Origin of the sequence: Rhizobium phaseoli (assembly GCF_003985125.1) — a bacterium.
In the GTDB taxonomy this organism is placed as follows: domain Bacteria; phylum Pseudomonadota; class Alphaproteobacteria; order Rhizobiales; family Rhizobiaceae; genus Rhizobium; species Rhizobium phaseoli.
The window spans coordinates 171751-221062 of sequence record NZ_ML133574.1 but is presented as its reverse complement, the minus strand read 5'-3'; the positions used below and the strand labels follow the sequence as shown (position 1 = coordinate 221062).

The 49312-nt window shown below is 61.0% G+C and carries 59 protein-coding genes (1 of these 59 cut by a window edge); 13 read left to right on the top strand and 46 right to left on the bottom strand.

Annotation, left to right across the window (positions count from 1 at the left end):
- The 7 genes from EFD56_RS18810 to EFD56_RS18780 all read right to left on the bottom strand — a co-directional run.
- Window positions 1-709: carbohydrate ABC transporter permease (locus tag EFD56_RS18810; protein WP_164736842.1), on the bottom strand; the 709-nt coding region annotated here is incomplete at its 3' end.
- On the bottom strand, window positions 706-1659 hold the full coding sequence (locus EFD56_RS18805; protein WP_126905956.1) for a carbohydrate ABC transporter permease: 954 nt from the start codon (window positions 1657-1659) through the stop codon (window positions 706-708). The genes EFD56_RS18805 and EFD56_RS18810, both read right to left, overlap by 4 nt.
- Window positions 1660-1760: 101 nt before the next feature.
- Entirely contained in the window at window positions 1761-3023 is a 1263-nt protein-coding gene (locus tag EFD56_RS18800; RefSeq protein ID WP_126905955.1) for an ABC transporter substrate-binding protein, read from the bottom strand.
- Window positions 3024-3112: 89 nt separating this feature from the next.
- Entirely contained in the window at window positions 3113-4633 is a 1521-nt protein-coding gene (locus tag EFD56_RS18795; protein ID WP_085742276.1) for an aldehyde dehydrogenase family protein, read from the bottom strand.
- On the bottom strand, window positions 4633-5412 hold the full coding sequence (locus tag EFD56_RS18790) for an enoyl-CoA hydratase/isomerase family protein (RefSeq protein WP_085742275.1): 780 nt from the start codon (window positions 5410-5412) through the stop codon (window positions 4633-4635). The genes EFD56_RS18795 and EFD56_RS18790 overlap by 1 nt, the downstream gene beginning before the upstream one ends.
- Complete coding sequence (locus EFD56_RS18785; RefSeq protein ID WP_406549959.1) at window positions 5405-7018, bottom strand: acyl CoA:acetate/3-ketoacid CoA transferase; 1614 nt, start codon at window positions 7016-7018, stop codon at window positions 5405-5407. Before EFD56_RS18785 ends, EFD56_RS18790 begins: the two co-directional genes overlap by 8 nt.
- A 5-nt stretch (window positions 7019-7023) precedes the next feature.
- Entirely contained in the window at window positions 7024-8073 is a 1050-nt protein-coding gene (locus tag EFD56_RS18780; protein WP_085742273.1) for a LacI family DNA-binding transcriptional regulator, read from the bottom strand.
- A 349-nt stretch (window positions 8074-8422) separates the two neighbouring features.
- Between EFD56_RS18780 and EFD56_RS18775 the strand changes: the two genes are divergently transcribed.
- The 3 genes from EFD56_RS18775 (at window position 8423) to EFD56_RS18765 (ending at window position 11178) form a co-directional block, all read left to right on the top strand.
- Window positions 8423-8842 (top strand): hypothetical protein, encoded by a 420-nt coding sequence (locus EFD56_RS18775; protein WP_010005497.1) that lies wholly within the window; start codon window positions 8423-8425, stop codon window positions 8840-8842.
- 47 nt (window positions 8843-8889) lie between these two features.
- The gene (locus EFD56_RS18770; protein ID WP_126905957.1) at window positions 8890-10440 is read left to right on the top strand and encodes a sensor histidine kinase; all 1551 of its coding nucleotides are present in this window, start codon (window positions 8890-8892) and stop codon (window positions 10438-10440) included.
- 114 nt (window positions 10441-10554) lie between these two features.
- On the top strand, window positions 10555-11178 hold the full coding sequence (locus EFD56_RS18765) for a carboxymuconolactone decarboxylase family protein (RefSeq protein ID WP_126905953.1): 624 nt from the start codon (window positions 10555-10557) through the stop codon (window positions 11176-11178).
- Between the two features lie 11 nt (window positions 11179-11189).
- Here the strand turns inward: EFD56_RS18765 and EFD56_RS18760 are convergent, their stop codons facing one another.
- The gene (locus tag EFD56_RS18760) at window positions 11190-12230 is read right to left on the bottom strand and encodes an alpha/beta hydrolase (protein ID WP_085742271.1); all 1041 of its coding nucleotides are present in this window, start codon (window positions 12228-12230) and stop codon (window positions 11190-11192) included.
- Window positions 12231-12464: 234 nt separating this feature from the next.
- Between EFD56_RS18760 and EFD56_RS18755 the strand changes: the two genes are divergently transcribed.
- On the top strand, window positions 12465-13025 hold the full coding sequence (locus tag EFD56_RS18755; protein WP_085742270.1) for a nucleoside 2-deoxyribosyltransferase: 561 nt from the start codon (window positions 12465-12467) through the stop codon (window positions 13023-13025).
- Window positions 13026-13040: 15 nt separating this feature from the next.
- Here the strand turns inward: EFD56_RS18755 and EFD56_RS18750 are convergent, their stop codons facing one another.
- Window positions 13041-13928, bottom strand: a complete 888-nt coding sequence (locus EFD56_RS18750) for a LysR family transcriptional regulator (protein WP_085742269.1) — start codon at window positions 13926-13928, stop codon at window positions 13041-13043.
- Window positions 13929-14058: 130 nt separating this feature from the next.
- Between EFD56_RS18750 and EFD56_RS18745 the strand changes: the two genes are divergently transcribed.
- The 4 genes from EFD56_RS18745 (at window position 14059) to EFD56_RS18730 (ending at window position 17836) form a co-directional block, all read left to right on the top strand.
- The gene (locus tag EFD56_RS18745; protein WP_085742268.1) at window positions 14059-14910 is read left to right on the top strand and encodes an oxidoreductase; all 852 of its coding nucleotides are present in this window, start codon (window positions 14059-14061) and stop codon (window positions 14908-14910) included.
- A gap of 155 nt (window positions 14911-15065) precedes the next feature.
- On the top strand, window positions 15066-16070 hold the full coding sequence (locus EFD56_RS18740) for a ketopantoate reductase family protein (protein ID WP_085742267.1): 1005 nt from the start codon (window positions 15066-15068) through the stop codon (window positions 16068-16070).
- A gap of 538 nt (window positions 16071-16608) precedes the next feature.
- On the top strand, window positions 16609-16920 hold the full coding sequence (locus EFD56_RS18735; protein WP_085742266.1) for a DUF1883 domain-containing protein: 312 nt from the start codon (window positions 16609-16611) through the stop codon (window positions 16918-16920).
- A gap of 241 nt (window positions 16921-17161) precedes the next feature.
- Window positions 17162-17836 (top strand): VIT1/CCC1 transporter family protein, encoded by a 675-nt coding sequence (locus EFD56_RS18730; protein WP_085742265.1) that lies wholly within the window; start codon window positions 17162-17164, stop codon window positions 17834-17836.
- A gap of 31 nt (window positions 17837-17867) precedes the next feature.
- On the opposite strand, the gene EFD56_RS18725 is transcribed toward EFD56_RS18730, so the two are convergent.
- Together EFD56_RS18725 and EFD56_RS18720 are read right to left on the bottom strand one after the other, a co-directional pair.
- Window positions 17868-19184, bottom strand: coding sequence for a replication-associated recombination protein A (locus tag EFD56_RS18725; RefSeq protein ID WP_126905952.1), 1317 nt, complete (start codon window positions 19182-19184; stop codon window positions 17868-17870).
- Window positions 19181-20584, bottom strand: coding sequence for a DegQ family serine endoprotease (locus tag EFD56_RS18720; RefSeq protein WP_004677651.1), 1404 nt, complete (start codon window positions 20582-20584; stop codon window positions 19181-19183). The genes EFD56_RS18725 and EFD56_RS18720 overlap by 4 nt, the downstream gene beginning before the upstream one ends.
- A gap of 148 nt (window positions 20585-20732) precedes the next feature.
- Here EFD56_RS18720 and EFD56_RS18715 point away from each other — a divergent pair, with 148 nt between their 5' ends.
- Window positions 20733-21113, top strand: coding sequence for a YkvA family protein (locus EFD56_RS18715; protein WP_004677650.1), 381 nt, complete (start codon window positions 20733-20735; stop codon window positions 21111-21113).
- A gap of 21 nt (window positions 21114-21134) precedes the next feature.
- Complete coding sequence (locus tag EFD56_RS18710; RefSeq protein WP_010003926.1) at window positions 21135-21488, top strand: lysozyme inhibitor LprI family protein; 354 nt, start codon at window positions 21135-21137, stop codon at window positions 21486-21488.
- A 56-nt stretch (window positions 21489-21544) separates the two neighbouring features.
- On the opposite strand, the gene ilvD is transcribed toward EFD56_RS18710, so the two are convergent.
- Window positions 21545-23383 (bottom strand): dihydroxy-acid dehydratase, encoded by a 1839-nt coding sequence (gene ilvD / locus EFD56_RS18705; protein WP_085742263.1) that lies wholly within the window; start codon window positions 23381-23383, stop codon window positions 21545-21547.
- Between the two features lie 449 nt (window positions 23384-23832).
- Here ilvD and msrP point away from each other — a divergent pair, with 449 nt between their 5' ends.
- Together msrP and msrQ are read left to right on the top strand one after the other, a co-directional pair.
- Window positions 23833-24780: a protein-methionine-sulfoxide reductase catalytic subunit MsrP gene (gene msrP, locus EFD56_RS18700; protein WP_037138177.1), complete on the top strand. Its 948-nt coding sequence runs from the start codon at window positions 23833-23835 to the stop codon at window positions 24778-24780.
- A complete protein-coding gene (msrQ, locus tag EFD56_RS18695; RefSeq protein ID WP_037138175.1) occupies window positions 24780-25436 on the top strand; it encodes a protein-methionine-sulfoxide reductase heme-binding subunit MsrQ in 657 nt (218 codons plus the stop codon). The genes msrP and msrQ overlap by 1 nt, the downstream gene beginning before the upstream one ends.
- Before the next feature lie 10 nt (window positions 25437-25446).
- Here the strand turns inward: msrQ and EFD56_RS18690 are convergent, their stop codons facing one another.
- The 33 genes from EFD56_RS18690 to rpsL form a co-directional block, all read right to left on the bottom strand.
- Window positions 25447-25770 carry a ribosomal maturation YjgA family protein gene (locus EFD56_RS18690; protein WP_225880209.1) on the bottom strand — a complete coding sequence of 108 codons (324 nt, stop codon included), beginning with the start codon at window positions 25768-25770 and terminating at the stop codon, window positions 25447-25449.
- A gap of 80 nt (window positions 25771-25850) precedes the next feature.
- A complete protein-coding gene (locus tag EFD56_RS18685) occupies window positions 25851-26234 on the bottom strand; it encodes a VOC family protein (RefSeq protein ID WP_085742262.1) in 384 nt (127 codons plus the stop codon).
- Between the two features lie 83 nt (window positions 26235-26317).
- Entirely contained in the window at window positions 26318-26740 is a 423-nt protein-coding gene (gene rplQ / locus EFD56_RS18680; protein WP_009995243.1) for a 50S ribosomal protein L17, read from the bottom strand.
- Window positions 26741-26864: 124 nt separating this feature from the next.
- Window positions 26865-27875 carry a DNA-directed RNA polymerase subunit alpha gene (locus EFD56_RS18675; protein ID WP_003547579.1) on the bottom strand — a complete coding sequence of 337 codons (1011 nt, stop codon included), beginning with the start codon at window positions 27873-27875 and terminating at the stop codon, window positions 26865-26867.
- A 97-nt stretch (window positions 27876-27972) separates the two neighbouring features.
- Window positions 27973-28362 carry a 30S ribosomal protein S11 gene (gene rpsK, locus EFD56_RS18670; protein ID WP_003547577.1) on the bottom strand — a complete coding sequence of 130 codons (390 nt, stop codon included), beginning with the start codon at window positions 28360-28362 and terminating at the stop codon, window positions 27973-27975.
- 133 nt (window positions 28363-28495) lie between these two features.
- The gene (gene rpsM / locus EFD56_RS18665) at window positions 28496-28864 is read right to left on the bottom strand and encodes a 30S ribosomal protein S13 (protein WP_008521297.1); all 369 of its coding nucleotides are present in this window, start codon (window positions 28862-28864) and stop codon (window positions 28496-28498) included.
- Between the two features lie 222 nt (window positions 28865-29086).
- Window positions 29087-29737 carry an adenylate kinase gene (locus tag EFD56_RS18660; protein ID WP_004677632.1) on the bottom strand — a complete coding sequence of 217 codons (651 nt, stop codon included), beginning with the start codon at window positions 29735-29737 and terminating at the stop codon, window positions 29087-29089.
- Window positions 29734-31074: a preprotein translocase subunit SecY gene (gene secY / locus EFD56_RS18655; protein ID WP_004677631.1), complete on the bottom strand. Its 1341-nt coding sequence runs from the start codon at window positions 31072-31074 to the stop codon at window positions 29734-29736. Before secY ends, EFD56_RS18660 begins: the two co-directional genes overlap by 4 nt.
- A gap of 235 nt (window positions 31075-31309) precedes the next feature.
- Window positions 31310-31786, bottom strand: coding sequence for a 50S ribosomal protein L15 (rplO, locus tag EFD56_RS18650; RefSeq protein WP_004677630.1), 477 nt, complete (start codon window positions 31784-31786; stop codon window positions 31310-31312).
- A gap of 16 nt (window positions 31787-31802) precedes the next feature.
- On the bottom strand, window positions 31803-32012 hold the full coding sequence (rpmD, locus tag EFD56_RS18645) for a 50S ribosomal protein L30 (protein WP_003573781.1): 210 nt from the start codon (window positions 32010-32012) through the stop codon (window positions 31803-31805).
- 13 nt (window positions 32013-32025) lie between these two features.
- Window positions 32026-32595, bottom strand: coding sequence for a 30S ribosomal protein S5 (gene rpsE / locus EFD56_RS18640; protein WP_003573784.1), 570 nt, complete (start codon window positions 32593-32595; stop codon window positions 32026-32028).
- A gap of 131 nt (window positions 32596-32726) precedes the next feature.
- A complete protein-coding gene (rplR, locus tag EFD56_RS18635; protein ID WP_004674937.1) occupies window positions 32727-33089 on the bottom strand; it encodes a 50S ribosomal protein L18 in 363 nt (120 codons plus the stop codon).
- 12 nt (window positions 33090-33101) lie between these two features.
- Window positions 33102-33635, bottom strand: coding sequence for a 50S ribosomal protein L6 (gene rplF, locus EFD56_RS18630; protein ID WP_004674935.1), 534 nt, complete (start codon window positions 33633-33635; stop codon window positions 33102-33104).
- Window positions 33636-33677: 42 nt separating this feature from the next.
- On the bottom strand, window positions 33678-34076 hold the full coding sequence (gene rpsH / locus EFD56_RS18625; RefSeq protein WP_004674934.1) for a 30S ribosomal protein S8: 399 nt from the start codon (window positions 34074-34076) through the stop codon (window positions 33678-33680).
- Window positions 34077-34088: 12 nt separating this feature from the next.
- Window positions 34089-34394 (bottom strand): 30S ribosomal protein S14, encoded by a 306-nt coding sequence (gene rpsN / locus EFD56_RS18620; protein WP_003573787.1) that lies wholly within the window; start codon window positions 34392-34394, stop codon window positions 34089-34091.
- A gap of 32 nt (window positions 34395-34426) precedes the next feature.
- Window positions 34427-34984, bottom strand: a complete 558-nt coding sequence (gene rplE / locus EFD56_RS18615) for a 50S ribosomal protein L5 (protein WP_004674930.1) — start codon at window positions 34982-34984, stop codon at window positions 34427-34429.
- Window positions 34977-35285, bottom strand: coding sequence for a 50S ribosomal protein L24 (rplX, locus tag EFD56_RS18610; RefSeq protein ID WP_004674929.1), 309 nt, complete (start codon window positions 35283-35285; stop codon window positions 34977-34979). Before rplX ends, rplE begins: the two co-directional genes overlap by 8 nt.
- A 12-nt stretch (window positions 35286-35297) precedes the next feature.
- Entirely contained in the window at window positions 35298-35666 is a 369-nt protein-coding gene (gene rplN / locus EFD56_RS18605; RefSeq protein WP_003573790.1) for a 50S ribosomal protein L14, read from the bottom strand.
- Window positions 35667-35929: 263 nt separating this feature from the next.
- Window positions 35930-36169, bottom strand: coding sequence for a 30S ribosomal protein S17 (gene rpsQ, locus EFD56_RS18600; RefSeq protein ID WP_004674926.1), 240 nt, complete (start codon window positions 36167-36169; stop codon window positions 35930-35932).
- Window positions 36170-36181: 12 nt separating this feature from the next.
- The gene (rpmC, locus tag EFD56_RS18595) at window positions 36182-36382 is read right to left on the bottom strand and encodes a 50S ribosomal protein L29 (RefSeq protein WP_004674925.1); all 201 of its coding nucleotides are present in this window, start codon (window positions 36380-36382) and stop codon (window positions 36182-36184) included.
- An 11-nt stretch (window positions 36383-36393) separates the two neighbouring features.
- Window positions 36394-36807 (bottom strand): 50S ribosomal protein L16, encoded by a 414-nt coding sequence (gene rplP / locus EFD56_RS18590; protein WP_003573792.1) that lies wholly within the window; start codon window positions 36805-36807, stop codon window positions 36394-36396.
- Between the two features lie 38 nt (window positions 36808-36845).
- Window positions 36846-37580, bottom strand: coding sequence for a 30S ribosomal protein S3 (gene rpsC, locus EFD56_RS18585; protein ID WP_003573793.1), 735 nt, complete (start codon window positions 37578-37580; stop codon window positions 36846-36848).
- Entirely contained in the window at window positions 37580-37969 is a 390-nt protein-coding gene (rplV, locus tag EFD56_RS18580) for a 50S ribosomal protein L22 (protein WP_004674922.1), read from the bottom strand. The genes rpsC and rplV overlap by 1 nt, the downstream gene beginning before the upstream one ends.
- A gap of 2 nt (window positions 37970-37971) precedes the next feature.
- Entirely contained in the window at window positions 37972-38250 is a 279-nt protein-coding gene (rpsS, locus tag EFD56_RS18575; protein WP_003573797.1) for a 30S ribosomal protein S19, read from the bottom strand.
- A gap of 15 nt (window positions 38251-38265) precedes the next feature.
- Window positions 38266-39102, bottom strand: coding sequence for a 50S ribosomal protein L2 (gene rplB, locus EFD56_RS18570; protein WP_004674919.1), 837 nt, complete (start codon window positions 39100-39102; stop codon window positions 38266-38268).
- Window positions 39103-39113: 11 nt separating this feature from the next.
- A complete protein-coding gene (locus EFD56_RS18565) occupies window positions 39114-39407 on the bottom strand; it encodes a 50S ribosomal protein L23 (RefSeq protein WP_003547550.1) in 294 nt (97 codons plus the stop codon).
- Complete coding sequence (gene rplD / locus EFD56_RS18560) at window positions 39404-40024, bottom strand: 50S ribosomal protein L4 (protein ID WP_037138168.1); 621 nt, start codon at window positions 40022-40024, stop codon at window positions 39404-39406. Before rplD ends, EFD56_RS18565 begins: the two co-directional genes overlap by 4 nt.
- Before the next feature lie 13 nt (window positions 40025-40037).
- Window positions 40038-40679 carry a 50S ribosomal protein L3 gene (gene rplC / locus EFD56_RS18555; RefSeq protein ID WP_004674916.1) on the bottom strand — a complete coding sequence of 214 codons (642 nt, stop codon included), beginning with the start codon at window positions 40677-40679 and terminating at the stop codon, window positions 40038-40040.
- A gap of 33 nt (window positions 40680-40712) precedes the next feature.
- Window positions 40713-41021: a 30S ribosomal protein S10 gene (rpsJ, locus tag EFD56_RS18550; RefSeq protein WP_003547547.1), complete on the bottom strand. Its 309-nt coding sequence runs from the start codon at window positions 41019-41021 to the stop codon at window positions 40713-40715.
- A gap of 304 nt (window positions 41022-41325) precedes the next feature.
- On the bottom strand, window positions 41326-42501 hold the full coding sequence (gene tuf / locus EFD56_RS18545) for an elongation factor Tu (protein ID WP_004669088.1): 1176 nt from the start codon (window positions 42499-42501) through the stop codon (window positions 41326-41328).
- A gap of 68 nt (window positions 42502-42569) precedes the next feature.
- Window positions 42570-44669, bottom strand: coding sequence for an elongation factor G (fusA, locus tag EFD56_RS18540; RefSeq protein WP_004669087.1), 2100 nt, complete (start codon window positions 44667-44669; stop codon window positions 42570-42572).
- 29 nt (window positions 44670-44698) lie between these two features.
- Entirely contained in the window at window positions 44699-45169 is a 471-nt protein-coding gene (rpsG, locus tag EFD56_RS18535; protein WP_004669085.1) for a 30S ribosomal protein S7, read from the bottom strand.
- A 77-nt stretch (window positions 45170-45246) separates the two neighbouring features.
- The gene (gene rpsL / locus EFD56_RS18530) at window positions 45247-45618 is read right to left on the bottom strand and encodes a 30S ribosomal protein S12 (RefSeq protein WP_003547537.1); all 372 of its coding nucleotides are present in this window, start codon (window positions 45616-45618) and stop codon (window positions 45247-45249) included.
- Between the two features lie 499 nt (window positions 45619-46117).
- Between rpsL and EFD56_RS18525 the strand changes: the two genes are divergently transcribed.
- Complete coding sequence (locus EFD56_RS18525; protein WP_126905951.1) at window positions 46118-46411, top strand: transcriptional regulator; 294 nt, start codon at window positions 46118-46120, stop codon at window positions 46409-46411.
- Between the two features lie 179 nt (window positions 46412-46590).
- Here the strand turns inward: EFD56_RS18525 and rpoC are convergent, their stop codons facing one another.
- On the bottom strand, window positions 46591-49312 hold the 3' portion of the coding sequence (gene rpoC, locus EFD56_RS18520) for a DNA-directed RNA polymerase subunit beta' (RefSeq protein WP_012483479.1). Its footprint extends 1487 nt past the window's final position; 2722 of the gene's 4209 nt are visible here — the last part of the coding sequence; the start codon falls outside the window, past its right edge; the stop codon is at window positions 46591-46593.

Below are 49312 nucleotides of genomic sequence, written 5' to 3'. Positions count from 1 at the left end.
ACTGGTAGATGACGGTGACGACGATGATCGGCAGCGAGTTCGGCAGCATGATGCGGCGGAAGATCTGGAAGAAGCTGGCGCCGTCGACCTGGGCGGCGCGCACCAGCTCGGTCGGAAAGGCCTCGTAAAAATTGCGGAAGAACAGCGTGGTGAAGCCCAAGCCATAGACGACATGGACGAAGACCAGGTTGACCGTCGAATTGCCGAAGCCGAAGTTCCAGCCGGTGGCCTTCTGCAGGGTGACGCCGAAGCGGCCGAGCGAGCCGAGGATGGTCGCCATCGGCAAGAGCACCGACTGGAACGGGATGAAGCAGGCAAACAGCATCAGCCCGAACACCAGCGTATGGCCGGGGAAACGCCATTTGGTCAGGATATAGCCGTTCAGCGCTCCCATGATGGTGGAGATGGCGACGGCCGGCACCACCATCTTGATCGAGTTCCAGAAATAGCCCTTGATGCCGGCGCAGGTCAGGCCGACGCAGGCCTCGCCCCAGGCCTTGATCCAGGGATCGAAGGTCGGCGCCTGCGGCAGCGCCAGCATGTTGCCGCCCTGGATCTCGTCCATCGTCTTGAACGAGGTGGTCAGCATGACGAAGAGCGGCATCAGGTAGAGGATGGCGAAGATCACCAGCAGGCCGTAGATGACCAGCCGGCCGAGAAAGCGGGCATTGTTGCTGGAATGGGAGGGAGAGGAAACCGAGATGCTCATCGCGTCTTCTCCTTCAGTTCGGAATAGAGATAGGGCACGATGATCGCCGAGATGGTCATCAGCATGATGATGGCGCTGGCCGAGCCGACGGCCATCTCGTTGCGCTTGAAGGTATATTCATACATGAAGTTGGACGGCAGCCAGGCCGAGCCGCCCGGCCCGCCCGACGTCAGCGCCACCACCAGATCGTAGGATTTGATCGCCATATGGGCGAGCACGATGAAGGCGGAGAGAAAGATCGGCCGCAAGAGCGGAATGACGATGCGGCGATAGAGCTGGAAGGGCGAGGCGCCGTCGATCTGCGCCGCCTTCATGATCTCGCCGTCGATGCCGCGTAAGCCCGCCAGGAACATCGCCATGACGAAGCCCGAGGCCTGCCAGACACCGGCGATGACGACGGTGTAGATGACGAAGTCCTTGTTCTTGATCCAGTCGAAGTGGAAGCTCGTCCAGCCGAAGTGGTGCAGCGTCTGTTCGAGCCCAAGGCCGGGATCGAGGAACCACTTCCAGGCCACCCCGGTGACGATGAAGGAGAGCGCCATCGGATAGAGGAAGATCGGCCTGAGCAGCCCCTCGCCACGGATCTTCTGGTCGAGCAGGATGGCAAGCAGCAGGCCAAGGCCTAAGCAGATGCCGACATAGAGGAAGCCGAAGATCGCCATGTTGGTGATCGAGGTATACCAGGACGACGGCGGGTCGCTCTCGAAGGTCCAGCGCCACAGCCGCTGATAGGCGCGTGCCCCGGTCAGCGCATAGGACGGAAAGGTCTTGGAATTGGTGAAGGACAGATAGGCCGTCCAGACGATGAAGCCGTAGACGAAGACCAGGGTGATGACGAAGCTCGGCGCCAACACGATCTTCGGCAGCGCATCCTGCAGCCGGCCCCGCAGCGAGATCGGCGTCACTTGCCCGGGGGTCAGAACCGGATCGGTGGTGGCAACTGTGCTCATGGATATCATCTCCCTTCCCGCAGGATCGCTCGGCATTTATCGCTGCGGAGCCTGAAGCTTCCCCGCGAGATCACGCGGGGAAGCATTGTCATCGACGACCCTTAGCGGGCGTCGTCGATTGCCTGGACCAGCTGGGTGACGGCTTCGTCGGAGCTCTTGATCTGGCCGTGGACGAACTTCGAGACGACGTCCTTATAGGCATTGGCGATCGCCGGCGGCGCGCCGTAACCCTGGGCGAGCGAACCGAACAGCGTGCCGCCCTCATTGGCGGCCTTCAGATCGGCGATGCCCTTCTTGCCGCAGGCGTCGAAGTCGGTGTCGGGAACGTCGGTGCGGGCCGGCACCGAACCCTTGACGACGTTGAAGGCCGACTGGAAGCTCTTCGACAGCGTTGCCGTTGCCAGCGCCACCTGCGCCGCCTTGCGGTCGTCGGGCACGTTGAACATGCCGAACATGTCGGAGTTGTAGATGACGCTGCCGTCGGTGCCCGGGAAGCGGTAGCACAGGAAGTCCTTGTCCGGGGTCTTCTTGGCGGCGACGAATTCGCCCTTGGCCCAGTCGCCCATCACCTGCACCAGCGCATCACCCTTGATGACCATGGCGGTCGCCAGGTTCCAGTCGCGGCCGGAGAAATTCGGATCGACGTATTTGACGATCTTCGCCAGGTTGTCGAAGGACTTTTTCATCGTGTCCGACTTCAGCGATTCCTCGTCGAGGTCGTTGAACGCCTTCTTGTAGAATTCCGGGCCGCCGGTCGACAGCACGATGGAATCGAACATCGTCGCTTCCTGCCAGTTCTGGCCGCCGAGCGCCAAGGGGATGACGCCGGCCGCCTTGGCCTTGTCGAGCAGGGCGATCAGGTCGTCGAAGCTCTTCGGCTGGGTGCCGTCGATCTTGTCCATCACCGCCTTGTTGATCCACAGCCAGTTGACCGAGTGGACGTTGACCGGGGCGGCGACCCACTTGCCGTCGTAAACGGAGAACTTCTGCAGCGCCGCCGGCACCGACTTGTCCCAGCCTTCCTTCTTCGCCGTCTCGGTCAGATCACCCATGACGCCGGCCTGGGCATAATCGAGCACGGTATAACCGAGCATCTGCGAGGCTGTCGGATAGGTGCCGGCCGCCACCATCGCCTTCAGCGCCGTCATCGCCGCATCACCGCCGCCGCCGGCCACCGGCACGTCCTTCCAGGCAAAACCTTCCTTCGACAGATCCTCCTTCAGGACGTTCAAAGCCGCCGCTTCGCCGCCTGATGTCCACCAGTGCAGCATCTGCACTTCCTTCACGTCAGCGGCGCGGGCCGCGACATGCGTGCCGGCCAGAGCCAATGCGATCACGGCCGTCGTGGTCAAAAACCTATTCATCGAAGAACCTCCCAGTTCCCTCTTTGGAAGATGCGGGACCATTCCCGCATCGATCACCCCGCCCTCCCCGGGCGTAGTCTCTTTGCCAGCTAGACCAGCTTTTCCGTCTGCGGCATCCACCAACCGGTGCGTTTGCCGATATGCATGTTCAGCGTCTTGGTCTCGGTGTAATCCTCCACCGCATGACGGCCGAGTTCGCGGCCAAGGCCGCTCTGCTTGTAGCCGCCGAAGGGAAGCTCCGAGGCGCCGTCCATGAAGGTGTTCATCCAGACCGTGCCCGCCCGCACCGACCGGCCTATCGTCAGGCAGGTGTCGAAATCGCGGCTCCAAACACCGGCCGACAGACCGTAGTCGATGGAATTGGCAATGCTGATGGCTTCGGCAGAAGTTTCGAATGTCAGGACCGACAGGACCGGGCCAAAGACTTCCTCGCGCGCCACCGCCATATCGGGTGTGACCGCTTCCAGGATCGTCGGCGCCATGAACTGCCCCATGCCGAGGTCGAGCGTGTCGCCGCCATGGGCGACGCGGGCGCCGCTGCTCCTGGCACCGGCGACATAGCCTGAGATCTTCTCCAGATGCTGCGGCGTGATGATCGCGCCGACCTGCGTCTGGGGATCAAGGGGATCGCCGACCTTCACCCCCTTCGACAGCTCGGCGACACGCCTGACGACGTCGGAGGCGATCGACTTGTGAAGGATCAGCCGCGAGCCGGCGTTGCAGCACTCGCCGGCATTGAAATAGGCGCCGAAGACGGCGGCATCGATGAACGCATCGAGATCGGCATCGGGGAAAACGATTTGCGGGTTCTTGCCGCCGAGTTCCAGCGAAACCTTCTTCAGCGTCTGCGCCGCATTCGACATCGTCAGTTTTCCGACACCGGTCGAGCCGGTGAAGGAGACCATGTCGACATCTGGATGAGACGTCATGACCGCGCCGACTTCAGGTCCCGTACCGGTGACAATATTGACGACACCATCCGGAATGCCCGCCTGCTGCAGGATTTCGCCCAAGACAAGCGTCGATCCCGACGTCAGCTCGGAAGGCTTGACGACGGTCGTGCAGCCTGCGGCGAGCGCGAAGGGCAGCTTCTGGCCGACAATCAGGAACGGGAAGTTCCAGGGCGTGATAATCGAGACGACGCCGATCGCTTCGCGCAGGACGACGCCGAGCGTGCCGTCGCCGAGTGTGTTGTAGCTTTCGCCATGGAGATCGCGTGCAAGAGCCGCCGCATAACGCCAGATGTCGACCGAGCCGGCAATTTCCCCCCGCACCTGGGTGATGGGCTTGCCCGCCTCGATGGCATCGAGAAATGCCAGCTCTTCGGCACGCGCCGCGATCAGATCTGCAGCCTTGAGCAGGATGACGGAGCGTTCGGACGCCGTCATGCGCGGCCACGGCCCCTCGTCGAAGGCCTTGCGTGCAGCGGCAATGGCGCGCTCGGCGTCCTTCCGGCTGCCAGTCGGGAAGCGGCTGACCGTCACACCATGGCTCGGCGCGACACGTTCGATTGGATCGGAGGCGCCGGCCTCCCATTTGCCGTCGATCAGCATCTTGAAATCACGCGCCTTGTGGTCGCTGAGCGCCGTGGGGTTGACGAGAACCGTCATTACCATTCTCCCTTGAACGTTGCCGGGCGCTTCTCGCTGAATGATGCGACGCCCTCCTTCAGATCGCCGGTCTTCGCGGCGAGGATCGAGCCCAGGGCTTCGACCGCCGTTCCGTTGTCTTCGCCGTTCGCCGATGCGATCATCAACTTGGCGATCTCGAGGGCCGCCGGTCCCCGCGCCGCAATCCGCCCGGCATATTGCCTGGCGGCGGCGACCGAATTTCCTGTCGGAACGACCGCGTCGACGATGCCGAGCAGGCGGGCTTCCTCGGCAATGAATATCTCGCCGCCGAGCGCCATACGGCGGACGGCCTGCGCGCCGAACCGGCGCACGAGACGCTGGGTGCCGGACCAGCCCGGCACCATTCCAAGGCCGGTCTCCGGCAGGCCGATCTTGATGTGTTCCTCGGCGATGCGAATGTCGGCAACGCCCGCCAGTTCGAGCCCGCCGCCAAGCGCGTGGCCGTTCAGCGCCGCGACCAGCGGCACCCGGAGCGTCGCCAACCTTTCGAAGATCCGGTGACCGTGCCTTACCCAGGCGTGACCGAACTCCTGCGGCAGCATTCCACCCCAGGCTTTGATATCACCCCCGGCAGAAAAACCCTTACCCTCGCCGGTGAGAACGGCAGCGCGAATATTTGCATTCGCCTCCACCGCATCCGCCGCCTCGGCCAGCGCTTTCAGCATGTCGAGATCGAGCGCGTTCAACTTCTCCGGACGGGAAATCGTCAGGATTGCAACATACCCATCGACGTCAACTCTGACCGTTCCGCTAGCCATGGAAGGTGCCCTCCAATGTCCGCGCGCTTTTTGTCGAAAGCGACAGGCCGATGTTCGCCTCGCCGAACAGCGCGGCGTCCATGATCTTCAGGCCAGGCGCGACGATCAGCGGAAATTCCGACTGGTCCAATATGTGGGACTGCAGATCGACGCCTGGCGCGATTTCGGTGAGAACGATGCCCTCAGGGGTCAGCTTCATCACGCACCGCTCGGTGACATAGATGATGTCCTGGCCCTGCTCGATCGCCCGCCTGCCGCTGAAAGTGACGTGTTCGACCTCGTTCACCAGCTTCTTCAGCTTGCCTTCTTTTTCGATGATGAGTCCCCCATCGGCGATCGAAAGCTTTGCGCCAGCGTTGAACATGCCTGAGAAGACGATCTTCTTCGCCCGCGCGGTGATGTCGACGAAGCCGCCGGCGCCGGCCGTCACATGCGGCCGGAAGGAAAGCTTGGAGACGTTGACCGAGCCGTCCCTGCCGATTTCCAGGAAAGACAGCAGCGACGCATCGAAACCTGCGCCCTGGAAATAGGTGAACTGATAGGGGGACGGCATGTAGGCGTCCGCATTGGACGCGCAGCCGAAGGCGAAATCGAGCAGCGGCACGCCACCGACCGCGCCTTGCTCGATGACCCAGGTGACGGCGCCGTGGAGCCCCTCCTCCAGCAGGATACGCGGCACGTTGGCCGAGATGCCGAAGCCGAGATTGACGCAGCTTCCCGTCTGCAACTCCTGCGCGACGCGGCGCGCGATGACTTTCTGAACATTGAACTCCGGAACGTGGAAGCTGTCGAGCGGGCGGAAGATCTCCCCCGAAATCGCCGGATCGTACCCCGTCTGCGTCGTCTGCTTTTGATCGGGATCGACGACGATATAGTCGACCAGCATTCCCGGCACCCGGACGTCATGCGGTTTCAGCGAGCCTTCCTTGGTGATCCGCTTGACCTGGGCGATGACGATGCCGCCATTGTTGCGGGCGGCGAGCGCCTGATCGAGACCGCCGAGATAGGCGCCCTCATGTTCGTACGTCAGGTTGCCGCGCTCGTCGGCCGTGGTGGCTCGGATGATGGCGACTTGAGGAACGATCGAGGGGAAGAACAGCCAGTCGTCACCCTCGAAGCTGACGCGCTTGACCACCTGCTGTTGCGAAGCCAGCTCGTTCATCGCGCAGCCCTGTCGCCGGGGATCGACGAATGTGTCGACACCGACCTTGGTCAGCACGCCCGGCCGCTTGGCGGCGGCTTCGCGATGGATGTCGAACAGGATGCCGGAGGGAATGTTGTAGGCCGGGATCTCGTTGTTGGTGATCATCTGCCAGATCAGCGGCGGCTCGGAGGATGACGGCCCGGATGGATAGGAGCCGCCGATGATGCACTTGAGCAGGCCCTTTCTGGCAATGTAATCGACGCCCTTGATGCCGCTCATGTCGCCGGCGGCGATCGGGTGCAGAGTCGTCAAATCACGGGGATGGCCGGTCGCCTCGAAACGCTCGCCAATCGCCTTCAGCATCAGGTCCGGGCAACCGAGACCGCTCGAAGACGATACCGTGACGACGGCGTCATCCGGAATGAGCGCGGCCGCTTCGGCTGGGGTGAGATGCTTCTTCATGTGCATTACACAGCGTCCTGTTTCGATGTTACGCTCTTGCCGGCACCGCAACTCTCGCGAACGACCAGCCGAACGGCTGTCGTCACCGTCTCCGCCTCGGCCTTGCCCGCATTGATCTGCTTGAGCAGCATCTGTGCGCCGCGGCGCCCGATGCCCTGCGGGTCGACCGAGACCGTCGTCAGCGCCGGAACCGCCGCCTGCGCCTCGATGACGTCGTCGAATCCCACCACGGCGAAGTCGGTGCCAGGCTCCAGACGGCGCGCGCGCAATCCGTCGCAAACACCGAAGGCTACGGCATCGTTGAAGCAGACGGCTGCGGTCGGCCGACGGCCGAGCGCGATCGCCTTTCCGATCGCCTCGACCCCGCCGGCCCGCGACGGAGCCGACGAGATGACGAATCCTTCGTGATAGTCGAGCCCGGCCGCATCAACGCCGTTTCGATAACCGGCAAGCCTATCGTCGAAGACGGCGGTGTCCGGAAAACCGCCGAGAAAGGCGATGCGCTTGTGACCAAGGCCAGCCAGGTGCTTGACGGCCGAGACCATGCCGGCCCGGTTGTCGGAGACGATAGACGAGACTTTGGCGCCGGGCAGATTTCGAACCACAACCACGACAGGAATCCCCGCCGCAACGAGCGGCTTGAAGTCGGCAGCATCGGTGGCGCGCGCCGGCGATACGATGAGCCCCGAAATGCCGTGCTCACGCATCGATGCGACAACCTCACGCTGCCGGTCGATGCTCTCGCCGGTGTTCGACAGGAACTGCACGAAGCCGGCCGACTGAACGACCGTGTCGACACCGACCGCCAGCTCGGCAAAGAAGCTGTTGGTCAGATCGTTGACGACGACGCCGACGATCCTCGACTTGGCCCCAGCCTGGCGGAGGTTCGCCGCGCCGCGATTATAGACATAGCCGAGCTCCCGCATCACGGCATTGACCTTGGCGCGCGTCGCCTCATTGACCAGAGAAGAGCCCTGAAGCACCAGCGACACCGTCGACTTCGAAACGCCGGCGGCCTTCGCAATGTCGATGACGGTGACCCGCGCCTTTGTCATGCTCTTCTCCCAATGTGCCGATGACCCTTAGATATTTGGAACGTTCCAATTATGTCAAGAGAAATTTAATGGATTCGCCATTTTTCCGGCATTTGTCGTCCTGCTTTTTGGTAAGGCCCAAGGGTGAAGTTTGGATCGATCTAAATTTTGAGCCAACCGGGACCTGGAATATCACCTCTCACAGGGAGCGGATCGGTCGCAAATTGCCGGTGATTCAGGCTCTTCTCCGCTGCCACGAAGGCACGAAGGCCTTCGATATGTTAATGGCTTTGTTCCAGCGCGTTGGAGATCGAAGACATGAACCTGCGTACCGAACTCCGCCCTACCGCCCCGCGAACAGGCCCGGCGCTTGGCGGCCGTCGCGGCGTCCCTGGTCGCGCACATCGCAAAGAGCGAGATTGCTGCGCCGGAAGCCGAGGCCGCCCTGGCGGCAATCCGCGGCTGGGGCGATGCAGATCAGACCGGCCGCTCTTTCTCCGATCTGATCTACAGCGAGGATGAGCGCGGGACGCTCCACCGGCTCTCCGAGGCCGCCGGAAAACCCAGCGAAAGCGGCTGGAATGCGCTCACCACGACAACAATGTACGTTGCCTGGCTTGTCTATCGGGAAGCCGGCCTGCCGATGCCGAGCGATGTCAACGAGGTGGGAGAAGACAGCCTTGACCTCTGGACGAGCAACTGGCCGGACTCGGCTGAACAGCGGGAAAAGGCCTGGTCTTCGTCGAAGAGCTCGGATCGACGGACATTAGCGAAACTTTATAGTTTCTGACCAATGCTACGGATATGCGCAACGCGCCAGATCTGAAGCAGGGCCGGATGATGCCGCATTCGTTCGAATCCATTCTGGAAAACCTGCCGCAGGGCGTTGTTCTGCTTGATTCTGCCAATATGGTGACGACTTTCAATTCCCGCGCGCTGGAGGTTCTCGGCCTTCCGGAGGGCGCCCTGCGGAAGGGAATGGATATCGACGAGTTGCCGGGTACCTCGGACTGTCGTGTAGCGGCATGTTCGCGGTCGTCGACCGGCAAGCCGCAAGGCTCCCAGTTTGCATTGCCCGACGGGCGGATGATCTCGCTGACCTGCGCGCCCTCGAGAGAGGGAAGCTGGATCCTGAGCTATGAAGACATCTCGACGCTCATTCGCGTCGAAGTCAGCCTGGCCGAGCAACACCACCGCTTCGACGCAGCCCTTAGCAACATGCCGCATGGGCTGTGCATGTTCGATTCAACCAGGAAGCTGATATTGTGCAATGCCTCCTACGCGCGGATGTACAGTCTGCCGGATCGACTGACACAAGCGGGAACGCCGCTCGCAAATATCCTGGCCTATCGGGCCAAGCAGGGAAATGGACCGGCCGACACCGCCACCTATTTTGACGTCGTTTTCGAAGCGACGGCGCTCGGTGCGCCGGCCAGCCAGAACATCGCGCTCACCGACGGCCGCATCGTCAAAATCACTCACAATCCGATGCAGAATGGTGGTTATGTGGCCACCCATGAGGACGTCACCAAGACCGTGCGGCTGGCCGAAGAACTGCGCCGCCACCACGATCAGCTCGAAGTTACGGTGCGCAACCGCACGGCTGAGGTTGAGCGGCAGGCGCGTGAGGTGGAGCGAATGCTCGCGCAGGAAAGAAACATCAACGAATTGCAGCGGCAGTTCGTGGCGATGGCGTCGCATGAGTTCCGCACGCCGCTCGCAATCATCGACGCAGCCGCCCAACGGCTGCTGCGAAAAGGCGGCGCAGTCGAGCCCGAATTTCTGAGCGACAAAGCCGAACAGATCCGCGCATCGGTGAGCCGCATCGTCGATCTCATGGAGAGCATCCTGTCAGTGGGCCGCCTCGATACCGGCACGATCGATATCAGTTACGGCGCCTGCGCGCTCAGATCACTGATCCGAAGCTGCTGCGAGCGGCAGTCGACGATCTCGAAGACGCACAGCTTCATGATTGACATAGACGGGCTGCCGGAATTCATCGATGCCGATCCCCGCACATTGACCCAGGTGTTTACCAACCTGCTTTCCAATGCCGTGAAATATGCCCCCGGGACCTCCGAGATTCGGATTGCAGCCTGGGAGGAAACCGGCAACGTCAAGGTTTCGATCAGCGACGACGGAGTGGGGATCGATGCCGAAGATGTGCCTCGGCTGTTTCAGCGCTATTTCCGCGCCCGCACTTCGACGGGGATCGCCGGAACCGGCATCGGCCTCAACCTGGTGAAGCAGATCGTCGAACTGCATCAGGGCTCAATAGAGGTGCAAAGCGCAAGAGGGTGCGGATCGACGTTCACCGTCACCCTCCCGATCAAGAGACATGGTGGCGTTCCGGCGAACAATGACAGCGCGATCACCCGGGCCTCTTGAGCAGTCTGCGGCACCACCAAATTATGTAGGGTGACAGTAGGCTCGAACTGGCGGCACAGGATTGCTGTCCGGCAGATCTACCCTATCCTTCTCGCAATAGAGGAGGACCATGCCATGGCTTTCATTCACACCCCCAACGCATCCGCCAGCGAGAAAACGACGTCGATGTACGCGTCGGCCGAGGCCAATTATGGCTATCTGCCGAACATGTATCGTGCCTTCGGCCACCGGCCGGAAGTGATGGAGTGCTGGGCGGCGCTCCTTTCGAGCATTCGCGGCCATATGAGCCTCAGGCGCTACGAACTGGTGACGCTGGCAGCGGCCAAGGAGCTGAAATCCTCTTATTGCATGCTGGCGCACGGCTCCGTGCTGCTGCGCGAGGGGTTTACCAGCGACGGGCTGACGGCCGTTGTCAACGAGACGGAAAAGGCGCCGATCGACGCGGGCGAACGCGCGATCATGGCCTTTGCCGCCAAGGTGGCGCGCGATGCGACATCGGTCACGCAGCAGGATATAGACGGATTGAAAAAACACGGGCTGAGCGATGCCGAAATCTTCGACGTCACGGCGGCGGCAGCGGCCCGCTGTTTCTTCTCGAAAATGCTGGATGCGCTGGGTGCAGTACCCGACCACGCCTATATCGAGCGGCTGGAGCCGAACGTGCGAAAGGCGCTCAGCGTCGGCCGGGAGGTCGAGAGGCCTCTTGCGCCTTCTCCATCGCGCGGCACATCACAATGAGGCGTGGGCCCCTACTCCTGCGGTTTGTCCGCAAAATGCCGGATTGCAAACTCGGCGATAGTCTGGCTGGAACGGTCGGCGTCGTCGAGCAGAGCGGGAAACAGCTGCCATTGATGCGGCATCCCCGGCCAGACCTCGGTGGTGACATCAACACCCGCCTGACGCGCCTTGTCGGCAAGGCGCAGCGTGTCGTCCAGCAGGGCCTCGCCGGAGCCGACCTGCAGCAGTAGCGGCGGAAAACCGGTCAGGTCGGCATAGAGCGGGGATATCTGGGGGTCGCTCGGGGACTTTCGGCCGAGATAGGCCTTGCGCAAAGTCTCGATCCAGTCTTTGCCGACCAGCGGATCGCTGCCGGCATTCGATGTCATGGATCCGCCCGTCGCGGCAAGATCGGTGATTGGGCTGAGCGCAATGACCGCCGCCGGCAGCGCCTTTCCGGCCTGTATTTGCCGCAGCACCGTCTCGAGCGCGATATTACCGCCGGCACCGTCGCCTGCCACGACGACATTGTCGTTGCGATAGCCGTTGTCGAGAAGCCAGCGGTAGGCCGTCACCGCGTCGTTGATCTGCGCGGGATAGGTATATTCGGGCATCAGCCGATAATTGATCAGCAGCACGTCGCTGGATGCCGCCTTAGCGAGCGAGCCGGCGAACAGGCCGTGCGTGCGGATGGAGCCGCCGGAAAAGCCGCCGCCATGAATATAGAGAATTACCCTCTCACCGATCGGGTGATGAAGACGGGCGGGCCACATGAGCTCTGCATCGACTCCATCGGCATCGACCTGCCGAACCTGGATGCGGGTCGGTCCCGGCATCGTCTGCATCAGCCGCGCGAAAGCTGTCCGCCGCTCCTGCAGGCTGTCGGCGCCGGCAAAATGCTCCTTCCAGAGACCGAGGAGTTTTTCGACCTGCACACGCGAGCCGGGGCTTTGCGGCCCGATGTCCTGTCCCGGCACTGCCGACACCGATAGCAGCAGGGCCGCCGCCAAGGCAGGAAACAGGTATCCGAGCCGCTTAGGCGCTCTTCGATCTGGCAAAGTCCGACCCTTCATCAACTTCTCCCGATGATGCTGGCGATGGCGGTATCTTTGGCCGCTTCGCCCACCGGAGTCAAAAGGGTGTGGGGCATGAACCCTAGGCTTTTCATGCGCCCGCATTAGCCGGGAGCCCAAAAAGAAAACGACAATCCCTGCCGGCGCGGCTTGCCAATTGCCGCGCTTCCGTCGGAAATAAGCTGCCCTGCCCCAACCCCGGCGCTTCGGCTCGCGCTGGCATGAAGGATACCGATGACCACGATTTATCTTGCCGGCCCGGAAGTCTTTCTTCCCGATGCCATGCCCATCATGGCCGAAAAACGCCGATTGGCGCGCCAGTTCGGTTTCGAACCGACCGGTCCCGGCAGCGACGAAAATCAGACGCCGGTGAAGCGGACGGCCGCCGAGATCTACGCACGCAACGATGCCGCCATGCGCCAAGCCGAGATCTGTCTGGCCAACATCACGCCGTTTCGAGGTGTCAGCGCCGATCCGGGTACGGTCTATGAGATCGGCTTCATGATTGCACTCGGCAAATCGGTCTTCGCCTATACCAATCACCCCGACGACTACGGCTTGCGTGTTCGCTCGGCCTGGTATGCGGGACAGCCGATCGATGAAACGAGCGGACGCCCGCGCGGACCGGACGGCATCGCAATTGAAAATCACGGCATGGCCGACAACCTGATGATCGACGGAGGGATCGAGGCGACGGGAGGCAAGGTTTTCCGTGCGATCGCGCTGCCGGCGGATCCTGCCCGCGACCTGACAATTTATTTCGAGGCACTTCAGACGATCGCCAGCACGCGCTGATAGGTATGGGCGTCCTTACTCGGCCCTGATTGCGTCGATGACCGCCCTGAAGCCGGCCGACATATGGCGGCGGCTGGGATAGTAAAGATAAAGCGGTTCCTCGGGCTGGCACCAGTCGTCGAGCACCTGGATCAGCTCGCCGCCGGCAATAGCCTTTTCGACGCGGGGCTCCCAGATATAGGCAAGACCGACGCCGCCGAGCGCTGCCTGCGTCATCAGTTCGTGATCGTCGAGCGACAATGGTCCGGTCGGCTGAAAGCTCACAGTCTGGCCGTCCTTCTCGAATTCCCAGGCATAACGTGCGCCTGAAGGAAACATGTTCTGGATGCAGAGATGGCGCTTGAGCTCGTGCGGTGTCGCCGGTTTCGGCCGGGTTTCGAAATAGGCGGGCGAACCGACCACGACCAGGCGGATGCGCGGCTTGATGCGTAGCGCGATCATGCCCTCGGTGACGCGCTCGCCGAAGCGGATGCCGGCATCGAAACCCTCCTCGACAATATCGACCAGCCTGTCGGTCGCGTTGATCTCCAGCTGCAAATTCGGATTGCGCTGGAGCAACGGCGCAATGACGCGGCCGATGACGAAGGGACCGATCGAATTCGGCACATTGATCCTCACCTTGCCGAAGGGCGTGTCGCGGTAACGGTTCAACGCATCGAGCGCCGCCGTCATTTCCCCGAAGGCCGGATCGAGATGGGAGAGGAGGAGTTCGCCGGCTTCGGTCAGCGAGACACTGCGTGTCGTGCGGTTGAGCAGACGGACGCCGATCCGGTCCTCGAGATTGAGCACGGCATGGCTGACGGCCGAGGCGGTAACGCCCCGTTCCTCCCCCGCTTTGCGGAAGCTTTTGTGCCGCGCCACGGCCGCGAAGGCTGCAAGTTCGGAGAGTTCGGTGGCGCGCATTGCTGAATTTCACTCATCATAGTTTCAAGAATAACAAATCTTATACATCAGCAACTTTTCGGTCAAATTCGTCCCCGTCAGCACAGAGATGCGACGCCAACCCAACCGATCAGTCACAAAGGAATTCGTCATGAAAATCTGGTTCATCACTGGTGCATCCCGTGGCTTCGGCGCGCTGATGACCAAGGAAGCGCTGGCAGCCGGTGATGGCGTCATCGCCACCGCTCGCAACGCGAAGACAGTGAGCGAGCAATTCGGCGATCATCCCAACCTGTTTGCCGTAGCCCTCGACGTAACCAATGAGGCGCAGGCGAAAGAGGCTGCGGCTGCCGGCATCGCCCGCTTCGGCCGCATCGATGTTCTCGCCAACAATGCCGGCTACGGGCTGCTCGGCGCTGTCGAGGAGGCCACCGCCGAAGAGATCGAAAAGCTCTATGCCACGAACGTCTTCGGTCTCCTAAAGGTGACACGCGCCGTGCTGCCCTATATGCGCCGCCAGCGCTCCGGCCATGTCCTGAACTTCTCCTCGATCGGCGGCTATTTCGGCTATCCCGGCTGGGGCGTCTACGGCTCGACGAAATTCGCCGTCGAAGGGCTGTCGGAATCACTGGCCGCCGAGCTCGAACCCTTCGGCATCAAGGTGACGATCGTTGAGCCCGGCTTCTTCCGGACGGATTTTCTTTCCGACACGTCGCTGGCGGTCAGCCCGGCCTCCATTGCCGACTACGAAGGCACGCCGGCCGGCAACATGCGCAATTTCGCCGTCGACGCCGACCATGCCCAACCCGGCAACCCTGCCAAACTCGCTGCCGGCATCATGACGATGGTCAACGCGGCCAACCCGCCGCTGCGCATGCCGTTCGGCAGCGATACGGTGGCCATGATCGAGGCGCAGCATGCGAGCGTCGAAAAGGAACTGGCCGCTTGGCGGGAACTTGCCCTGTCCACCGATTTTGCAAGCGAAACAACGGCTGGGGCCTGAAGAGCCAAAACCGATGCCGCCGCTGCATCCACATTTCCGAATGCAGCGGGCGGCACATCCTGACGCGAGAAAGAATGCCTTGCGGCAAATTGGAATTCGCCTCCAGCCGCAGATAGCCTAGTTGTAGGTCAGACCGTGACAGGAAGAGGCGAAGCATGTCCATCAAGACCATTTGTATTTATGGCGCCGGCGCCCTTGGCGGCGCCATCGCTGCGAAGCTCGCCAGCGGGGCCGAGAGCGGTATCGACGTCTCCGTCGTCGCGCGCGGGCCGCATCTCGATGCCATTCGCAGCAATGGACTGATGCTGCGTGAAGCCGATGCGGAGACGCCGCTTAACGTTCAGCTGACCGCAACCGGTGATCCCAAGACCTTGCCGCCGCAGGATCTGATCATCACGGGCCTCAAGGGGCATCAGCTGGCGCCCGCCGCCGAGGGTATCGCGGGCCTTCTCAAGCAGGGCACTCGCGTCGTCATGATCCTCAACGGCATTCCCTGGTGGTATTTCCATCGCGATACCGGGAGCGGCCATGCGGAGCTGCAATTCGACGAACTCGATCCCGACGGCAGGCTTTGGCGGTTGATCGGGCCGGAGCGCGTGATCGGCTGCATCGCCTATCAAGGCGCGGAAGTGGTCAGGCCGGGTGAGATCCAACTTTCCCACAAAGGCCGCTTCGTGCTTGGCGAGCCGTCCGGCGAAATGTCCGTCGATCTCTCTGCCATAGCAGCGACACTGACAGCCGCTGATCTCAGCATAAAGACCACGCCGGACATCCGCAGCGAGATCTGGAGCAAGTTGATGGGCAACGCCGCCTTCAACCCGATCAGCGCCCTGACACGGGCACTGATGACGGACATCATGGCGGATCCGGCGCTGATGGACATGGTCAGCAGAGTCATGAAGGAAGTGCGCGATGTCGGCGATGCGCTCGGGGTGCATTTCGCCATGACCGTCGAGCAGCGGCTGGAACAATCGCGCCAAATCGGCGGCGTTCGGACCTCGATGCTACAGGATTTGATCGGCGGCAAAGTGCTCGAAATCACGCCGCTGGTCGGCATGCTGGCGGCGCTCGGGCGCCTGACGGCCGTGCCGACCCCGGTCTCGGAGACGATCTTGGCGCTGGTGACGCAGCTTGATCGGGAAAACCGGCGCGGCACCTGACGGCACGGAAAAAGGGGCGAGGTTGAGGCGGCCGCAGTTGCGATCATCGATATCAACCTCGTCTTCGACATGTTCCTTGCTCCATGTTTGCATCGATACCGCAAGGACCGCAGCGGCCGTCATTTTCCGGCACCTGCTTCGAAATTTCCGCCACCCGCCTTTATGCCATTTCTATATTTTCGCCCCTCGCCGCGAATGGATTTCCTATCGCGGCCGGCAGTAGACTCTCGCCATCATTGCAAGGGTCAAATGCCATGCGAAATATCATGTCCCCACCTTCCACCCTCTCCGCCCACGCAGGATCAGGCGCGGCAGCCGGCAGATGCGCGAAAAGCGCACCGCCTGGGCGCTGATCGTCTTCAGCGTGCTGCTCGCCTGCGTCGAACTTTACATCGTCTACGCCGCGCTCTGAGCCAGTCTCCGCGTGGTTTCCGCGCAGCGCAAAAACACAGACGGGCCGAACGGCCGATTTCCAACTTTTCTTTAACTGGCGTGCTGGTAAAATCTCGGCGCAGAGACTTCAGATGCCGCGAGACCGATGCCGAAACCGAATTTCCGCTTCACCCATTACGATCTTAAGGAACAACGCGCCGGAACGATCGTCGAGGTGTCGTTGAACGCGGTGAACAATGTGCGCCTGATGACGGCGCCGAACTTCCAGCGTTTCACCGAAGTTCTCGATTTCAAATATATCGGCGGCGTGGCGCGCAAATCGCCGGTCAAGCTCGCCGTTCCGGAAAGCGGTCACTGGCACGTCGTCGTCGATATGGAAGGTCATCACGGGCTGGCGGAATCCGCCGTCAAGGTAATCGCCGCGCCAGCCAATCAGAAGACGCCGCGGCCGTCCTAAGTTTTTGCCGGGCCTCACCGCGGAATTGCCGCGCAGGCGCAGACAGCGCCAATCATCATCCTGACCCTTGATCGCAATCAATGAATCAGGCGGCTACGTCGATCACAATTCCTCAGGCCACCAGCCAATTGGCTGGCGATCTCATGTTTAGCAAGCGGGAACTGCTGGCTGTTGCGCAATTCCTTGAATGGGCATCGAAGACGGGCGGCGCTTCGGTATTTTCATCACGTGGGAGTAGTCCATGACTTCGAACCCGATTGGGCGCATCACCAAAATCATCGATCCAGGTGATGCGCTTGGGGAAGTCCTTTTCGGATTGATCATGGCGCTGACCCTGACAGTTGGTTCGAGGCTTGTTTTTGAAGAAGAAGGATTAAATGTCGACGAGCTGATCGTCGCGACGATCGGATGCAACGTGGCGTGGGGGATCATCGACGCTGTCTTGTTCATTCTAGGGACCACGTTTTACAAGAGCAGGCGGCTGCGCCTTTTCCGGCAAATCAAAGCCGCCGGAAACGAATCTGAAGCGCTCACCGTGCTCGCGAACGAATTCCCGATTATTGAAGCGCCGTTCTCTGCGAAAGCCGCCGACACGGACGCGCTCTATCGATCACTGCTGACGCTCACACGCCGGGCCGACCCGGTGAAAGTGTCGTTATCGAAAGGCGATCTGTCCGCCGCAATCGCCGTCTTCCTGCTGGTCTCGGCTACCGCCATTCCGGCAGTTCTCCCATTCTTTCTCATCGAAGATGCGCACCTTGCCTTGAGGGTCAGCAACCTGTTTCTGATCATGCTGCTGTTTGTGACGGGTTATGCGTGGGCGAAATTTTCCGGTGGCAGGCCCCTTCAGGCAGGCATGACGATGACGTGTCTCGGATTGCTGCTGGTTGCAATAGCGATCGCTCTTGGCGGCTGAGCCGCGTTCGCCAACCGAACAGCTGGAGGCGTCAGCGCGGATTGCGCTCCTTGCGAAGCTTCGCCCACCATTCCAGCCGCTTGCGGATGTCGCGCTCGAAACCACGCTCCGGCGGGTCATAGAAGGTCTGCCGGCCCATTTTCTCCGGGAAATAGTCCTGGCCGGAAAAGGCGTCGGGCTCGTCATGGTCGTAGCGATAACCTTCGCCATACCCCTCGCCCTTCATCAGCTTGGTCGGCGCGTTGAGGATATGCTTCGGCGGCAGCAGCGAGCCGTTCTGCTTGGCGGCCTGGCTTGCGGCCTTGAAGGCGGTGTAGACGGCATTGGATTTCGGCGCGGTGGCGAGATAGACGCAGGCCTGGGCCAGCGCCAGCTCCCCTTCCGGCGAGCCGAGATACTCATAGGCATCCTTGGCGGCATTGCAGATCACCAGCGCCTGCGGATCGGCAAGACCGATATCCTCCACCGCCATGCGCACCAGCCGCCGGCCGAGATAGAGCGGATCCTCGCCGGCATCGAACATGCGGGCGAGATAATAGAGGGCTGCGTCCGGGTCCGAGCCGCGCACGGATTTATGCAGCGCCGAGATCAGATTGTAGTGGCCATCCTGCGCCTTGTCATAAACCGGCGCGCGGCGCTGGACGATGCGCGTCAGGCCTTCGGTGTCGAAGGTCTCGCCTTCGCGCGCGGCGCGCCAGACCTCCTCGGCGAGCGTCAGCACCGCGCGGCCGTCGCCATCGGCCATGCGGATCAGGCTGGCGCGGGCCTCCTCCGTCAAGGGCAGCGGCTTCTGCTCGATCGCCTCGGCGCGCTGCAGCAATTCCTCCAGGCTCTGCTCGTCATGCGATTTGAACGTCAGCACGCGGGCGCGCGATAAAAGAGCGGCGTTGAGTTCGAAGGACGGGTTTTCGGTGGTGGCGCCGACGAGGATGACGGTGCCATCCTCCATGACAGGCAAGAAGCTGTCCTGCTGGGCGCGGTTGAAACGATGGATCTCGTCGACAAACAGCAGCGTCTGGCGGCCGTCCATGCGGCGCAGGCGAGCAGTCTCGAACACCTTCTTCAGATCAGCGACGCCGGAAAAGATCGCCGAGATCTGCTCGAAGGCCAACCCCGCCTCGCCGGACAGCAGACGCGCCACCGTCGTCTTGCCGGTGCCGGGCGGCCCCCAGAAGATCATCGAGCCGAGCGAGCCGCTTTCGATCATCCGCTTCAGCACCCCATCGTCACCGGTCAGATGGTCCTGACCGGTGACCTCGGCAAGCGTCTTCGGCCGCAGCCGGTCGGCAAGCGGCCGCCTGGCGGCCACCTCTTCCGGAACACGCGGCGCGAAGAGATCGTTGCTCATCGGAAGAACTGCCGGATGCGCTGACCGTCGCGCTCGATCTCGACCCGCCAGAGGCCGGGGTCGCTATCGGCGATTTCGGACAGTTCGCTGGTGGTCTTCACATCGGTGCCGTTGATCGAGACGATAATATCCTTTGGCTCGAAACCGAGACGGGCGGCCGGCGAATCCTCCTTCACCTCGGAGACGACGACGCCTGCCGATTCCGGCGGCATGCGTAATTCATCGGCGACCCGCGGCGACAGGTTCTCGACGACAGCGCCGCTGAAGGGGGTGCGCCCGCCGATGGTGCGCTGATCGCGCGGCGAGGTTTCCGGGGCGCGATCGAGCGTCAGCGACAGCTGCTGCTCGCGGCCGTTCTCGACAACGGTAAGCTTGACCGACTTGCCGAGACCGGCCGTCGTCAGCCGGTAAAGCAGCGCATCCGGGTGTTCGACGGAAATGCCGTCGACAGCGGTGACGATTTCGCCGGCCTTCAATCCCGCCTCAGCGGCCGGGCCGCCCTCCGAAACCTTGACGACGAGCGCGCCGCGAACCTTGTTCAGCCCCAGCGCCTCAGCCACTTCAGAGGTCACGGCATCGAAGCTCGCGCCGACATAGGGCCGCTCGAAAGATTTGACGCCGGCGTCGGCCGAAGCGAGGAAGACCTTGACGAGATTGGCGGGAATGGCGAAGCCGATGCCGTTCGAGCCGCCGCCGCGCGAGAAGATCGCCGTGTTGATGCCGATCAGCTCGCCTTTCATGTTCATCAGAGCGCCACCGGAATTGCCAGGATTGATCGAGGCGTCGGTCTGGATGAAGAAGCCGAACTCGTTCCTGACCACCTGGTTGCGGGCAAGTGCGGAAACGATGCCGCTCGTCACCGTCTGGCCGACGCCGAAGGGATTGCCGATTGCCAGCACGAGATCGCCGACCTCGACCGCATCGGAATTGCCGATCGGCAGCGTCGGGAAGCTCTCCTTGGTATCGATCTTCAGCACGGCGAGATCGACACGGTCATCGCGCAGCACCACCTTGCAGGGGAATTCGCGGCCATCCGGCAGCGCCACCTTGATGTCGTCGGCGCCCTCGACGACGTGATTGTTGGTGACGACGGTGCCGTTCGCCTCGACGATGACGCCCGAGCCGAGCGAGGACTGCTTTTCCGAACGGTTCGGCATCTGCTGGCCGAAAAACTGCTCGAAGAAGGGATCGCCGGCAAAGGGCGACTGGCGTTGGATGGTCTTTTCCGCATAGACATTGACGACAGCGCCGGATGTCTGCTTGACCAGCGGCGCGAAGGAGAGCTGCATCTGCATCTGGCTCTCGGGTACCGTCTTTGTCGTCTGTGCGTAAGCCGCAGCCGGCAGAAGCAGCGTCAGAGCGAGCAGCGAAACGGAGGCGTGTTTGAACAGGCCTTGCATGATTATCCCTTTTGAATCCTCTAGAAAAATTGTTTTAGCGTCCGACGCTAGAAAGGAAAGAGGGCGGAAGCATGGAAGAATAAGGCAGCCGACGACCTCAAGAGATTTTGCTTGAAGCCTTTGCGAATTCGATTCAGGAAGATCGGCCATGCAACTGATATCAAAAGCCAAAAACTGGGCGAAGTCACTGAAGCGTGACATCGTCGCCCTGTGGCTTGCTGCGCGCGATGCCAGGGTGCCCTGGTATGCAAAAGCAGTGGCGGGCGCCGTCGCGACCTATGCCCTGTCGCCGGTCGATCTCATCCCGGATTTCATTCCTGTGCTCGGCTATCTCGACGATCTCGTCATCGTGCCGCTCGGCATCCTGCTGGCGACGCGGCTCGTCCCGCCCGACTTGATGAGCGAGCTTCGCGAGGAAGCTGCAAGACGCATTGAACGCCCTTCCGGCCGAAGCGGCCTGATCTTCATCCTTGCCGTCTGGCTCATCTGCCTCATCTTTCTGGTTCTGGCGGTGCGCAGGCTGGTCTGATCGGCGGCAAGGAGAGTTTGAATGATGACGACGAAAGCGATGGCGACGGTCCTTGGTCTTACAATCCTGGCCATCACATCGGGCATGGCCCAGGCGGCGAGCTTCGACTGCGATGGCAAAGAATTGAAACCGGACGAAAAGGTCATCTGCGACAACCGCGCCCTCAACGATGCCGACGTGAAGATGGCGACGAGCTTCGAGCTGCTCTCCGGCCTGCTGGCCATGGGCTCACGCGGCACTTTGCAGGACGAGCAGACGGCCTGGCTGAAGAAGCGGCAGGAATGCGGAGCGGATGCCGCCTGCCTCAAGGCCGCCTATGAGGAGCGGCTGAAGCAGCTCGGCGAGACCTATAAAAACATCAACCGGCCGCTTTGAAAGCGACCGGTCAGTAGAGCAGCTGACTCTTAATCAGCGGGTTATAGTTCGACCAGTTAGCGGGCGTTCAGATCGCGGACGGCACCGCGGTCAGCACTCGTCGCGAAAGCAGCGTAGGCCTTGAGCGCGGTAGTGACGTTGCGCTTGCGGACTTCTGTGGGATGCCAGCCCTTGCCATCCTGCTCGGTCCGGCGGTCGGCAAGCTCGGCTTCGCTGACGCGCAGGCTGATGGTGCGGTTCGGGATGTCGATGTCGATCATGTCGCCTTCGCGCACCAGGCCGATTGTGCCGCCATTGGCCGCTTCCGGCGAAACATGGCCGATCGAGAGGCCGGAGGTGCCGCCGGAGAAGCGGCCGTCGGTGATCAGCGCACAGGCCTTGCCGAGGCCCTTCGACTTCAGATAGCTCGTCGGATAGAGCATCTCCTGCATGCCGGGACCGCCCTTCGGGCCTTCATAGCGGATGACGACGACGTCGCCGGCCTTGACTTCATTGGCGAGGATCGCCTTGACCGATGCATCCTGGCTTTCAAAGACGCGTGCCGGACCGGAGAATTTCAGGATTGATTCATCGACGCCGGCGGTTTTGACGATGCAGCCGTCGATGGCGAGATTGCCCTTGAGCACGGCAAGGCCGCCGTCTTTCGAGAATGGATGTTCGACCGAACGGATGACGCCGTTCTGGCGATCTGTGTCGAGGTCGTCCCAGCGGGCTTCCTGGCTGAAGGCGACCTGGGTCGGGATGCCGCCGGGTGCGGCGCGATAGAAATTGCGGACAGTGTCGCTGTTGGTGCGGGTAATGTCCCAGCGGTCGATAGCATCGCCCAGCGTCTCGGCATGCACGGTCGGGCAATCGCGGTTCAGCAGCCCGCCCTTGTCGAGCTCTCCGAGGATCGACATGATGCCACCGGCGCGATGGACGTCTTCCATATGCACATCGCTCTTGGCGGGTGCGACCTTCGAAAGGCACGGCACGCGGCGCGACAGCGCGTCGATATCGGCCATGGTGAAATCGACCTCGCCTTCATGGGCGGCGGCGAGGATGTGGAGAACGGTATTGGTCGAGCCGCCCATGGCGATATCGAGCGCCATGGCATTCTCGAAGGCCTGCTTGGAGGCGATGGTGCGCGGCAGCGCCTTGACGTCGTCCTGCTCGTAATAGCGGCGGGCGAGATCGACGATCAGGTGGCCGGCCTCGACGAAGAGGCGCTTGCGGTCTGCGTGGGTGGCGAGCGTCGAGCCGTTGCCGGGCAGCGACAGGCCGAGCGCTTCGGTCAGGCAGTTCATCGAATTGGCGGTGAACATGCCGGAGCAGGAACCGCAGGTCGGACAGGCGGAACGCTCGATGACCTTGACGTCTTCGTCGGAGATCTTGTCGTCGGCCGCGGCGACCATGGCGTCAACGAGATCGAGCGCATGGGTCTTGCCGTGCAGGACAACCTTGCCGGCTTCCATCGGGCCGCCCGAGACGAAGACGGTCGGGATATTGAGACGCAGCGACGCCATCAGCATGCCGGGGGTGATCTTGTCGCAGTTGGAAATGCAGACCATGGCGTCGGCGCAATGGGCGTTGACCATATATTCGACGCTGTCGGCGATGAGTTCGCGCGACGGCAGCGAATAGAGCATGCCGTCATGGCCCATGGCGATGCCGTCGTCGACGGCGATGGTGTTGAACTCCTTGGCGACACCGCCGGCCGCCTCGATTTCGCGGGCGACGAGCTGGCCGAGATCCTTCAGATGCACGTGGCCGGGCACGAACTGGGTGAAGGAATTCACCACCGCGATGATCGGCTTGCCGAAATCCGAATCCTTCATGCCCGTGGCGCGCCAAAGGCCGCGCGCGCCTGCCATGTTGCGGCCGTGGGTCGTGGTTCTGGAACGGTAAGCTGGCATCGGTGTCTTCCTCGACGTGTCGGAAATGATCAGGCTAAGCGAAGCGGCATGAAGCCTGCGGGCCGGGCGAACGCTGCCTTTTGGAATTGTCCTAATCCAATCGACCGGGGCTGTCACTACCGGCAAGGTCAAATCCGGTACGCCGCGAAAGGAGCGCCTTGAGCGCCATCGATGGTATACGGTTGGGCGCGCGGTTTGGTTACAGCCTATTCCATCACAGGCGAACACAAAAAATTGGCTTCCCGTCGGCGAGGTTGAAGGCATAGACATAGAACGGGATGATTTTAGGCCCGTTTGGTCTAAAATCTGAATCCTGTTCTACATTAAAGAGTTAGAGCATGATGTCGCCCGAAAACCGCTCATACTTTTCGGCATCATGCTCTAATCCGAACATGCGGGCGGTTCGTTTAAGACCTATATTGAAGAAATCCGCCCTGGAGGTTTTCGACATGCCAAGCTATCGCCCCCGGAAGATCGCGTCGTCGGAGATCACGCCGCGCCAAGTCTACCTGCGCCGGCGTGAAATCCTGGGCGCTGCAGCTCTCGGCGCCATGACGCTTTACGGCGCCGGCAAGGCGAGCGCGGCCGCCCTCTCCGCCGTCGAAAGCAAGTATAAGGTCGACGAGAAGTCGACGCCGCTCAAGGACGTCACCACCTACAACAATTTCTATGAATTCGGCCTCGATAAAGGCGATCCCGCGGCAAATTCCGGCGGTTTCAAGCCGCTGCCCTGGACGATCAAGGTCGACGGCATGGTCAACAAACCAGGCACCTTCGACCTCGAAGCGCTGATGAAGGAATTCCCGATCGAGGAGCGCACCTACCGGATGCGCTGCGTCGAGGCCTGGTCGATGGTCATTCCCTGGAACGGCTTTCCGCTGGCATCGCTGCTCGACAAGGTGGAGCCGCTCGGCAGCGCCAAATATGTCGCCTTCGAAACCGTCGTGCGGCCAGAGGAGATGCCGGGACAGAAGGGTTTCTTCCAATCGCTCGACTGGCCTTATGTCGAGGGTCTGCGGCTCGACGAAGCGCGCCATCCGCTGACGCTGCTTGCCGTCGGGCTTTATGGCGAAACGCTGCCGAACCAGAACGGCGCGCCGATCCGCCTGGTCGTGCCGTGGAAATACGGCTTCAAGGGCATCAAGTCGATCGTTAGGATCACCCTCACTGACCAGCAGCCGAAAAACACCTGGCAGGTCACCAATCCGCAGGAATACGGCTTCTACGCCAACGTCAATCCCGCCGTCGACCATCCGCGCTGGAGCCAGGCAAGCGAGCGGCGCATCGGCGAAAGCGGCTTCTTCGGCGCGAGCCGCCATCCCACCCTGCCCTTCAACGGTTATGCCGACGAGGTGGCGAGCCTTTATGCCGGCATGGACCTGAAGGCGAATTTCTAATGGCGGAACTGTCGCTCGCCATCCCGAAACGCTGGCAACCCGCTTCCGTCTGGCTGCTGTATGTCGCGGGCCTCCTGCCGGCCGCCTGGACCTTCTATCTCGGCGCGACAGATCAGCTCGGCGCCGATCCGGTCAAGACTTTCGAGCTCTTCCTCGGCATCTGGACGATCCGCTTCCTGATTATGACGCTTGCCGTCTCCCCTGCCCGCGAGTTGTTCGGCTGGAACTACCTGCGCTACCGCCGTGCGCTGGGACTGCTGACCTTCTACTACGCGCTGATGCATTTCACCGTCTATATGGTACTCGACCAGGCGATGAATATCCAAGCGGTCGTCAACGACGTGCTGAAGCGCCCCTTCATCATGTTCGGCATGGCGGCCCTGGCGATGCTTATTCCTCTGGCGGTGACGTCCAACAACGTCTCGATCCGCCGCCTCGGCGCGAACTGGAACTTGCTGCACCGTCTCGTCTACATCATCGCCGCCAGCGGAGCGCTGCATTTTGCCCTCTCGACCAAGATCCTCGATCTCGAACAATATATTTACGTCGGGCTGATCATCGCGCTCATCCTCTACCGCTCCTGGCGGCCGATCGCCCGCAGCCGGAAGAAGAGCCAGGGGCGTACGCGCAATCGCGCGGTGGCGTCGGCCTCGTGAGGCGTCAGACTTACCGGGGACGGCCGGGCTCGAAGGCGTAGGCCGCGGCTATTCCGATGGCGTAGGCGAGCATGTTCCAGAGCGAAAAGACGCGGCCGAGCAGCAGCGCACCTGCGGTCGTCAACCGAAACGCATCGAGCCAGGACGTGTGATAGAGCCTGAACAATTCCACTGAGATTGCCAGGAACAGCGCGATGACGGCAAAGATTGCCGGGCGTGACCTTGCGGCAAAGAGCCCCACGAGCAGATAGACCATCGCGCCCCACAGCGCCGATCCGCCATATTTGACGATTACGAACGGCAGACCGGCTGCATAGCCGAAGTGCCTGAGCATCAAACCGGCGACGATGACGGCGAGCAGGGCCGCGGCACGTTGGGCCTGCCTCCGCACCAGCAGATTTCGAAAGGCACCTTTCACGTTCCGACCGCCGGCTGATTGATCATCGCCTCGATATTGTAGCCGTCGGGATCCAGCACGAAGCAGGCGTAATAATCCGGCGCGTATTCGGGACGCAGGCCGGGAGCACCGTTATCCCTGGCGCCGGCTTCCAGTGCGGCGTGATGAAACGCATCGACCTCGGCCTTGCCGCAAGCCCTGAAAGCGACGTGAACGCGGGTCAAAGGCGGCGGGCTATCCGCCTGCTGAATCTCAAACAGGCAGCCATTGCCGATATCGAAGGCCCAGAAGACGCTCTCCTTACCGAAGGCAGGCCGAAAACCCAGGGGTAAGAACGCTTTTTCGTAAAAGAGCTTGCTCTTCGACAAATCACTCACCGCGACGGTTATGTGGTCAATAATGGCGATGCCCACTCATCAAAAATGCAGGAACGAAAAAGCCGGGCGCGAGGCCCGGCTTTCCTGTTTTCCGAAATCGGAAAATCTTAGGCAGCGACGGCCTGCTCTTCGGCAGCGACGCGGGCCTTGTCGGCGGCGCCCTTGGCGTAAGTGTCGCGGTCAACGAACTCGATGACGGCCATGGCGGCATTGTCGCCCTGGCGGAAACCGGCCTTCATAATACGCAGGTAGCCGCCGTTGCGAGTGGCGTAACGCGTTGCGATCGTGTCGAACAGCTTCGAAACGACAGCGGCGTCGCGGATCTGCGAGATCGCCTGACGGCGAGCGTGCAGGTCGCCGCGCTTGCCGAGCGTGACGAGCTTCTCGACGATCGGACGGATTTCCTTGGCCTTCGGCAGGGTCGTGACGATCTGCTCGTGGGTGATCAGCGAAGCAGCCATGTTGGCGAACATCGCCTTACGATGGCTTGCGGTTCTGTTCAGCTTGCGGCCGGCCTTTGCGTGGCGCATTGCTATTCTCCTTTAATGCAGTGCCCTTGCTTGGTTACCGGGCCTGCCGTTTCCTGGCACATGCAGGCGATATGCCTGCTGTTTGACGGGGAAAGGCAGCCGATAGAGCCTGCCTTTTGTTTTCTCAGTACTGGTCTTCGTAACGCTTGGCGAGATCTTCGATGTTCTCGGGCGGCCATGCCGGCACTTCCATGCCGAGGTGCAGGCCCATGGAAGCGAGAACTTCCTTGATTTCGTTCAGCGACTTGCGACCAAAATTCGGGGTGCGGAGCATTTCTGCTTCGGTCTTCTGAATGAGGTCGCCGATGTAGACGATGTTGTCGTTCTTCAGGCAGTTTGCCGAACGGACCGACAGTTCGAGTTCGTCCACCTTCTTGAGGAGAGCCGGGTTGAAAGCGAGTTCGGTGACTGCTTCCTCTTCGGTTTCCTTCTGCGGCTCGTCGAAGTTGACGAAGACGCCAAGCTGATCCTGGAGGATGCGCGCCGCGAAAGCGACGGCGTCTTCGCCGGTGATCGAGCCATCGGTTTCGATGGTCATGTTCAGCTTGTCGTAGTCGAGAACCTGTCCTTCGCGGGTATTTTCAACCTTGTAGGACACCTTCTTGACCGGCGAATAGAGGCTGTCGACCGGGATGAGGCCGATCGGAGCATCTTCCGCACGATTGCGCTCGGCCGGAACGTAGCCCTTGCCGTTGTTGACGGTGAATTCCATGCGGATTTCGGCGCCCTCGTCGAGCGTGCAGATCACATGCTCGGGGTTGAGGATTTCGATATCGCCGACCGTCTGGATGTCGCCAGCCGTGACAACGCCCGGGCCCTGCTTACGCACGACCATGCGCTTCGCGTCGTCGCCATCCATCTTGATGGCGATTTCCTTGATGTTGAGCACGATGTCCGTGACGTCTTCGCGAACGCCCGGAATCGAGGAGAATTCATGCAACACGCCGTCGATCTGCACCGCCGTGACGGCAGCACCGCGCAGCGAGGAGAGCAGAACGCGGCGCAGCGCGTTGCCGAGGGTGAGGCCGAAGCCGCGCTCCAGCGGTTCGGCAACGAGCGTCGCCCTGGTGCGCGAGCTCGAGGAGAACTCCACCTTGTTCGGCTTGATCAGTTCCTGCCAGTTCTTCTGAATCATGAGTTTGCCTTCCGTTCGTTGCCACCATCCAATCGTGGCAACCGAGCTTGAAAACCACCGGGAGCGCGAAAGCGCTCACCGGTGACGATAGCGATGATCAGACGCGGCGCTTCTTGCGCGGACGGCAGCCATTGTGCGGGATCGGGGTCACGTCGCGGATGGACGTGATCATGAAACCCGCAGCCTGGAGCGCGCGCAGGGCCGATTCACGACCCGAACCCGGGCCGCAGACTTCGACTTCCAGCGACTTCATGCCGTGCTCCTGGGCCTTCTTGGCGCAGTCTTCGGCAGCGATCTGGGCAGCGAACGGGGTCGACTTGCGCGAGCCCTTGAAGCCCTTGGCGCCAGCCGACGACCAGGCGATTGCGTTGCCCTGCGCATCGGTGATGGTGATCATCGTGTTGTTGAAGGTCGAGTTGACGTGAGCGACACCCGACGAGATATTCTTGCGCTCGCGACGGCGAACGCGGACGGCTTCCTTAGCCATGCTATTCCTTTCGTTGATCTCTTCACCGCCGTAATGCCAGCGGCTACACCGGAACGGCGCCTATATGGTCCCGCTCCAAACTCAAAAGAGGCCGGCGCAGATCGCCAGCCCCCTCATCCCGGTTTCCCGGAAATTACTTCTTCTTGCCAGCGATTGCCTTTGCCGGGCCCTTACGGGTGCGGGCATTGGTGTGCGTACGCTGACCACGGACCGGAAGGCCGCGGCGATGACGCAGGCCGCGGTAGCAGCCGAGATCCATCAGGCGCTTGATGTTCATCGCGGTTTCGCGACGAAGATCACCCTCGACCTGATAGTCGCGGTCGATGGCTTCGCGGATCTGAAGGACTTCGGCGTCCGTCAGCTGATGCACACGACGTTCAGCCGGGATACCGACCTTCTCGACGATTTCCTGTGCGAATTTCGGACCGATCCCGTGAATGTAGGTCAGCGCGATGACAACGCGCTTTGCAGTCGGGATGTTGACGCCAGCGATACGTGCCACGCCTGTTCTCCTTGCATTCCAGTTGCCATCCGGCAAGTGGGCTTCGTTATGCGGTCTTTGGAACCGCCCGTTCAAATTTAGGTCCGCAACATGTCAAAACGACCGAACCCGGACTTCCCTGGGAAATCCGCGCCGATCGCATGGAATGTCGCGAGTTGGCGCGGTGTTTAGCGGAATCACTGCTGAAAAGCAACCGTTCCGCCAAGTTTTATTTTCAAAGCCTTAAAGCTTGGAAAGAATGCTCTCGACCTCGGTTGTCACCTGATCGATCTCTGCCATGCCGTCGACGGACCTGAGTTTGCCCTTGGCATAGTAATATCCGATCAGCGGCGAGGTTTCCTTATAGTAGACCTCGAGACGCTTGATCATCGTCTCGGCGTTGTCGTCAGGACGACGCTTGAAGTGAGTCGAACCGCACTTGTCGCATACGCCTTCCTCGACCGGAACCTTGTCCGTGTCATGATAGACAGTGCCGCACTGAGCGCAGGTGTAACGTCCATCCACGCGGCGGACGAGTTCCTGGTCGTCGACGCGAAACTCGATAACCACCGAAAGGTCGAGTCCCTTGGCTTTCAGCATCGCCTCGGTGGCGTCCGCCTGGACCAGAGTCCGGGGGAAGCCGTCGAGAATGAAGCCGTTGGCGCAATCGGGCTGGTCGATTCGCTCAGAGACGATGGCGATGACGATCTCGTCCGAGACCAGCTTGCCGGCGTCCATCACCGCCTTGGCGCGCTTGCCGACTTCTGTGCCGGCACCTACTGCCGCACGCAGCATATCTCCCGTGGAAAGCTGCGGAATGCCGTGCTTTTCCACGATCCGCTGGGCCTGGGTTCCCTTACCCGCACCCGGCGGCCCCAAAAGGATAAGTCTCATCGCCCCCTCTTTCCTCCACGCAACTTCGATTTCTTGATCAGGCCTTCGTATTGCTGCGCGATCAGGTGACCCTGGATCTGTGCAACCGTATCAAGAGTTACGCTAACCACGATCAAAAGCGAAGTCCCACCAAGGGATAATGGAATGCCGGTTTGCGACACCAGAATCTCCGGAAGGATGCAGACGAAGACGAGATAGATCGCGCCGATCAGCGTGATGCGGGTCAGCACGTAGTCGATATATTCGGCGGTGCGCTCACCCGGACGAATGCCAGGAATGAAGCCGCCGTGCTTCTTCAGATTGTCGGCCGTGTCCTTCGGATTGAAGACGATGGCGGTGTAGAAGAAGGCGAAGAAGGCGATCAGTGCCGCATAGAGCACCATATAGAGCGGCCGACCATGGCCGAGCGCCGCAACGATCGACGTTGCCCAGGCCGGCATTGCGGTGGTGCTGGCAAAGCCGGCGATCGTGGCCGGCAGCAGCAGCAGCGACGAGGCGAAAATCGCCGGGATAACGCCCGAGGTGTTGAGCTTCAGCGGCAGATGCGAGGTATCGCCCTGGAACATGCGGTTGCCGACCTGGCGCTTCGGATACTGAATCAGCAGCCGGCGCTGCGCCCGCTCGACGAAGACGATAACGCCGATGACGCCGATCGCGACGATAATGACCAGCAGGATGAGCGGGGTCGACAGCGCACCGGTGCGCCCAAGCTCGAGTGTGCCCGCAAGAGCCGTGGGAAGACCGGCGGCAATGCCGGCGAAGATGATCAGCGAAATACCGTTGCCGATGCCGCGCGAGGTGATCTGCTCGCCGAGCCACATCAGGAACATCGTACCGCCGAGCAGCGTCAGGACGGTGGAAACACGGAAGAACCAGCCCGGGTCGACGACGAGGCCCTGGCCGCTCTCAAGACCGGCGGCAATGCCGTAGGCCTGCAGCGCACCGAGAATCACCGTGCCGTAACGGGTATACTGGTTGATGATCTTGCGGCCCTGCTCGCCTTCCTTCTTCAGATTTTCGAGCGCCGGCACGACCGAGGTCATCAGCTGCACGATGATCGAAGCGGAAATATAGGGCATGATGCCGAGCGCGAAGATCGCCATGCGCTGCACGGCGCCGCCCGAGAACATGTTGAAAAGGCCGAGAATGCCACCTGCCTGGCCGCGGAAAGCCTGGGCATAGGCTTCGGGATTGAGACCCGGAAGCGGAATATGGGTGCCCAGCCTGTAGACGAGGAGAGCTGCCAGTGTGAACCACAGGCGCTTCTTCAAATCCTCGGCTTTGGCAAAGGTCGAAAAATTGAGGTTGGATGCCAATTGTTCCGCTGCAGAAGCCATGCGATTCTCCGCGCTACCAATTCCGGCCGTCTCTGGGGGACAGGCCGGCCCCGGAATCAGTATGAAAATTATTCAAAACCGGGCTTGGAACGGATTGCAGCGCAACCCCATGCCTCACCCTTGTTTCCAGTCTTACCGGCAGGACGCGGGCGCGCCAGCCAACATTTTGTGAGGCCCACATATGGGAGCAAAATCGCCCGGTGTGAAGCACCCCGGGCGACATATCATCAGATTATTATTCGGCCGCAGCAGGAGCCGAGAGCAGGGTCACGCTACCGCCGGCCTTTTCGATCTTCTCGACGGCCGGCTTGGAAGCGCCTGCGACGACGATGGTGATCTTGGCCTTGAGCTCGCCGTCGGCGAGAACGCGGACGCCGTCCTTGGCGCGGCGGATGACGCCGGCAGCCTTGAGAGCAGCTGCGTCAACCGTGGCCTTCGCATCGAGCTTGCCGGCATCGATCGCGGCCTGGATGCGGGCGAGCGACACGACAACAAAGTCGGAAGCGAAGATGTTGTTGAAGCCGCGCTTCGGCAGGCGACGATAGATCGGCATCTGGCCGCCTTCGAAGCCGTTGATGGCGACGCCGGAACGGGACTTCTGACCCTTCACACCGCGACCACCGGTCTTGCCCGAGCCCGAGCCGATACCGCGGCCGAGGCGCTTGCGGCTGTGGGTCGAGCCTTCGTTGTCCTTGATTTCATTGAGTTTCATGAGCGTTTCCTCCGTCTCACTTCTCGTCGACGACGCGAACGAGATGCTGGACAGCACGGATCATGCCACGAACCGAAGGAGTATCCTCCAGCGTGCGGCGACGGTGCATCTTGTTCAGTCCGAGACCGATCAGCGTGCGCTGCTGGACGTCCGGACGGCGGATCGGGCTGCCGACCTGTTCGATCGTGACAGTCTTCGCTTCAGCCTTCTTGGTAGCCTTGGCCATTGGTCAGCTCCTCTTATTCTTCAGAGGCGTTGCCGGAGGCGCTACGACGAGCCTGCAGCGTTGCATACTTGATGCCGCGCTGAGCTGCGATGTCCTTCGGGTGAACCTGGTGCTTCAGAGCGTCGAAGGTGGCGCGAACCATGTTGTAGGGGTTCGACGAACCGGTCGACTTGGCGACGACGTCGTGCATGCCGAGCGTTTCGAAAACGGCGCGCATCGGACCGCCGGCGATGATGCCGGTACCGACCTTGGCCGAGCGCAGCAGAACCTTGCCGGCGCCGTGGCGGCCATGAACGTCGTGATGCAGCGTACGGCCGTCACGCAGCGGTACGAAGATCAGCTCGCGCTTGGCGGCTTCGGTGGCCTTGCGGATGGCTTCCGGCACTTCGCGTGCCTTGCCATGGCCGAAGCCGACGCGGCCCTTCTGGTCGCCGACGACGACCAGTGCTGCGAAACCAAAACGACGGCCGCCCTTGACGACCTTGGCGACGCGGTTAATCGCGACAAGCTTGTCGACGAATTCGCTATCGCGCTCTTCACGGCTCTGGCGGTCCTCCCGCTGCGGCCTTCTTTCCTGTGCCATTGTCCTCTTCCTTTTTCTTTTCCGGGTGCAATCGGCAAACAAATGAGGACCGCATCAGCCTCCCCTTCTTGGGGAGTGCCTTGCGGTCCGGCGAAAATCCGGCCGGCGCAAAGCGTCCGGCCGGAAACTGATCAGAAGGTGAGACCGCCTTCGCGGGCCGCTTCGGCGAGAGCCTTGATGCGGCCATGATAGATGAAGGCGCCACGGTCGAATACGACTTCCGACACGCCGGCCTTGGAGGCGCGCTCGGCGACGAGCTTGCCCACTGCAGCAGCGGCGGCGGTATCGGCACCGGTCTTCAGAGAACCGCGCAGATCCTTCTCGAGGGTGGAGGCGGACGCAAGCGTCTTGCCGGCCACATCATCGATGATCTGGGCATAGATGTTCTTCGAGGAGCGATGAACCGACAGGCGCGGACGGCCATTGGCCACCGACTTGATATGACGGCGCACGCGGTTGGCACGACGTGCAAGTGCTTCTTTCCTGCTAGCCATTTCGCGTGATCCTTACTTCTTCTTGCCTTCTTTGCGGACGATCCGCTCGTCGGCATACTTGACGCCCTTGCCCTTGTAAGGCTCGGGACCGCGATATTCGCGGATTTCGGCGGCAACCTGGCCGACCTGCTGCTTGTTGATACCGCTGACGACGATTTCCGTCGGCTTCGGAACAGCAATCGTGATGCCGACCGGCGGTTCATAGACCACGTCGTGGCTGAAACCGAGGGCCAGCTGCAGGTTCTTGCCCTGCATGGCGGCGCGATAACCGACGCCGTTGATTTCAAGCTTGCGCTCGAAACCGTCCTTGACGCCCTTGAAGATACCTTCGATCATCGTGCGGGACATGCCCCACTTCGACCGTGCATTCTTGGACTGGTTCAGCGGCGTCACGACGACCGCGTTATCTTCGAGCTTGAGGCTGATTTCGTCGTTAGCGACGAAAAACAGCTCGCCCTTCGGGCCCTTTGCAGTAACCTTCTGGCCATCGACCGTAGCCGTGATCCCAGCAGGCACCTGAACGGGCTTTTTACCGATACGAGACATGTTTCAATCCTGTCTGTTCGCTATGGAGATCCCTGCCCGATCTTAGAAGACCGAGCAAAGAACCTCGCCACCAACGTTCTGTTCGCGAGCCTGGTGATCGGCCATCACGCCCTTCGGAGTCGAAAGGATGGTGATGCCGAGACCGTTCGCGACCTGCGGAATGGACTTGACCGAGACATAAACCCGGCGGCCCGGCTTGGACACACGGCCGATCTCACGGATCACCGATGCGCCTTCATAGTACTTCAGCTCGATGTTGAGCTCCGACTTGCCGTTGCCGAAATCGACGACGGAGTAGCCACGGATGTAGCCTTCGGACTGCAGGACATCGAGAACACGCGCACGGAGCTTGGACGCAGGCGTCGAGACCGACGACTTGCGGCGGGAAGCGCCGTTACGGATACGGGTGAGCATATCGCCCAACGGATCAGTCATTGTCATCTAACCTGCTCCTTACCAGCTCGACTTGACGATGCCCGGCACCTTGCCGAGATTGCCGAGTTCACGCAGCGCAATACGCGACATGCGCAGTTTGCGGTAATATGCGCGCGGACGCCCCGAAACTTCGCAACGGTTGCGAATGCGGGTCTTCGATCCATCACGCGGCAGGGATGCCAGCTTGATCGAGGCCTTGAACCGCTCTTCGATCGGAAGAGCCTGGTTCATGATGATCGCCTTCAACGCAGCCCGCTTAGCGGCCTGGTTGGCGACCGTAGTACGGCGGCGCTTGTTCTTTTCAACTGCGCTTGTCTTCGCCATGTCAGGTTCCTTTTCTACGCTCGTCGTTACGGTTATTGACGGAACGGGAAGCTGAACTCTTTCAGGAGAGCCCGTGCTTCGTCGTCGGTCGTCGCCGTCGTGCAAACGATGATGTCCATGCCCCACATCTGATCAACCTTGTCGTAGTTGATCTCAGGGAACACAATGTGCTCCTTGATGCCCATGGCGAAGTTGCCACGGCCGTCAAAGCTCTTCGGGTTCAGGCCGCGGAAGTCGCGAACGCGCGGGAGCGCGATGTTGACCAGACGATCCAGGAACTCGTACATGCGGGCGCCGCGCAGGGTGACCTTCGCGCCGATCGGCATGTTTTCGCGGACCTTGAAGCCTGCGATAGAGTTGCGTGCGCGGGTGATGACCGGCTTCTGACCGGCGATCGCTGCGAGGTCGGCGGCAGCAACCGTCGGCTTCTTCGAATCAGCGGTCGCTTCACCGACGCCCATGTTGATGACGATCTTGTCGAGCTTCGGAATCATCATCTCGTTGGCGTAGGAGAACTTCTCCTGCATCGCCTTGCGGATGCGCTCGACATATTCCTTCTTGAGCCGCGGCTCGTATTTTGCCTCAGCCATCGATCACTTCTCCAGAACGCTTGGCCACGCGGACCTTCTTGCCGTCAACGACCTTGAAACCGACGCGGGTCGGCTTGCCGTCCTTGTCGACGATTGCAATGTTGGACAGGTGAACCGGGGCTTCCTTGTTGATGATGCCGGCTTCCTGGGTCTGCGTCTGGCGCTGGTGGCGCTTCACGACGTTGACGCCACGGACGACCGCACGATCTTCCTTCGGCATGACCTGAACGACTTCGCCGGTACGGCCCTTGTCCTTGCCAGCGAGCATGACGACCTTGTCGCCTTTACGAATCTTCTGCATCGCTTCCGCTCCTTACAGTACTTCGGGAGCCAGCGAGATGATCTTCATGTGGTTCTTGGCGCGAAGTTCGCGCGGAACCGGTCCGAAGATACGGGTGCCGATCGGCTCTTTCTTGTTGTCGATGAGGACTGCTGCGTTGGTGTCGAAGCGGATGACCGAGCCATCCGGACGACGGATGTCCTTGGCGGTGCGAACGACAACCGCCTTCATCACGTCACCCTTCTTCACGCGGCCGCGCGGGATCGCTTCCTTGATCGAAACGACGATGACGTCGCCGATCGAGGCATACTTGCGCTTCGAGCCGCCCAGCACCTTGATGCACATGACACGACGTGCGCCGGAATTATCCGCGACGTCGAGGTTTGTTTGCATCTGAATCATATCAGGTCGCCTTCTTGGTTTACCGGAATGGTTGGGCCTGGGCCCCCTACTCCGGCTTATGAAAATGTTCGCCGGCCAACCTGCCGTTAAGGCAAGCAGGAACGCGGCAATAGCTGAATAGCGCGGGGTCGATCGTGCCAGGGTGGTTTCCCGAACGGGACCTTCCGTGCGCTCAAAGCAAAAGAACGCCCGGCATTCGAGCGTTCTGACGCTGCTTCATACAGATATTTCGGCGAGACGCAAGGCCTCGCGCAAAATTCTGTTTACTTGCCCTGGGCGGCGATCACCGTCCAGCGCTTGTCCTTGGAGATCGGCGCGCATTCCTCGATGGATACGGTATCGCCGATCTTGTACTGGTTGTTTTCGTCGTGGGCCTTGTACTTCTTGGAACGACGAACGGTCTTCTGGAGCAGCGGGTGAGCGAAACGACGCTCGACGCGAACCACTACCGTCTTCTCGTTCTTGTCGCCAACGACGACGCCCTGCAGGATGCGCTTCGGCATGTTTTTCTTCCTTTAGGCCTTAACTTCTGCCGCCTTCTGGCGGGCAATGGTTTTCACGCGGGCGATGTCCTTGCGGACTTCGTTGATGCGCGAGGACTTTTCGAGCTGGCCGGTCGCCTTCTGGAAGCGCAGGTTGAACTGCTCCTTCTTCAGCTTGGCAAGCTCGTCCTTGAGTTGGTCGGCGGTCAACGCACGAACATCTGAGGCTTTCATGAGCTCAATCCTTACTCTGCAATGCGCTGTACGAAGCGCGTCTTGACCGAGAGCTTGGCAGAGCCGAGACGAAGCGCCTCACGGGCAATCTCTTCGCTGACGCCGTCGATCTCGAACATCATACGACCGGGCTTGACCTTGCATGCCCAGTACTCAACGGAGCCCTTACCTTTACCCATGCGGACTTCGGTCGGCTTTGCGGTTACCGGAACGTCCGGGAACACGCGGATCCATACACGGCCGGCGCGCTTCATGTAACGCGTGATCGCGCGGCGGGCCGCTTCGATCTCGCGTGCGTTGACGCGGTTGGGCTCCTGAGCCTTCAGGCCGAATTCGCCGAATGCCAGGTCAGAACCGCCCTTGGCGACGCCCTTGATGCGGCCCTTGAACTGCTTGCGGTACTTAGTACGCTTTGGCTGCAACATTTTCTTACTTCTCCGAGCTTATCTTTCGCCAGCGCTAATTACGCGTTGTCGCGTTCGCGGCGACGATCGCCACGGTCGCGTTCGCGGCTTGCCGGACCCTGTGCGTCGCCTTCCAGCGCGCGACGTTCGGAAGCCATCGGATCGTGCTCAAGGATTTCGCCCTTGAAGATCCAGACCTTGATGCCGCAGATACCGAATGCGGTTTCTGCTTCTGCCGTGCCGTAGTCGATGTCGGCGCGCAGCGTGTGCAGCGGAACGCGACCTTCACGGTACCATTCCGTACGGGCGATTTCCGCACCGCCGAGACGGCCGGCGCAGGTGATCTTGATGCCTTCGGCGCCAAGACGCATCGCGGACTGAACGGCGCGCTTCATGGCGCGACGGAAAGCCACGCGGCGCTCGAGCTGCTGGGCGATCGACTGAGCGACCAGCGTTGCATCGACTTCCGGCTTGCGCACTTCAACGATATTGAGGTGCGTTTCCGAGTTGGTCATATCAGACAGCTTCTTGCGAAGCTTGTCGATGTCGGCGCCCTTGCGGCCGATGATCAGGCCCGGACGAGCCGAATGGATCGTGACGCGGCACTTCTTGTGCGGACGCTCGATGACCACCTTGGAGATCCCGGCCTGCTTCAGTTCGCTCATGACGAACTTGCGCATTTTCAGGTCTTCGTGCAGCAGCTGGCCGTACTCGGCATTGTCCGCGAACCAGCGGCTATCCCAGGTACGATTGATGCCGAGACGGAAACCGATCGGATTAATTTTCTGACCCATTATGCGGCCTCCTCTGCTGCCTGCACTTCACGAACGACGATCGTCAGGTGCGCGAAGGGCTTTTCGATGCGCGACGCGCGACCGCGGCCACGAGCGTGGAAGCGCTTCATGACGATCGACTTGCCGACATAGGCCTCGGCGACGACGAGCGCGTCGACGTCGAGATCGTGGTTGTTCTCGGCGTTGGCGATCGCGGATTCGAGCGTCTTCTTGACGGCGCCTGCGATGCGCTTGCGGGAGAACTCCAGCTCAGCGAGTGCACGCTCGACCTTCTTGCCGCGGATGGCCGCAGCAACCAGGTTGAGCTTCTGGGGGCTGACGCGGAGCGTGCGGGCGACTGCTTGCGCCTCGTTGTCCTTCAGCCGGCGTTCGGCTTTTGCCTTGCCCATTGTTACTTCCTCTTCGCCTTCTTGTCCGCGCCGTGACCGTAGTAGGTGCGGGTCGGAGAGAATTCACCGAATTTGTGGCCGACCATGTCTTCATTGACGCTGACCGGGATATGCTTGCTGCCGTTGTAGACGCCGAAGGTAAGACCGACGAACTGCGGCAGGATCGTGGAGCGACGGCTCCAGATCTTGATCACTTCTGCACGTCCGCCTTCACGAACCTTCTCAGCCTTCTTGAGAAGATAGCCGTCAACGAACGGACCTTTCCATACTGAACGAGCCATTGGAGACTTCCTCTCTTACTTCTTACGCTGATGACGCGAGCGCATGATCATCTTGTCGGTCGACTTGTTCGACCGGGTGCGCTTGCCCTTGGTCGGCTTGCCCCACGGGGTCACCGGATGGCGACCACCGGAGGTGCGGCCTTCACCACCGCCGTGCGGATGGTCGACCGGGTTCATGACAACACCGCGGTTATGCGGACGCTTGCCGCGCCAGACGGTACGACCGGCCTTGCCGTCGTTGATGTTGGCGTGGTCCGGGTTGGAGACGGCGCCGATCGAAGCAAGGCAGATGCCGCTGACGAGACGCTGTTCACCGGAGTTCAGGCGAAGGATCGCCATGCCCTGGTCACGACCGACGAGCTGCGCGTAGGAACCGGCGGAACGGGCGATCTGACCGCCCTTGCCGGGCTTCATTTCCACGTTGTGGATGATGGAGCCGACCGGGATGTACTGCAGCGGCATGGTGTTGCCGGGCTTGACGTCGACAGCCTTTTCCGAAGCGATGACCTTGTCGCCGGCAGCAAGACGCTGCGGAGCGATGATGTAGGCCTGCTCGCCGTCGGCATAGCTCACCAGCGCGATGAAAGCAGTGCGGTTCGGGTCGTATTCGATACGCTCGACCGTGCCTTCGACATCGAACTTGCGACGCTTGAAGTCGACCAGACGGTAGCTGCGCTTGTGACCGCCGCCGATGAAGCGGGCAGTGATACGGCCGAGGTTGTTACGACCGCCGCTCTTGGTCAGACCTTCCGTCAGCGCCTTGACCGGCTTGCCCTTGTAGAGCGAGGAGCGGTCCACGATGACCAGCTGACGCTGGCTCGGGGTCGTCGGATTGAATGTTTTCAATGCCATTTTCTTATTCCTCAGAGACCGGTGGAGACGTCGATCGTCTGGCCTTCAGCCAGCGTCACAACAGCCTTCTTCACGTCCTTCTGCTTGCCGACAAAACCGCGGAACCGCTTGGTCTTGCCCTTGCGCAGCAGAGTGTTGACGGCCGTGACCTTGACGCCGAACAGCGCCTCGACCGCAGCCTTGATTTCCGGCTTCGTCGCCTGCTTGGCGACATTGAAAACAACCTGGTTGTTCTCGGATACCAGCGTGGACTTTTCGGTGATCGCCGGGGAGACGATCACATCGTAGTGGCGGAGATCGGTCACTTGAATCGCTCCTCTAGCGCTTCAACCGCAGCCTTGGAAAGCACGAGCTTGCCGCGGCGCACGATGTCGTAAACGTTGATGCCCTGGATCGGCAGAACATCGATGTTCGGGATGTTCTGAGCTGCTAGCTTGAAGTTGCCGTCAAGCTCTGCGCCGCCGATGAAGAGGGCGTTGGTCAGGCCGAGCGTCTCGAAAGCGGACGCGAGAACCTTGGTCTTGGCTTCGGCGGCAACCAGGTTGTCGATGACGATGACGTCATCGGCCTTGATCTTGGCCGAAAGGGCGTGGCGAAGGCCAAGCGCGCGAACCTTCTTCGGAAGGTCGTGCTCGTGGCTGCGAACAACAGGGCCGTGGGCCTTGCCGCCGCCGCGGAACTGCGGAGCGCGAGCCGAATGGTGACGGGCGCGGCCCGTACCCTTCTGCTTGTACATCTTGGCACCGGTGCGCGAAACTTCAGCGCGGCCCTTTGCCTTGTGCGTGCCCTGCTGCTTCTTGGCAAGCTGCCAACGGATGACGCGGGCGAGAATGTCTTCGCGGGGCTCGAGGCCGAAAATTTCGTCCGAGAGGGAAACCTTCCCGGCGTCTTTTCCCTCGAGGGTCTTGACGTTCAATTCCATTGATCTGGCTCCCTTACTTCGCGGCCGACTTGACGGCGTCGCGCACGATGATCCAGGCACCCTTGGAACCGGGAACAGCACCCTTGATCAGGATCAGACCGCGATCTTCGTCGGTCGAAACCACTTCCAGGTTCTGCGTCGTGACGCGCGTCTGGCCCATGTGACCAGCCATCTTCTTGTTCTTGAAAACCTTGCCCGGATCCTGGCGCGAACCCGTCGAACCGTGCGAGCGGTGCGAAACCGACACACCGTGCGTGGCGCGCAGACCGCCGAAACCGTGGCGCTTCATGGCGCCGGCAAAACCCTTACCGATCGTCGTGCCCGTCACGTCGACGAGCTGACCGGCGGCAAAGTGACCTGCCTTGAGCTCGGTGCCGATCTCGAGCAGATTGTCTTCCGACACGCGGAATTCTGCGAGCTTGGCCTTCGGCTCGACGTTGGCAACGGCAAAGTTGCCGCGCATCGCCTTCGACGTGTTCTTCACCTTCGCCTGGCCTGCACCGAGCTGAACTGCGGTATAGCCATTCTTTTCGACAGTGCGCGTGGCAACGACCTGGCAGCCGTCCATACGCAGTACCGTTACCGGGACATGCTCGCCGGCGTCGTTGTAGACGCGGGTCATTCCCACCTTCTGTGCAATCACACCTGAACGCATCGGTTCAATCCTTCCAACTCAGCTCGAGCAAGCTCAGAGCTTGATCTCAACATCGACACCGGCGGCGAGATCGAGCTTCATCAGCGCGTCCACCGTCTGCGGGGTCGGGTCTACGATGTCGAGAAGGCGCTTATGCGTGCGCATCTCGAACTGTTCGCGGCTCTTCTTGTCGATGTGCGGGGACCGGTTGACCGTAAACTTCTCGATGCGGGTCGGAAGCGGAACGGGGCCCCGGACGCTTGCACCGGTGCGCTTCGCCGTCGACACGATCTCGCGCGTAGAAGCATCGAGAATCCGGTGATCGAACGCCTTCAGGCGAATGCGGATATTTTGGCCGTTCATTCGACGTTATCCTTGTGTTTGTTTTCCACATGTCTCTGGACAAGACACGGGTTGTTCTTTCTTCCTAAGGCGGACCACCGGTTTCAAAGATCGAGAGGGCGCCGAAGCGGAACCCTATCCAGTCTTCAGGGCCTTCTAGCCCACCTTAATTGGTTGTTTAGTCACCGCTTCGTCATCCGAAGCAGTACGCAAATCGCGCTCGCGCGCCATTTGCTATATTTCTGTGTAATAAGCAAGCGGCTTGCGCCGCCTGCTTCATAATAATGTCATCGAATCGGCCACTCCACCGGAGCGGCCGAAGGAATTACTCGACGATCGAGGCGACGATGCCGGCGCCGACGGTGCGGCCGCCTTCGCGGATGGCGAAGCGCAGCTTTTCTTCCATCGCGATCGGAACGATCAGCTCGACGGCAACCGTGACGTTGTCGCCCGGCATGACCATCTCCGTGCCTTCCGGCAGCGTGACGATGCCGGTCACGTCCGTCGTGCGGAAGTAGAACTGCGGACGGTAGTTGGTGAAGAACGGCGTATGACGGCCGCCCTCTTCCTTCGTCAGGATGTAGGCTTCAGCCATGAACTTCTTGTGCGGCTTGACCGAACCCGGCTTGCACAGGATCTGGCCACGCTCGACGCCGTCACGGTTCACACCGCGAACCAGCGCGCCGATGTTGTCGCCGGCCTGGCCCTGGTCGAGCAGCTTGCGGAACATTTCAACGCCGGTCACCGTCGTCTTCGAGGTCGGGCGGATGCCGACGATCTCGACTTCTTCGCCAACCTTGACGATGCCACGCTCGACGCGGCCGGTCACGACAGTGCCGCGGCCGGAGATCGAGAACACGTCTTCGATCGGCATCAGGAACGGCTGGTCGATCGGACGCTCAGGCGTCGGGATGTAGGAGTCGACCGCGGCCATCAGCTCGCGGATCGCGTCTTCGCCGATCTTCTTGTCAGAATCTTCAAGAGCGGCAAGCGCCGAACCCTTGACAACAGGAATGTCGTCGCCCGGGAAGTCGTAGGACGACAGCAGTTCGCGCACTTCGAGCTCGACCAGCTCGAGCAGTTCGGCGTCGTCGACCTGGTCGACCTTGTTGAGGAACACGACGATCGCCGGAACGCCAACCTGGCGGGCCAGCAGGATGTGTTCGCGCGTCTGCGGCATCGGGCCGTCAGCAGCCGAGCACACCAGGATCGCGCCGTCCATCTGGGCAGCACCGGTGATCATGTTCTTGACGTAGTCGGCATGGCCGGGGCAGTCGACGTGCGCGTAGTGGCGGTTCGGCGTCTCGTATTCGACGTGCGCCGTCGAGATCGTGATGCCGCGCGCCTTCTCTTCCGGAGCCGCGTCGATCTGGTCGTACGCCTTGAACTCACCGAAGTACTTCGTGATCGCTGCCGTCAGAGACGTCTTGCCGTGGTCAACGTGGCCGATCGTGCCAATGTTGACGTGCGGCTTGTTGCGCTCAAACTTACTCTTTGCCATTTTCGGCTCTCCGTTTTGCTAGTCCCCGAGGGGATCTAATTCTTGTTATCGGTCAATTGGTATTCCGGTCACTTCTGACCGGAATACTTTGCCTGGATTTCGGTTGCGACGTTCGACGGGACCGGCGCATAGTGATCGAAGGTCATCGTGTACTGAGCACGGCCCTGCGACATGGAGCGCAGGTTGTCGACGTACTTGAACATGTTCGCCAGCGGAACGTTGGCGCTGATGACGACAGCGATACCGCGGGTTTCCTGACCCTGGATCTGGCCACGGCGGGAGTTGAGGTCGCCGATAACGTCGCCGACGTAATCTTCCGGGGTGACGACTTCGACCTTCATCATCGGCTCGAGGAGCTGAGCACCGGCCTTCTTGGCTGCTTCACGGAAGCAGGCGCGGGAAGCGATTTCGAACGCCAGAACCGACGAGTCGACGTCGTGGAAGGCACCGTCGATGAGCGTCGCCTTGACGCCGAGCATCGGGAAGCCAGCGAGCGGACCCGAAGACAGAACGCTTTCGATACCCTTTTGAACGCCCGGGATGTATTCTTTCGGAACAGAACCACCGACGATCTTGGACTCGAACTTGAAATCTTCGCCTTCCGGGTTCGGTTCGAAGATGATCTTGACGCGGGCGAACTGGCCGGTACCACCGGTCTGCTTCTTGTGCGTGTAGTCTTCTTCGGTCTGGCGCGTGATGGTTTCGCGGTAAGCAACCTGCGGCGCACCGACGTTTGCTTCAACCTTGAACTCGCGGCGCATGCGGTCGACGATGATGTCGAGGTGCAGTTCGCCCATGCCGGCAATGATCGTCTGACCGGATTCCTGATCCGTCTTCACGCGGAAGGACGGGTCTTCAGCAGCCAGGCGGTTGAGCGCAAGGCCCATCTTTTCCTGGTCGCCCTTGGACTTCGGCTCGATGGCGATCTGAATGACCGGCTCGGGGAATTCCATGCGCTCCAGGATAACCGGCTTCAGCGGATCGCAGAGCGTATCGCCAGTGGTGGTTTCCTTGAGGCCGGCGAGAGCAACGATGTCGCCCGCAAAGGCTTCTTCGATGTCTTCACGCGAGTTGGAGTGCATCTGCAGCATACGGCCGACGCGCTCGCGCTTGTCCTTGACCGTGTTCAGAACCGACGAACCCTTTTCGAGCTTGCCGGAGTAGATGCGTGCGAAGGTGAGCGAACCGACGAAGGGGTCGTTCATGATCTTGAACGCCAGCATCGAAAGCGGCTCTGCGTCGTCTGCGTGACGCTCGATGTCGGCTTCGGTCTTGAAGTCGATGCCCTTGATCGCCGGAATGTCGAGCGGCGACGGCAGGTAGTCGACAACGGCGTCGAGCAGCGGCTGAACGCCCTTGTTCTTGAAGGCGGTGCCGCAGAACATCGGATGGAACTTGACGTCGATCGTGCCGCGACGAACGAGCTCGCGGATCTTATCGTTGTCGGGCATGTTGCCTTCGAGGTAGGCTTCCATCGCAGCTTCGTCGATCTCGACAACCGTCTCGATCAGCTTTTCGCGATATTCTTCAGCCTTGGCCTTTAGGTCTTCCGGGATTTCGACGACATCCCACTGGGCGCCGAGCGATTCATCGCGCCAGATCAGAGCGTTCATCTCGACGAGGTCGATAACGCCCTTGAAATCGCTTTCGGCGCCGATCGGCAGCTGCATGACGACGGCGGTCGCACCAAGACGGGTCTTGATCATCTCGACGGAGCGGTAGAAGTCAGCGCCGGTCTTGTCCATCTTGTTGCAGAAGATCATGCGCGGAACATTGTACTTCTCAGCCTGACGCCAGACGGTTTCCGTCTGCGGCTCTACGCCTGCGTTGGCATCGAGAAGAGCAATCGCACCGTCGAGAACGCGCAGCGAACGCTCGACTTCGATGGTGAAGTCGACGTGGCCGGGAGTGTCGATGATGTTGAAGCGGCGCATCTTGCCGTCACGGCCCTTCCAGAAGGTCGTGGTGGCAGCAGACGTGATCGTGATGCCACGCTCCTGCTCCTGCTCCATCCAGTCCATGGTGGCTGCGCCGTCGTGGACTTCGCCGATCTTGTGCGACTTGCCGGTGTAGTAAAGGATACGCTCGGTGGTCGTGGTCTTGCCGGCGTCGATATGCGCCATGATACCGAAATTGCGGTAGTCTTCGATCTTATATTCGCGAGCCATTGTGGACTGCCTTTCGATACCGTTCGGAATTACCAGCGATAGTGCGAGAACGCGCGGTTGGCGTCAGCCATCTTGTGCGTGTCTTCGCGCTTCTTGACGGCGGAGCCGCGGTTGTTGGACGCATCGAGCAGTTCGCCGGAAAGACGATCGATCATGGTCGTTTCGTTGCGCTTGCGGGCGGCGGCGATCAGCCAGCGAATGGCGAGGGCCTGGCGGCGCTCCGGACGAACGTCGACCGGAACCTGGTAGGTCGCACCACCGACGCGGCGCGAACGGACTTCAACGTGCGGGGCAATGTTGTCGAGCGCAGAATGGAAAACCGAAAGCGGCTCCTGCTTGGACTTGCCCTGAACGGCGTCGAACGCACCATAGACGATGTTTTCAGCAACGGACTTCTTACCATCGAGCATGATGGCATTCATGAACTTGGTGACAACGAGATCGCCGAACTTCGGATCCGGATTGATCTCACGCTTTTCTGCTTTATGACGTCTGGACATACTTTTCGTCTCTTCAACCGTTAAGGCGCTTCATCACGCGGAGGACCTCGCGCAGCGCCGGACTATTCAAAACCGAATTACTTCGGACGCTTCGCGCCGTACTTGGAGCGGCGCTGCTTGCGGTTCTTGACACCCTGGGTATCGAGAACGCCGCGGATGATGTGGTAACGGACACCCGGAAGGTCCTTGACGCGGCCGCCGCGGATCATCACGACGGAGTGTTCCTGAAGGTTATGACCTTCACCGGGGATGTAACCAATGACTTCGAAGCCGTTGGTCAGGCGGATCTTGGCGACCTTACGCAGAGCCGAGTTCGGCTTCTTCGGCGTCGTCGTGTAGACGCGCGTGCAAACGCCGCGCTTCTGCGGGTTCTCCTGGAGAGCGGGAACCTTATTACGCTTTACGTTCGCCTGGCGAGGCTTGCGGATCAGCTGGTTTACGGTAGGCATTCAACCATCCCTTACGTTTATCTCAGTACCCTTGCGGGCTTGAACTCGCGCCGTCTCCGGCAATGACGCATGTTTTCGCTTCAATGCGCAAAATATGGCCCGATCCGCTTCCGCAGATGGACCACAAGGAGCAGAGGACGCATAAAATCATGCGTCATGCGTGCAGCATCATGACTTCAACGTGCGTTTAGAACCTTGTTTGAGGTGAACTTCAGGGCGCGTCGCCCCGAACAGCCAAGCCTCACATGGGATCTGATGGGCGGGGTACTACTGGTTTCCACCCCTCTCGTCAAGGCCGGTTAAGAAATAAACTCGCCGTATCGCCTTGATATGCGGGCCGGATGCCCTGTTTTCACCCTTCTAGACGAATGCACGGGTGTGATCCAAGATAAAAACTTGGGCATCGCAACAAAAGCAGTTAAGGAATCAGTAATTGCGGCGTTAAGCCCTCATAGCAGGATTCGAGCGATCGAATCGTCACGAAAGCCGAAGGACAGCGATGATCACGACACCGGATAACGACAACAATTTCGACGGGCCGATGATCTTCATCATCATCGGCAAAGGCTATGAGTCCGACTCCAGCGAAGGCATCGACCTGCACATCATGCTGAAGGCGCCCGACGACGATACGGCCGTGCGCGAAGCCTTGAACGCCCTTGCCGAGCAAGGCTTCATCGAGGCCGATCTCGAACAGATCGGCATGCTGACCGAAGTTCCGGCCGAAGAGCCGCATGCCTCGGCCTATCAGGGCGCGGTCGACGGCGAGGTCGCGATCATCCGGTTCAGCTGAGGGGAGCGGCCGGCGGCGAGACCGCAGGGGCGAGTGCTGCGCTCGCCTCCAGGACCTCCAAGACACGCAGTTCGCCCCCTCCCCGCCGGATCGACCAGAGCATAGCAAAATGAAAACCGCCCGGATCGCTCCGGGCGGTTTTTCAATTCGTATCTTAAGTCCGGGATGTCAGCCGCGGATTATTCCGCGGCCGGGGCCTTTTCAGCCATGTCCTGCAGCATCGGAGTGGCAACGGCTGCACCGGTGCCCTTGCGACGCTCCTCGAGGATCAGCTCGTCGCGCGAGGTGGCGATACGGCGGATCTGGGTCATGGTGCCGCCGGTACCGGCCGGGATGAGGCGGCCGACGATGACGTTTTCCTTCAGACCCTGCAGGCCATCGGTCTTGCCGGCGATCGCGGCTTCCGTCAGCACCTTGGTCGTTTCCTGGAAGGACGCGGCCGAGATGAAGGACGGGGTCTGCAGCGACGCCTTGGTGATGCCGAGCAGAACCGGATCGCCATGGGCGGGCTTCTTGCCCTGTTCGATCAGGTGGTCGTTGACGTCCTCGAGCTCGATCCGGTCGACATTGTCGCCGACGATATAGGTCGAGTCGCCTGCGTCGGTGATTTCCACCTTCTGCAGCATCTGACGGACGATCACCTCGATGTGCTTGTCGTTGATGACAACGCCCTGCAGACGGTAGACTTCCTGGATTTCGTTGACGAGGTAGGAAGCGAGTGCCTCCACGCCCTTGATCGCCAGAATGTCGTGCGGAGCCGGGTTGCCGTCGAGGATGTAATCACCCTTTTCGATATAGTCGCCGTCCTGAAGGTGGAAGGGCTTGCCCTTCGGGATCAGGTATTCGACCGGCTCGACACCGTCTTCCGCCGGCTCGATGATGACGCGACGCTTGTTCTTGTAGTCGCGGCCGAGGCGGATCGTACCATCGATCTCAGCGATGATGGCGTGATCCTTCGGACGGCGCGCTTCGAACAGTTCGGCAACACGCGGCAGACCACCGGTGATGTCCTTGGTCTTGGCGCTTTCGAGCGGCGAACGGGCGAGAACGTCACCCTGGGAGACCTTCGTGCCCGGCTCAACCGACAGAATGGCGTCAACCGAGAGCAGGAAGCGAGCGTCACCGCCGCGCGACAGCTTGGCGACATTGCCGCTGGCGTCCTTGATGACGATCGCCGGCTTGAGGTCCGAACCGCGCGGGGTCGAACGCCAGTCGATGACCTGACGCTTGGTGATGCCGGTGGATTCGTCGGTCGCTTCGAGAACGGAGAGACCGTCGACGAGGTCTTCGAACTGAACCGTACCAGCCACTTCCGTCATCATCGGGCGGGTGTAAGGATCCCACTCGGCCAGACGCTGGCCGCGCTTGACCTTGTCGCCTTCATCGACATGCAACTTCGAACCGTAGGCGACGCGCTGCGAGGAGCGCTCCACGCCACGCTCGTCCAGGATCTGGACGGTCATGTTGCGGCCCATGGCAACGAGGCTGCCTTCCGAGTTGCGCAGCACGTTGCGGTTCTTGATCTGCACCGTACCTTCGTACGAGGCTTCGAGGAACGATTGGTCGACCACGGTTGCCGTACCGCCAAGGTGGAAGGTACGCATGGTGAGCTGGGTTCCCGGCTCGCCGATCGACTGAGCGGCGATGACGCCGACGGCTTCGCCCATGTTGACAGGCGTACCGCGCGCGAGGTCGCGGCCGTAGCAGACCGAGCAGACACCCGTCTGGATTTCGCAGGTGAGCGCCGAACGGATGCGGATCGACTGGATACCGGCCTTCTCGATCTCGATGACATCAGGCTCGAGGATCATCTTGCCGGCATCGACGATACGTTCGCCGGTGACCGGATGATCGATGTCGTCGAGCGCCGTGCGGCCGAGGATACGGGCGCCGAGCGAGGCGACGACCTGGCCGGCGTCGACGATCGCCGTCATCGTCAGACCGGTTTCGGTTCCGCAATCGACATGCGTGACGATGCAGTCCTGCGCAACGTCGACAAGACGGCGGGTCAGGTAACCGGAGTTGGCGGTCTTCAACGCGGTGTCTGCGAGACCCTTACGGGCGCCGTGCGTCGAGTTGAAGTACTCGTTGACGGTCAGACCTTCCTTGAAGTTCGAGATGATCGGCGTCTCAATGATTTCACCCGACGGCTTGGCCATCAGGCCGCGCATACCGCCCAGCTGGCGCATCTGGTTCGGAGAGCCGCGGGCGCCGGAGTGGGACATCATGTAGATCGAGTTCATCGGCTTCTGACGGCCGGTGTTCTCATCGAATTCGACAGCCTTAATGCGGGCCATCATCTCTTCGGCGACCTTTTCGGTTGCCTTGCCCCAGGCGTCGACAACCTTGTTGTACTTCTCGCCCTGGGTGATCAGACCGTCATTGTACTGCTGCTCGTATTCCTTCACCAGGTTTTCGGTGTCGGCAACGATCTTCGCCTTGGTGGCCGGAATGACCATGTCGTCCTTGCCGAACGAAATGCCGGCGCGGCAGGCATGAGCAAAGCCGAGCTGCATGATGCGGTCGCAGAAGATGACCGTGTCCTTCTGGCCGCAATGGCGGTAGACCGTGTCGATCATCTTGGAGATGTTCTTCTTGGTCATTTCCTGGTTGCAGATGTCGAAGGGAACCTTGCCGTTCTTCGGCAACAGTTCGCCGATGAGAAGACGGCCGGGCGTCGTCTCATAGATCTTCGAGTAGGGCTTGCCATCCTCGTCGACCGACTTGAAGCGGCCGCGGATCTTGGTGTGCAGCGTCACGACCTTGCTCTCGAGGGCGTGATGCAGCTCGCCGAGATCGGAGAAGGCCATGCCTTCGCCTGGCTCGTTCTGGTTGAGGATCGACAGGTAATAGAGGCCGAGAACCATGTCCTGCGAGGGAACGATGATCGGCGCGCCGTTG

What these genes read in the sequence shown, in the direction of transcription:
- EFD56_RS18770 (WP_126905957.1), top strand. Translation starts at nt 8,890, where the DNA reads ATGATGCCGCATTCGTTCGAATCCATTCTGGAAAACCTGCCGCAGGGC.
- rplX (WP_004674929.1), bottom strand. Translation starts at nt 35,285, where the DNA reads ATGCAGAAGATTCGTAAAGGCGACAAGGTCGTCATGCTCGCTGGCAAG.
- ilvD (WP_085742263.1), bottom strand. Translation starts at nt 23,383, where the DNA reads ATGCCAGCTTACCGTTCCAGAACCACGACCCACGGCCGCAACATGGCA.
- EFD56_RS18675 (WP_003547579.1), bottom strand. Translation starts at nt 27,875, where the DNA reads ATGATTCAGAAGAACTGGCAGGAACTGATCAAGCCGAACAAGGTGGAG.
- rpsS (WP_003573797.1), bottom strand. Translation starts at nt 38,250, where the DNA reads ATGGCTCGTTCAGTATGGAAAGGTCCGTTCGTTGACGGCTATCTTCTC.
- rpsJ (WP_003547547.1), bottom strand. Translation starts at nt 41,021, where the DNA reads ATGAACGGCCAAAATATCCGCATTCGCCTGAAGGCGTTCGATCACCGG.
- rpsQ (WP_004674926.1), bottom strand. Translation starts at nt 36,169, where the DNA reads ATGCCGAAGCGCATCCTGCAGGGCGTCGTCGTTGGCGACAAGAACGAG.
- rplF (WP_004674935.1), bottom strand. Translation starts at nt 33,635, where the DNA reads ATGTCTCGTATCGGTAAAAAGCCCGTTCAGGTGCCTGCTGGGATCACG.
- rplV (WP_004674922.1), bottom strand. Translation starts at nt 37,969, where the DNA reads ATGGGCAAGGCAAAAGCCGAACGCCGGCTGAAGGACAACGAGGCGCAA.
- rplO (WP_004677630.1), bottom strand. Translation starts at nt 31,786, where the DNA reads ATGAAACTCAATGAAATCAAGGACAACGAAGGCTCGACCCACAGCCGC.
- EFD56_RS18735 (WP_085742266.1), top strand. Translation starts at nt 16,609, where the DNA reads ATGCCGAAACCGAATTTCCGCTTCACCCATTACGATCTTAAGGAACAA.
- EFD56_RS18800 (WP_126905955.1), bottom strand. Translation starts at nt 3,023, where the DNA reads ATGAATAGGTTTTTGACCACGACGGCCGTGATCGCATTGGCTCTGGCC.
- rpmC (WP_004674925.1), bottom strand. Translation starts at nt 36,382, where the DNA reads ATGAAAGCCTCAGATGTTCGTGCGTTGACCGCCGACCAACTCAAGGAC.
- rpsL (WP_003547537.1), bottom strand. Translation starts at nt 45,618, where the DNA reads ATGCCTACCGTAAACCAGCTGATCCGCAAGCCTCGCCAGGCGAACGTA.
- rpsH (WP_004674934.1), bottom strand. Translation starts at nt 34,076, where the DNA reads ATGACAATGACTGATCCGTTGGGCGATATGCTCACCCGTATCCGTAAC.
- EFD56_RS18785 (WP_406549959.1), bottom strand. Translation starts at nt 7,018, where the DNA reads ATGAAGAAGCATCTCACCCCAGCCGAAGCGGCCGCGCTCATTCCGGAT.
- rplE (WP_004674930.1), bottom strand. Translation starts at nt 34,984, where the DNA reads ATGGCTGAGGCAAAATACGAGCCGCGGCTCAAGAAGGAATATGTCGAG.
- rplC (WP_004674916.1), bottom strand. Translation starts at nt 40,679, where the DNA reads ATGCGTTCAGGTGTGATTGCACAGAAGGTGGGAATGACCCGCGTCTAC.
- rpsE (WP_003573784.1), bottom strand. Translation starts at nt 32,595, where the DNA reads ATGGCACAGGAAAGAAGGCCGCAGCGGGAGGACCGCCAGAGCCGTGAA.
- EFD56_RS18730 (WP_085742265.1), top strand. Translation starts at nt 17,162, where the DNA reads ATGACTTCGAACCCGATTGGGCGCATCACCAAAATCATCGATCCAGGT.
- rpmD (WP_003573781.1), bottom strand. Translation starts at nt 32,012, where the DNA reads ATGGCCAAGGCTACCAAGAAGGCTGAAGCGAAGACTGTCACGATCGAA.
- rpsC (WP_003573793.1), bottom strand. Translation starts at nt 37,580, where the DNA reads ATGGGTCAGAAAATTAATCCGATCGGTTTCCGTCTCGGCATCAATCGT.
- EFD56_RS18765 (WP_126905953.1), top strand. Translation starts at nt 10,555, where the DNA reads ATGGCTTTCATTCACACCCCCAACGCATCCGCCAGCGAGAAAACGACG.
- EFD56_RS18720 (WP_004677651.1), bottom strand. Translation starts at nt 20,584, where the DNA reads ATGCAAGGCCTGTTCAAACACGCCTCCGTTTCGCTGCTCGCTCTGACG.
- tuf (WP_004669088.1), bottom strand. Translation starts at nt 42,501, where the DNA reads ATGGCAAAGAGTAAGTTTGAGCGCAACAAGCCGCACGTCAACATTGGC.
- EFD56_RS18755 (WP_085742270.1), top strand. Translation starts at nt 12,465, where the DNA reads ATGACCACGATTTATCTTGCCGGCCCGGAAGTCTTTCTTCCCGATGCC.
- EFD56_RS18690 (WP_225880209.1), bottom strand. Translation starts at nt 25,770, where the DNA reads ATGCTCAGGCACTTCGGCTATGCAGCCGGTCTGCCGTTCGTAATCGTC.
- EFD56_RS18760 (WP_085742271.1), bottom strand. Translation starts at nt 12,230, where the DNA reads ATGAAGGGTCGGACTTTGCCAGATCGAAGAGCGCCTAAGCGGCTCGGA.
- EFD56_RS18525 (WP_126905951.1), top strand. Translation starts at nt 46,118, where the DNA reads ATGATCACGACACCGGATAACGACAACAATTTCGACGGGCCGATGATC.
- msrQ (WP_037138175.1), top strand. Translation starts at nt 24,780, where the DNA reads ATGGCGGAACTGTCGCTCGCCATCCCGAAACGCTGGCAACCCGCTTCC.
- rplQ (WP_009995243.1), bottom strand. Translation starts at nt 26,740, where the DNA reads ATGCGCCACGCAAAGGCCGGCCGCAAGCTGAACAGAACCGCAAGCCAT.
- rplP (WP_003573792.1), bottom strand. Translation starts at nt 36,807, where the DNA reads ATGTTGCAGCCAAAGCGTACTAAGTACCGCAAGCAGTTCAAGGGCCGC.
- rplN (WP_003573790.1), bottom strand. Translation starts at nt 35,666, where the DNA reads ATGATTCAGATGCAAACAAACCTCGACGTCGCGGATAATTCCGGCGCA.
- fusA (WP_004669087.1), bottom strand. Translation starts at nt 44,669, where the DNA reads ATGGCTCGCGAATATAAGATCGAAGACTACCGCAATTTCGGTATCATG.
- msrP (WP_037138177.1), top strand. Translation starts at nt 23,833, where the DNA reads ATGCCAAGCTATCGCCCCCGGAAGATCGCGTCGTCGGAGATCACGCCG.
- EFD56_RS18750 (WP_085742269.1), bottom strand. Translation starts at nt 13,928, where the DNA reads ATGCGCGCCACCGAACTCTCCGAACTTGCAGCCTTCGCGGCCGTGGCG.
- EFD56_RS18790 (WP_085742275.1), bottom strand. Translation starts at nt 5,412, where the DNA reads ATGGCTAGCGGAACGGTCAGAGTTGACGTCGATGGGTATGTTGCAATC.
- rplD (WP_037138168.1), bottom strand. Translation starts at nt 40,024, where the DNA reads ATGGAATTGAACGTCAAGACCCTCGAGGGAAAAGACGCCGGGAAGGTT.
- rpsN (WP_003573787.1), bottom strand. Translation starts at nt 34,394, where the DNA reads ATGGCGAAGACAAGCGCAGTTGAAAAGAACAAGCGCCGCCGTACTACG.
- EFD56_RS18805 (WP_126905956.1), bottom strand. Translation starts at nt 1,659, where the DNA reads ATGAGCACAGTTGCCACCACCGATCCGGTTCTGACCCCCGGGCAAGTG.
- EFD56_RS18710 (WP_010003926.1), top strand. Translation starts at nt 21,135, where the DNA reads ATGATGACGACGAAAGCGATGGCGACGGTCCTTGGTCTTACAATCCTG.
- EFD56_RS18660 (WP_004677632.1), bottom strand. Translation starts at nt 29,737, where the DNA reads ATGAGACTTATCCTTTTGGGGCCGCCGGGTGCGGGTAAGGGAACCCAG.
- rplB (WP_004674919.1), bottom strand. Translation starts at nt 39,102, where the DNA reads ATGGCATTGAAAACATTCAATCCGACGACCCCGAGCCAGCGTCAGCTG.
- EFD56_RS18740 (WP_085742267.1), top strand. Translation starts at nt 15,066, where the DNA reads ATGTCCATCAAGACCATTTGTATTTATGGCGCCGGCGCCCTTGGCGGC.
- EFD56_RS18725 (WP_126905952.1), bottom strand. Translation starts at nt 19,184, where the DNA reads ATGAGCAACGATCTCTTCGCGCCGCGTGTTCCGGAAGAGGTGGCCGCC.
- secY (WP_004677631.1), bottom strand. Translation starts at nt 31,074, where the DNA reads ATGGCTTCTGCAGCGGAACAATTGGCATCCAACCTCAATTTTTCGACC.
- rpsG (WP_004669085.1), bottom strand. Translation starts at nt 45,169, where the DNA reads ATGTCCAGACGTCATAAAGCAGAAAAGCGTGAGATCAATCCGGATCCG.
- EFD56_RS18780 (WP_085742273.1), bottom strand. Translation starts at nt 8,073, where the DNA reads ATGACAAAGGCGCGGGTCACCGTCATCGACATTGCGAAGGCCGCCGGC.
- EFD56_RS18795 (WP_085742276.1), bottom strand. Translation starts at nt 4,633, where the DNA reads ATGACGGTTCTCGTCAACCCCACGGCGCTCAGCGACCACAAGGCGCGT.
- rpsK (WP_003547577.1), bottom strand. Translation starts at nt 28,362, where the DNA reads ATGGCTAAGGAAGCCGTCCGCGTTCGCCGTCGCGAGCGCAAGAATATC.
- rplR (WP_004674937.1), bottom strand. Translation starts at nt 33,089, where the DNA reads ATGGCTAGCAGGAAAGAAGCACTTGCACGTCGTGCCAACCGCGTGCGC.
- EFD56_RS18745 (WP_085742268.1), top strand. Translation starts at nt 14,059, where the DNA reads ATGAAAATCTGGTTCATCACTGGTGCATCCCGTGGCTTCGGCGCGCTG.
- EFD56_RS18715 (WP_004677650.1), top strand. Translation starts at nt 20,733, where the DNA reads ATGCAACTGATATCAAAAGCCAAAAACTGGGCGAAGTCACTGAAGCGT.